Annotated in this window: 54 protein-coding genes, 1 tRNA gene and 1 pseudogene (2 of these 56 running past the window's edge); 17 read left to right on the forward strand and 39 right to left on the reverse strand. The window is 73.2% G+C overall.

Going from position 1 to position 55,122, the window contains the following annotated elements:
* From ACGF07_RS19675 to ACGF07_RS19695, 5 genes are all read right to left on the reverse strand, one after another.
* Positions 1-1,067: the 5' portion of an adenosine deaminase gene (locus ACGF07_RS19675; protein ID WP_392900440.1), read on the reverse strand. Its footprint begins 10 nt before the window's first position; only the first 1,067 of its 1,077 coding nucleotides appear in the window; the start codon lies at positions 1,065-1,067; its stop codon lies off the left edge, out of view.
* A gap of 79 nt (positions 1,068-1,146) precedes the next feature.
* Positions 1,147-2,442 carry a DUF445 domain-containing protein gene (locus tag ACGF07_RS19680; RefSeq protein ID WP_350749239.1) on the reverse strand — a complete coding sequence of 432 codons (1,296 nt, stop codon included), beginning with the start codon at positions 2,440-2,442 and terminating at the stop codon, positions 1,147-1,149.
* Positions 2,443-2,852: 410 nt separating this feature from the next.
* A complete protein-coding gene (locus ACGF07_RS19685; RefSeq protein WP_350748384.1) occupies positions 2,853-3,812 on the reverse strand; it encodes an ATP-binding cassette domain-containing protein in 960 nt (319 codons plus the stop codon).
* 9 nt (positions 3,813-3,821) lie between these two features.
* Positions 3,822-4,649 carry an ABC transporter permease gene (locus ACGF07_RS19690; protein ID WP_392900444.1) on the reverse strand — a complete coding sequence of 276 codons (828 nt, stop codon included), beginning with the start codon at positions 4,647-4,649 and terminating at the stop codon, positions 3,822-3,824.
* On the reverse strand, positions 4,642-5,499 hold the full coding sequence (locus ACGF07_RS19695) for an ABC-2 family transporter protein (RefSeq protein WP_350748388.1): 858 nt from the start codon (positions 5,497-5,499) through the stop codon (positions 4,642-4,644). The genes ACGF07_RS19690 and ACGF07_RS19695 overlap by 8 nt, the downstream gene beginning before the upstream one ends.
* 282 nt (positions 5,500-5,781) lie before the next feature.
* Between ACGF07_RS19695 and ACGF07_RS19700 the strand changes: the two genes are divergently transcribed.
* Positions 5,782-8,112 (forward strand): transglycosylase domain-containing protein, encoded by a 2,331-nt coding sequence (locus ACGF07_RS19700; RefSeq protein ID WP_392900447.1) that lies wholly within the window; start codon positions 5,782-5,784, stop codon positions 8,110-8,112.
* Position 8,113: 1 nt separating this feature from the next.
* Here the strand turns inward: ACGF07_RS19700 and ACGF07_RS19705 are convergent, their stop codons facing one another.
* The 3 genes from ACGF07_RS19705 to ACGF07_RS19715 form a co-directional block, all read right to left on the reverse strand.
* A complete protein-coding gene (locus ACGF07_RS19705) occupies positions 8,114-9,295 on the reverse strand; it encodes a winged helix DNA-binding domain-containing protein (protein ID WP_392900450.1) in 1,182 nt (393 codons plus the stop codon).
* Positions 9,296-9,461: 166 nt separating this feature from the next.
* A complete protein-coding gene (locus tag ACGF07_RS19710; RefSeq protein ID WP_350748399.1) occupies positions 9,462-9,764 on the reverse strand; it encodes a co-chaperone GroES in 303 nt (100 codons plus the stop codon).
* 185 nt (positions 9,765-9,949) lie between these two features.
* Positions 9,950-10,291, reverse strand: coding sequence for a DUF3618 domain-containing protein (locus ACGF07_RS19715; RefSeq protein ID WP_392900453.1), 342 nt, complete (start codon positions 10,289-10,291; stop codon positions 9,950-9,952).
* A 164-nt stretch (positions 10,292-10,455) separates the two neighbouring features.
* Here ACGF07_RS19715 and bcp point away from each other — a divergent pair, with 164 nt between their 5' ends.
* The 3 genes from bcp to ACGF07_RS19730 all read left to right on the forward strand — a co-directional run bounded on the left by bcp (position 10,456) and on the right by ACGF07_RS19730 (position 12,080).
* Entirely contained in the window at positions 10,456-10,929 is a 474-nt protein-coding gene (bcp, locus tag ACGF07_RS19720) for a thioredoxin-dependent thiol peroxidase (protein ID WP_392900456.1), read from the forward strand.
* Positions 10,930-11,120: 191 nt separating this feature from the next.
* Entirely contained in the window at positions 11,121-11,981 is an 861-nt protein-coding gene (locus tag ACGF07_RS19725; RefSeq protein ID WP_392900459.1) for an HNH endonuclease signature motif containing protein, read from the forward strand.
* A gap of 12 nt (positions 11,982-11,993) precedes the next feature.
* A tRNA-Leu gene (locus tag ACGF07_RS19730) sits at positions 11,994-12,080 on the forward strand.
* Between the two features lie 74 nt (positions 12,081-12,154).
* On the opposite strand, the gene rdgB is transcribed toward ACGF07_RS19730, so the two are convergent.
* From rdgB to ACGF07_RS19750, 4 genes and pseudogenes are all read right to left on the reverse strand, one after another.
* A complete protein-coding gene (gene rdgB, locus ACGF07_RS19735) occupies positions 12,155-12,760 on the reverse strand; it encodes an RdgB/HAM1 family non-canonical purine NTP pyrophosphatase (protein ID WP_350739424.1) in 606 nt (201 codons plus the stop codon).
* A 31-nt stretch (positions 12,761-12,791) separates the two neighbouring features.
* Positions 12,792-13,181: a hypothetical protein gene (locus ACGF07_RS19740; RefSeq protein WP_350739421.1), complete on the reverse strand. Its 390-nt coding sequence runs from the start codon at positions 13,179-13,181 to the stop codon at positions 12,792-12,794.
* A gap of 165 nt (positions 13,182-13,346) precedes the next feature.
* Positions 13,347-14,072: a ribonuclease PH gene (rph, locus tag ACGF07_RS19745; RefSeq protein ID WP_392900463.1), complete on the reverse strand. Its 726-nt coding sequence runs from the start codon at positions 14,070-14,072 to the stop codon at positions 13,347-13,349.
* A 105-nt stretch (positions 14,073-14,177) separates the two neighbouring features.
* Positions 14,178-14,450: pseudogene (locus ACGF07_RS19750) on the reverse strand (glucose PTS transporter subunit EIIB); the annotation flags it as partial.
* A gap of 360 nt (positions 14,451-14,810) precedes the next feature.
* Between ACGF07_RS19750 and ACGF07_RS19755 the strand changes: the two are divergent.
* Positions 14,811-16,100, forward strand: a complete 1,290-nt coding sequence (locus tag ACGF07_RS19755) for a PTS transporter subunit EIIC (protein ID WP_392900466.1) — start codon at positions 14,811-14,813, stop codon at positions 16,098-16,100.
* 539 nt (positions 16,101-16,639) lie between these two features.
* Positions 16,640-17,917 carry a PTS transporter subunit EIIC gene (locus ACGF07_RS19760; RefSeq protein WP_392900469.1) on the forward strand — a complete coding sequence of 426 codons (1,278 nt, stop codon included), beginning with the start codon at positions 16,640-16,642 and terminating at the stop codon, positions 17,915-17,917.
* 107 nt (positions 17,918-18,024) lie between these two features.
* Here ACGF07_RS19760 and ACGF07_RS19765 read toward each other — a convergent pair whose 3' ends face one another.
* Positions 18,025-18,771, reverse strand: a complete 747-nt coding sequence (locus ACGF07_RS19765; protein WP_350739410.1) for an MBL fold metallo-hydrolase — start codon at positions 18,769-18,771, stop codon at positions 18,025-18,027.
* Positions 18,772-18,981: 210 nt separating this feature from the next.
* Positions 18,982-19,170: a MerR family transcriptional regulator gene (locus ACGF07_RS19770; protein ID WP_350739407.1), complete on the reverse strand. Its 189-nt coding sequence runs from the start codon at positions 19,168-19,170 to the stop codon at positions 18,982-18,984.
* A gap of 215 nt (positions 19,171-19,385) precedes the next feature.
* On the opposite strand from ACGF07_RS19770, the gene ACGF07_RS19775 reads away from it, so the two are divergent.
* Complete coding sequence (locus tag ACGF07_RS19775) at positions 19,386-19,853, forward strand: type II toxin-antitoxin system PemK/MazF family toxin (RefSeq protein WP_392900472.1); 468 nt, start codon at positions 19,386-19,388, stop codon at positions 19,851-19,853.
* A 31-nt stretch (positions 19,854-19,884) separates the two neighbouring features.
* On the opposite strand, the gene ACGF07_RS19780 is transcribed toward ACGF07_RS19775, so the two are convergent.
* From ACGF07_RS19780 to clpS, 7 genes are all read right to left on the reverse strand, one after another.
* Positions 19,885-20,853: a cysteine synthase gene (locus ACGF07_RS19780; protein ID WP_350739402.1), complete on the reverse strand. Its 969-nt coding sequence runs from the start codon at positions 20,851-20,853 to the stop codon at positions 19,885-19,887.
* 73 nt (positions 20,854-20,926) lie between these two features.
* Positions 20,927-21,205: a MoaD/ThiS family protein gene (locus ACGF07_RS19785; protein WP_350739399.1), complete on the reverse strand. Its 279-nt coding sequence runs from the start codon at positions 21,203-21,205 to the stop codon at positions 20,927-20,929.
* A 121-nt stretch (positions 21,206-21,326) separates the two neighbouring features.
* Positions 21,327-21,446: a putative leader peptide gene (locus ACGF07_RS19790; protein ID WP_317621128.1), complete on the reverse strand. Its 120-nt coding sequence runs from the start codon at positions 21,444-21,446 to the stop codon at positions 21,327-21,329.
* Positions 21,447-21,596: 150 nt separating this feature from the next.
* The gene (locus ACGF07_RS19795) at positions 21,597-22,028 is read right to left on the reverse strand and encodes a M67 family metallopeptidase (protein ID WP_350739397.1); all 432 of its coding nucleotides are present in this window, start codon (positions 22,026-22,028) and stop codon (positions 21,597-21,599) included.
* Positions 22,029-22,127: 99 nt separating this feature from the next.
* The gene (locus ACGF07_RS19800; RefSeq protein WP_392900477.1) at positions 22,128-23,570 is read right to left on the reverse strand and encodes an amino acid permease; all 1,443 of its coding nucleotides are present in this window, start codon (positions 23,568-23,570) and stop codon (positions 22,128-22,130) included.
* Between the two features lie 252 nt (positions 23,571-23,822).
* Positions 23,823-24,395, reverse strand: coding sequence for a DUF2017 domain-containing protein (locus ACGF07_RS19805; RefSeq protein ID WP_350739391.1), 573 nt, complete (start codon positions 24,393-24,395; stop codon positions 23,823-23,825).
* A 143-nt stretch (positions 24,396-24,538) separates the two neighbouring features.
* Positions 24,539-24,832 (reverse strand): ATP-dependent Clp protease adapter ClpS, encoded by a 294-nt coding sequence (clpS, locus tag ACGF07_RS19810; RefSeq protein ID WP_350739389.1) that lies wholly within the window; start codon positions 24,830-24,832, stop codon positions 24,539-24,541.
* 141 nt (positions 24,833-24,973) lie between these two features.
* On the opposite strand from clpS, the gene ACGF07_RS19815 reads away from it, so the two are divergent.
* Positions 24,974-26,290 (forward strand): nicotinate phosphoribosyltransferase, encoded by a 1,317-nt coding sequence (locus ACGF07_RS19815; RefSeq protein ID WP_392900480.1) that lies wholly within the window; start codon positions 24,974-24,976, stop codon positions 26,288-26,290.
* Between the two features lie 162 nt (positions 26,291-26,452).
* Positions 26,453-27,043: an isochorismatase family protein gene (locus tag ACGF07_RS19820; protein ID WP_392900483.1), complete on the forward strand. Its 591-nt coding sequence runs from the start codon at positions 26,453-26,455 to the stop codon at positions 27,041-27,043.
* 22 nt (positions 27,044-27,065) lie between these two features.
* Here ACGF07_RS19820 and ACGF07_RS19825 read toward each other — a convergent pair whose 3' ends face one another.
* On the reverse strand, positions 27,066-28,070 hold the full coding sequence (locus ACGF07_RS19825) for a hypothetical protein (protein WP_392900486.1): 1,005 nt from the start codon (positions 28,068-28,070) through the stop codon (positions 27,066-27,068).
* Between the two features lie 256 nt (positions 28,071-28,326).
* Between ACGF07_RS19825 and ACGF07_RS19830 the strand changes: the two genes are divergently transcribed.
* Together ACGF07_RS19830 and ACGF07_RS19835 are read left to right on the forward strand one after the other, a co-directional pair.
* On the forward strand, positions 28,327-29,004 hold the full coding sequence (locus tag ACGF07_RS19830; RefSeq protein WP_392900489.1) for a hypothetical protein: 678 nt from the start codon (positions 28,327-28,329) through the stop codon (positions 29,002-29,004).
* A 625-nt stretch (positions 29,005-29,629) separates the two neighbouring features.
* Positions 29,630-30,070 carry a hypothetical protein gene (locus tag ACGF07_RS19835; RefSeq protein WP_392900492.1) on the forward strand — a complete coding sequence of 147 codons (441 nt, stop codon included), beginning with the start codon at positions 29,630-29,632 and terminating at the stop codon, positions 30,068-30,070.
* A 21-nt stretch (positions 30,071-30,091) separates the two neighbouring features.
* On the opposite strand, the gene ACGF07_RS19840 is transcribed toward ACGF07_RS19835, so the two are convergent.
* Together ACGF07_RS19840 and ACGF07_RS19845 are read right to left on the reverse strand one after the other, a co-directional pair.
* A complete protein-coding gene (locus tag ACGF07_RS19840) occupies positions 30,092-30,658 on the reverse strand; it encodes a DinB family protein (protein WP_392900495.1) in 567 nt (188 codons plus the stop codon).
* Between the two features lie 83 nt (positions 30,659-30,741).
* Positions 30,742-31,125: a winged helix-turn-helix transcriptional regulator gene (locus ACGF07_RS19845; protein WP_392900498.1), complete on the reverse strand. Its 384-nt coding sequence runs from the start codon at positions 31,123-31,125 to the stop codon at positions 30,742-30,744.
* Positions 31,126-31,238: 113 nt separating this feature from the next.
* Here ACGF07_RS19845 and ACGF07_RS19850 point away from each other — a divergent pair, with 113 nt between their 5' ends.
* Positions 31,239-31,901, forward strand: a complete 663-nt coding sequence (locus tag ACGF07_RS19850; protein WP_392900501.1) for an NAD(P)-dependent oxidoreductase — start codon at positions 31,239-31,241, stop codon at positions 31,899-31,901.
* Positions 31,902-31,918: 17 nt separating this feature from the next.
* On the opposite strand, the gene mycP is transcribed toward ACGF07_RS19850, so the two are convergent.
* The 4 genes from mycP to ACGF07_RS19870 all read right to left on the reverse strand — a co-directional run bounded on the left by mycP (position 31,919) and on the right by ACGF07_RS19870 (position 36,048).
* Positions 31,919-33,199 carry a type VII secretion-associated serine protease mycosin gene (mycP, locus tag ACGF07_RS19855; RefSeq protein ID WP_392900504.1) on the reverse strand — a complete coding sequence of 427 codons (1,281 nt, stop codon included), beginning with the start codon at positions 33,197-33,199 and terminating at the stop codon, positions 31,919-31,921.
* Between the two features lie 133 nt (positions 33,200-33,332).
* Entirely contained in the window at positions 33,333-34,772 is a 1,440-nt protein-coding gene (locus tag ACGF07_RS19860; RefSeq protein ID WP_392900507.1) for a hypothetical protein, read from the reverse strand.
* A gap of 36 nt (positions 34,773-34,808) precedes the next feature.
* Positions 34,809-35,249 carry a hypothetical protein gene (locus ACGF07_RS19865; protein ID WP_350739358.1) on the reverse strand — a complete coding sequence of 147 codons (441 nt, stop codon included), beginning with the start codon at positions 35,247-35,249 and terminating at the stop codon, positions 34,809-34,811.
* A gap of 100 nt (positions 35,250-35,349) precedes the next feature.
* Entirely contained in the window at positions 35,350-36,048 is a 699-nt protein-coding gene (locus ACGF07_RS19870; RefSeq protein WP_392900510.1) for an endonuclease V, read from the reverse strand.
* 200 nt (positions 36,049-36,248) lie between these two features.
* Between ACGF07_RS19870 and ACGF07_RS19875 the strand changes: the two genes are divergently transcribed.
* Positions 36,249-36,497 (forward strand): hypothetical protein, encoded by a 249-nt coding sequence (locus tag ACGF07_RS19875; protein WP_392900513.1) that lies wholly within the window; start codon positions 36,249-36,251, stop codon positions 36,495-36,497.
* Positions 36,498-36,528: 31 nt separating this feature from the next.
* Here the strand turns inward: ACGF07_RS19875 and ACGF07_RS19880 are convergent, their stop codons facing one another.
* Both ACGF07_RS19880 and ACGF07_RS19885 read right to left on the reverse strand, forming a co-directional pair.
* Positions 36,529-37,257: an RDD family protein gene (locus tag ACGF07_RS19880; RefSeq protein ID WP_392900516.1), complete on the reverse strand. Its 729-nt coding sequence runs from the start codon at positions 37,255-37,257 to the stop codon at positions 36,529-36,531.
* A gap of 117 nt (positions 37,258-37,374) precedes the next feature.
* Positions 37,375-39,060, reverse strand: a complete 1,686-nt coding sequence (locus ACGF07_RS19885; RefSeq protein ID WP_392900519.1) for an RDD family protein — start codon at positions 39,058-39,060, stop codon at positions 37,375-37,377.
* A gap of 438 nt (positions 39,061-39,498) precedes the next feature.
* Between ACGF07_RS19885 and ACGF07_RS19890 the strand changes: the two genes are divergently transcribed.
* Positions 39,499-39,915: an SsgA family sporulation/cell division regulator gene (locus tag ACGF07_RS19890; RefSeq protein WP_350739344.1), complete on the forward strand. Its 417-nt coding sequence runs from the start codon at positions 39,499-39,501 to the stop codon at positions 39,913-39,915.
* A gap of 95 nt (positions 39,916-40,010) precedes the next feature.
* On the opposite strand, the gene ACGF07_RS19895 is transcribed toward ACGF07_RS19890, so the two are convergent.
* The 4 genes from ACGF07_RS19895 to ACGF07_RS19910 form a co-directional block, all read right to left on the reverse strand.
* Positions 40,011-41,375, reverse strand: a complete 1,365-nt coding sequence (locus ACGF07_RS19895; RefSeq protein ID WP_392900522.1) for a glycosyltransferase 87 family protein — start codon at positions 41,373-41,375, stop codon at positions 40,011-40,013.
* Positions 41,376-41,668: 293 nt separating this feature from the next.
* Positions 41,669-43,261, reverse strand: a complete 1,593-nt coding sequence (locus ACGF07_RS19900) for a cellulose binding domain-containing protein (RefSeq protein ID WP_392900525.1) — start codon at positions 43,259-43,261, stop codon at positions 41,669-41,671.
* Between the two features lie 248 nt (positions 43,262-43,509).
* Positions 43,510-44,919 carry a sensor histidine kinase gene (locus ACGF07_RS19905; RefSeq protein WP_392900642.1) on the reverse strand — a complete coding sequence of 470 codons (1,410 nt, stop codon included), beginning with the start codon at positions 44,917-44,919 and terminating at the stop codon, positions 43,510-43,512.
* Between the two features lie 17 nt (positions 44,920-44,936).
* A complete protein-coding gene (locus ACGF07_RS19910) occupies positions 44,937-45,641 on the reverse strand; it encodes a response regulator transcription factor (protein ID WP_350739335.1) in 705 nt (234 codons plus the stop codon).
* 159 nt (positions 45,642-45,800) lie between these two features.
* Here ACGF07_RS19910 and ACGF07_RS19915 point away from each other — a divergent pair, with 159 nt between their 5' ends.
* Complete coding sequence (locus tag ACGF07_RS19915; protein WP_392900528.1) at positions 45,801-46,337, forward strand: hypothetical protein; 537 nt, start codon at positions 45,801-45,803, stop codon at positions 46,335-46,337.
* A gap of 115 nt (positions 46,338-46,452) precedes the next feature.
* Positions 46,453-47,010 (forward strand): Lrp/AsnC family transcriptional regulator, encoded by a 558-nt coding sequence (locus ACGF07_RS19920; RefSeq protein ID WP_350739329.1) that lies wholly within the window; start codon positions 46,453-46,455, stop codon positions 47,008-47,010.
* A gap of 33 nt (positions 47,011-47,043) precedes the next feature.
* On the opposite strand, the gene ACGF07_RS19925 is transcribed toward ACGF07_RS19920, so the two are convergent.
* The 3 genes from ACGF07_RS19925 to ACGF07_RS19935 all read right to left on the reverse strand — a co-directional run bounded on the left by ACGF07_RS19925 (position 47,044) and on the right by ACGF07_RS19935 (position 50,885).
* Positions 47,044-47,850: a S16 family serine protease gene (locus tag ACGF07_RS19925; protein WP_392900531.1), complete on the reverse strand. Its 807-nt coding sequence runs from the start codon at positions 47,848-47,850 to the stop codon at positions 47,044-47,046.
* 77 nt (positions 47,851-47,927) lie between these two features.
* Positions 47,928-48,578 carry a helix-turn-helix domain-containing protein gene (locus tag ACGF07_RS19930; RefSeq protein WP_350739323.1) on the reverse strand — a complete coding sequence of 217 codons (651 nt, stop codon included), beginning with the start codon at positions 48,576-48,578 and terminating at the stop codon, positions 47,928-47,930.
* Between the two features lie 474 nt (positions 48,579-49,052).
* On the reverse strand, positions 49,053-50,885 hold the full coding sequence (locus ACGF07_RS19935) for a DEAD/DEAH box helicase (RefSeq protein ID WP_392900645.1): 1,833 nt from the start codon (positions 50,883-50,885) through the stop codon (positions 49,053-49,055).
* A gap of 287 nt (positions 50,886-51,172) precedes the next feature.
* On the opposite strand from ACGF07_RS19935, the gene ACGF07_RS19940 reads away from it, so the two are divergent.
* Positions 51,173-51,601, forward strand: a complete 429-nt coding sequence (locus tag ACGF07_RS19940) for an SsgA family sporulation/cell division regulator (RefSeq protein WP_350739320.1) — start codon at positions 51,173-51,175, stop codon at positions 51,599-51,601.
* Positions 51,602-51,674: 73 nt separating this feature from the next.
* On the opposite strand, the gene ACGF07_RS19945 is transcribed toward ACGF07_RS19940, so the two are convergent.
* Both ACGF07_RS19945 and ACGF07_RS19950 read right to left on the reverse strand, forming a co-directional pair.
* Complete coding sequence (locus tag ACGF07_RS19945) at positions 51,675-54,257, reverse strand: bifunctional lysylphosphatidylglycerol flippase/synthetase MprF (protein ID WP_392900535.1); 2,583 nt, start codon at positions 54,255-54,257, stop codon at positions 51,675-51,677.
* On the reverse strand, positions 54,254-55,122 hold the 3' portion of the coding sequence (locus ACGF07_RS19950; protein WP_392900539.1) for an alpha/beta hydrolase. Its footprint extends 448 nt past the window's final position; the window shows 869 of its 1,317 coding nt (coding positions 449-1,317); its start codon lies off the right edge, out of view; the stop codon is at positions 54,254-54,256. The genes ACGF07_RS19945 and ACGF07_RS19950 overlap by 4 nt, the downstream gene beginning before the upstream one ends.

The following is a 55,122-nucleotide window of genomic DNA, read 5'->3' on the forward strand; positions in this document are numbered from 1 at the left end:
CAGGCGGCCAGGTAGGCATCGATCTCGCCGGTCAGCCGCGCCTTGCCGGGCTGCTCCAGGAAGGATGCCTCGACCGCGTTGCGAGCCAGCGCCGCGACCCCGGCCTCGTCCAGGCCCAGCAGCCGCGCCGCCACCGCGTACTCGGTGTTGAGGTCGGTGCCGAACATCGGCGGGTCGTCGCTGTTGACCGTCACCAGCAGCCCGGAGTCCACCATCCGCTTGATCGGGTGCTCCTCGATCCGCTCGACGGCGCGGGTGGCGATGTTGGAGGTCGGGCAGACCTCGAGCGCGATGCGGTGCTCGCCCAGGTAGTCCAGCAGCGCCGGGTCGTGCACGGCCTGGGTGCCGTGCCCGATCCGCTCGGCGCCCAGCTCGCGGATCGCGTCCCAGACCGTCTGCGGCCCGGTGGTCTCACCGGCATGCGGGACGGAGCGCAGGCCGGCCGCGCGCGCCCGGTCGAAGTACGGCTTGAACTGCGGCCGCGGCACGCCGATCTCCGGGCCGCCCAGGCCGAAGCTGACCAGTCCCTCGGGGGCCAGTTCGGTGGCCAGGCGGGCGGTCACCTCCGCCGACTCCAGCCCGGCCTCACCGGGGATGTCGAAGCACCAGCGCAGCACCACGCCGAGTTCCTTCTCGGCGCGCAGCCGGGCGTCCTCGATGGCCTCCATGAAGGCGACCTCGGGGATCCCGCGCGCGACCGAGGAGTACGGGGTGATGGTCAGCTCGGCGTACCGGATGTTCTGGCGGGCCATGTCCTCGGCGACGCCGTAGGTGAGCGCGCGGACGTCCTCGGCGTCGCGGATGAGGTCCACGACGCTCAGGTACACCTCGATGAAGTGCGCGAAGTCGGTGAAGGTGAAGTACTCGGCGAGCGCGGCCGGGTCGGCCGGCACCTTGGACCGGCCGCGGTGGCGGGCGGCCAGCTCGGCGACGACGCGCGGCGAGGCGGAGCCGACGTGGTGGACGTGCAGTTCCGCCTTGGGCATCCCGGCGATGAACGCCTCGATGCTCCGGTCGGCGGTGGCACCAGTGGGGTTTCCGATCCGACTTCCGTCCGGCTGGACCACGGTGGTTCCCTTCTCCTTCTACGCGCGTATCGCGAAGCTGGGGCCCAGGATAGGCCGAAGCCGCAGCGGCGGTCGGGGCTCACCCCCCGAGCGCGACCGCCACCGTGTGGATCAGCAGCCCGGCGAGGGCCCCGACCACCGTGCCGTTGATCCGGATGAACTGCAGGTCGCGCCCGACGTTGGCCTCGATCTTGCGCGAGGCGTCGTCGGCGTCCCAACCGGCCACCGTGTCGGAGATCAGCGAGGTGATCTCCGTCCGGTAGGTCTCCACCAGGTACTGGGCCGCGTCCTGGAGCCAGCCGTCCACCTTGGCCTGCAGCTTGGCGTCGGTGGCCAGGCGCTCGCCGAAGTCGCGCACGCCGTCGCGGATGCGCCGGCGGAGTTCGCTGTCCTCGTCCTCGGCCGCGTCCGTCACCAGGGCGCGCACGGCCCCCCAGGTGGAGTTGATCAGGTCCTGCACCTCGGGTCGGCTCAGCAGTTCGCCCTTGGCCCGCTCGACCCGGGCGATGGTCTCCGGATCCGTCTGCAGTTCGGTGGCGAAGTCGGCGAGGAAGTTGTCGACGGCTCCGCGGGCCGGGTGGTTCGGGTCGTCCCGGATGTCGGTGACGAAGCGCAGCAGTTCCCGGTAGACCCGCTCGCCGACCTGGTGGTCGATGAACTTCGGCGTCCAGCCCGGGGTCTTCTGGGTGACCTTGCGGACCACGTCCTCGTGGTTGGCGGTCAGCCATCCGTGCGCCCGCACGGCCACCAGGTCCACCACGCCGTGGTGCCCGCCGTCCGCGACGACCTTGCCCAGCATCCGGCCCATCGGCTCGGCCACCGAGGTGGCGGCGGCCCGCCGGGTGACCGCCTCGGCGACCACCGCCCGCACGTCGTCGTCGTGCAGCACCGCGAGCAGCCCGCGCAGCGCCGCCGACGCCTCCTTGGTGACGCGTTCGGCGCTGCCCGGCGCGGCCAGCCACTCCCCCAGCCGGCGGCCGATGCCGAGGGCCGCGAGCCGGCCGCGCACCACGTGGGCGGAGAGGAAGTTCTCGCCGACGAAGTCGCCGAGCGAGCGTCCGAAGGCGTCCTTCTTCGTCGGGATGATGGCGGTGTGCGGGATCGGCAGGCCGAACGGGCGGCGGAACAGCGCCGTCACCGCGAACCAGTCGGCCAGCGCGCCGACCATGCCCGCCTCCGCGGCGGCCGCCACGTACCCGGCCCAGGCACCGGCGCCCGCTGCCCTGGCCCAGGTGGAGAGGGCGAAGACCAGCGTCGCGAAGGCCAGCAGGCCGGTCGCGATGGTCTTCATCCGGCGGACGCCGCGTCTCTTCTGCTCGTCGGCCGCGGTGAACCGGACCCCGGGGCCGGTCCCGCTGAAGGCTTCGTCACTCACCCCGCCAGTCTGCCCGTTGCCCTCCCCGGACGGGTGACGCGCCCCGGGGCCGCGCCGACCGGGCGCCCGCCGGCACAGCCCTGGAACCGGCACAGCCACGGAACCGGCGCGGGCACCTGGGGACCGGCGCGGGCACCCGGGACCGGCACCGGGGGCCGGAGCCGGTGCGGCCCCGGGGCCTGATCCCGAGCCGGGCGGCCGCTATAGGGCCCGTCTTCAAACCCCCGCCTGCGGGCCGACGCTCCCCCGGCCTTCGGCCGGGAGGTACCCCCACCCCAGCCTCCGGCCGGGAGGTGCCCGCACCCCAGCCTCCGGCCAGGAGGTGCCCCCACCCTCCGCCTTGCGATGCACGCCCCCCAACGCCGCCCCGCCCGCCCTTCGGGCGGACGACGGGGGTTTGAAGACGGGCCCTAGCCGATCGGCACCCTGGCGTACATCCGCGCGATCACGTCCTCGATGGCCGGTTCGCGCACCGAGAGGTCGACCAGCGGGTACCGCGCCGCGACCGCCGCCACGATCGGTGCCGCGCTCTCCCGCGCCGGGAAGGCGAGCCACTGCCGCGGCCCGTCGACCTTCACCACCCGCGCCCCGGCCACCTCGATCGGCGGCCGGGCCTCGGCGAGGTCGACCACCAGGGTGCGTTCGCTGCCCCCGGTGGTGTGCAGCCCGTCCAGCCCGCCGTCGTGGACGACCCGGCCGTGGTCGATCACCATGACCCGGCCGCAGAGCTGCTCGATGTCGGTCAGGTCGTGGGTGGTGAGCAGCACCGTGGTGCCCCGGTCGCGGTTGACCTCGCGCAGGAACTCGCGCACCTTGCCCTTGCTGACCACGTCCAGGCCGATGGTCGGTTCGTCCAGGTAGAGCACCTGCGGGTCGTGCAGCAACGCCGCCGCGAGGTCGCCGCGCATCCGCTGGCCGAGCGAGAGCTGCCGTACGGGGGTGTCCAGCAGGCCCGCCAGGTCGAGCAGTTCGACGCAGCGGCCGAGGTTCTCGCGGTACCGCTGGTCGGGAATGCGGTAGATCCGGCGGGCGAGTTCGAAGGAGTCGCGCAGCGGGAGGTCCCACCACAGGGTGGTGCGCTGGCCGAAGACGACGCCGATCCGGCGGGCCAGCGCGACGCGTTCGCGGGCCGGGTCGACCCCGGCGACGCGCAGCCGCCCGGCGCTGGGGACGAGGATGCCGGTGAGCATCTTGATGGTGGTCGACTTCCCTGCGCCGTTGGGGCCGATGTAGCCGACGCACTCGCCGGCCTCGACGGTGAAGCTCAACCCGTCCACCGCGCGCACCTCGCGCTTGGTCCGGCTGAACCGGCCGGTGCGGGCCCGGACGGTGAACGTGCGGTGGACGTCCTGCAGTTCGATCAGTGCCATGGTGGTTCCTTAGCTGCCGGTGCCGCGGTAGGCCCGCAGTCCGGCCCGCCAGGCGAGTCCGGCGGCGGCGACGCAGAGCGCGGCGGCGATCGGGGAGGCGTACTGGAAGGCGGTGGGCAGGCCGAGCGGGTCGGGGCGGCCGAGGACGTGCAGGGCGGGCAGCCAGTTGACGAAGGCCAGCGGGACGCCGAAGACCACCCCGGCGACCAGTTCCTTGGCGAACACGGTCGGCGGGTAGTGCAGCAGGGTCGCGCCGCCGTAGGTGAAGGAGTTCTGGATCTCCTTGGACTCGCCCCACCAGAACTGCACGGTGGCGCCGCCGACGTAGATCGCGCCGAAGATGACGCTGCCGCACACCAGCAGGACGGGCACCAGCAGCACGCGGTCCCAGGTCCAGTGCACGTCCAGCGCGGTGAGCGACCAGACGAGCACCGCCGTGGCCTGGAGCGGGCGCCCGAGCCGGCGCAGCGTGAAGCGTTCGGCGCACAGCTGGGAGAGCGCGGGCGCCGGCCGGATCAGCATGGTGTCCAGCGTGCCGCTCGTGATCCGCACGCCGAGGCCGTCGGCCGAGCCGACCAGCAGGTTGGCGGTGCCGAGGGCGAAGGTCGCGGTGGCATAGAGGAAGGCGATCTCCGGGAGGTGCCAGCCGCCGAGTTCGTCGGTGTGCTGGAACATGATCACCAGCACCGCGAAGTCGAGGGAGTGGGTCACCAGGCTGGCCACGAGGTTCAGTGCGAAGGAGGCCCGGTAGGCCATCATCGAGCGCATCCACATCCGGGCGCAGATCCACCAGGAGCGCAGCGCCCAGGAGGTGCGCGCGGCGAGCGGCTCAGCCACCCTGCACCACCACCCTGCGGGTCGCCAGCCACTGGGCGCCCCGCCCGGCGGCGAGCAGTGCGGCCGCCCAGCCGAGCTGGAAGCCGAGTTCCGGGAGCAGCCCGGTGCCGCTCGCGCGCTCCAGGAAGACGTCGGTCGGCACCTTGATGAGTGCCGCCCAGGGCAGCACCCGGCCGAGGTCGCCGAGCCAGCCGGGGAAGAGCGCGAGCGGCAGCAGCATCCCGGAGAAGAACATCGAGACCACCAGCATCACCGCGCGCACACCCTCGGAGTCGTGCAGCCAGAAGCCGGTGATCGAGACCAGGAACCGCAGTCCGAAGCTGACCAGCAGTGCGAGCAGCGCGGAGAGCAGGAAGAACGCCCAGGTCAGCGGCTGCTCGGGCATCCGGGTGCGGAAGACCAGGGCGCCGACCAGCATCGGCACGGTGCCGCGGATCAGCGCCTGGAAGCCGGCCCGGCCGAGGTCGGTGGCCAGCCACCAGCCCTGGAAGTCGACCGGGCGGTAGAGGTCGACGGCGATGTCCCCGGAGCGGAAGCGGTCCTGGACGTCGTCCTGGAAGCCGCCGCCCCACACCGCGAGGGTGACCAGCAGGCCCTGGCTGACCCAGATGTAGGTGACGGCCTGGCCCTGGTCGTAGCCGCCGAGTCCGGGGCGGGCCTGCCAGAGGGCGAGGAAGGAGGAGGCGAGGATGATGCCGAAGACGGTGTTGGTGAAGGTGCCGGCCAGGGTGGCGGCCCGGTAGGTGGAGTAGCGGCGGAAGGCACCGCGGGCTACGGCGGCGTAGAGCCCGACGGTGGAGCCGGCGGCGGTATCGGGGGGCTTCGCCGCCACGGCGGCCACATTCTGCATATTGTCTCCTTGTCGACAAATACGGGCAGACGGCTGTCCGCATCCGCGCCAGCGCACGACCCAGCGGCTCCGACCGGCCACACCCGGGGGTCCCGGGCAGACGGGCGGAGCTGCCGACGTGAGCGCGCTATGCGGTTCGCACCTTTCACCGTACCGACGCCCACCCCCGCCCGCACCCGGATTTCCGACGCACCCCGGGGCGCACGACCCGACCCGCGCAACCCCGCAGCTCAAGCAGCCGGCCACCGCTGAACGGACGTCAAATAGCAGATAATCTCGGGCATGACCTTGAGCACCCGACGCCAGGCCAAACGGGCCGCCCGCCGCGAGGCCCGCCGCGCCCTCCCCCTCTGGCGCCGGCTCCTGCCCACCTGGCGGATCACCCTCGGCACCCTCACCGCGCTGCTCCTGCTCGCCGTGGGCGCCTTCGCCGTGCTCTACGTCATCGTCCCGGTGCCCGATCCCAACGCCCACGCCGTCGCCCAGAACAACATCTACCTCTACTCCGACGGCACCACCGAGATCGCCCGCACCGGCGCCGTCAACCGCACCGACGTCACCATCGACCAGATCCCGCTCCAGACCCAGCAGGCCGTCGTCTCCGCCGAGGACCGCACCTTCTACCAGAACCGCGGCATCGACCTGAAGGGCATGCTCAGGGCCGGCTGGAACACCCTGCTCGGCAAGGGCATGCAGGGCGGCTCCACCATCACCCAGCAGTACGTCAAGAACTACTACCTCACACAGGACCGGACCATCGAGCGCAAGGGCCGCGAACTCTTCATCGCCCTCAAGGTCGACCAGCAGCGCGACAAGAAGGACATCCTCGCCGGCTACCTCAACAGCAGCTACTTCGGCCGCGGCGCCTACGGCATCCAGAGCGCCGCCCACGCCTACTACGGCGAGGACGTCTCCCGACTCACCCTCGGCCAGGGCGCCTACCTCGCCTCCCTGCTCCAGGCCCCCAGCCTCTACGACGTCAAGACCGCCACCCCCGCCAACCGCGAGAAGGCCCTCGCCCGCTGGAACTACGCCCTCGACGGCATGGTCCAACTCGGCTTCCTCAGCGCCGCCGACCGCGCCGCCACCACCTTCCCCGAACCGACCGACCCCCAACCCGCCACCGGCCTCGCCGGCCAGGCCGGCTACCTCGTCGGCGTCGCCGACGACTACCTCATCTCCTCCGGCACCATCGACGCCCCCACCCTCAAAGCCGGCGGCTGGCGGATCACCACCACCTTCGAGAAGCCCAAGCAGGACGCCCTCGTCCAAGCCGTCCAGAACGAACTCACCGACGAGCTCGACCCCAAGGCCCGCCCCACCACCGACACCGACGTCCGCGTCGCCGGCGCCTCCGTCGACCCCGCCACCGGCCGCGTCCTCGCCGTCTACGGCGGCCCCGACTACGCCAAACAGCCCTACAACGACGCCCTCCGCCAGGACAACCAGATCGGCTCCACCTTCAAACCGATCGACCTCGCCGCCGGCCTGATCGCCCAACACACCGTCGACGGACGCCCCATCACCACCGAAACCCGCTACGACGGCACCAGCGAACGCCCCGTCACCGGCGGCCCCACCCCCTACGCGCCACCCAACGAGGACGACGTCAACTACGGCAACATCACCCTCCGCTACGCCATGGTCAAGTCCGTCAACTCCGTGTACGCCCAGGAAGGCGTCGACGCCGGACTCGCCCGCGTCCGCGAGACCGCCGTCAAACTCGGCATCCCCGACAGCGTCCGCGGCATGGACCCCGCCAACACCTCCATGACCCTCGGCACCGCCACCCCCAGCGCCCTCGACCTGGCCGGCGCCTACGCCACCTTCGCCAACCACGGCGAAGCCCACACCCCGTGGTCCGTCTCCAAACTCGAACGCGTCAACCCCGGCGGCGCCGTCGACGTCCCCAAGATGCCCGAACACAAGGCCACCACCGCCATGGACCGCAGCATCGCCGACACCGTCACCGACGTGCTCCGCGACGTCGTCAGCCCCCGCGGCACCGGCGCCGCAGCCCTCGACCTCGGCCGCCCCGCCGCCGGCAAGACCGGCACCACCGACTCCAACCTCTCCGCCTGGTTCGCCGGCTTCACCCCCGAACTCACCACCACCATCGGCCTGTTCCGCGAGAACCCGAAGAACCACGCCAAGGAGCCGCTGTCCGGCACCGCCGGCCTCGCCCGGATCAACGGCGGCACCTTCCCCACCAGGATCTGGACCGCCTACATGACCGCCGCCCTGAACGGCACCCCCACCCGGCAGTTCGACCTGCAAACCGGCCACGGCACCCCCAACACCGGCACCTGGACCGCCACCGCCGCCCCCAGCAGCACCACCCCCAGCCCCGGCACCACCCCCACCAACGGCGACACCCCCAGCAGCGCCGCCGCCCCCACACCCAGCGCCCCCGCCCAGGCCACCGGCACACCCGCCACCACCGACGCCCCCGCACCCCGCCCGACCGCCCCCAGCCCGCAGAACCCCCAACCCACCGCCAGCCAGGAACAGCCCGCCCCCACCGCCCGGCCCACCCAGACCCGGCCGCCCCGACCCACCGCCCAGCCCACCACCGCCGGCCCCACCGACCCCGCCACACCACCGGCCGGATGAGCTACACCCCCGCCACCAGCTCCCGCTCTAACGGCGTCCGGAACCGCGGCGTCACCCGCACCGGCCCCAACCACGCCGCCAGCCGCTCCGCCGCCACCGCGACGGCCCGCTCGGCCTCCACCCCCACGTCCCGGAACAGCCGCCACACCAGCTCACCGTCCGCGCGCTGCGCCCAGCCGCCCACCACCTCGCCGCACCACCACACCGTCGGCCCGGCATTGCCCGCCCGGTCGAACAGCGCCGGCACGTCCCCCGGCCGCAGGTACCAGTCCCGCCCGCGCCAGCCCATCACCGCAGGATCCAGCGCCGGCAGCAGCGCCGCCCAGGGCTCGGGCGCCGCCACCGGCCCGGCGTCCCCCGGCAGCACCAGCCCCGCCGACCCGTCCGCCAGCGCCACCTCCAGCGCCCCGACGTCCGCCAGCGCCCGCCGGACGTCCCCCAGCGTCCAGCCCGTCCACCACTTCACGTCCTCGACCGTCCCCGGCCCGTACGCCGCCAGCCAGCGCCGCACCACCTCGGCCTTCGCCTCCCGCACCGGCACGTCCGGCCACTGCGGCACCAGCGCCCACGGATAGCTGCTGCTCAGCCAGGAACCGCGCGGACGACAGCGGCGGACGTGCCCGTCCGAGGCCAGCAGCCGCAGCAGCCGACTGCCCACGCTCTGCCGGGCCTCGTACGGCTTGCCCGCCGCCATCACCATGCTCTCGCGCAACTGCGGGACGTCCTCCGCCAGTTCGCCGGTCGTCGCCTCACCGCGCCGGGCCAGCGCGGCCAGCACCTCGCGCTCCGTGGCCGCCAGCCGCGCCTCGTCCCAGCCCTCGGCGTGCTCCCGCAGGTGCTTGAGCAGCGTCGACCGCTCCTTCAGCGCGATCGCCCGGGCCGCCCCCGAGCTCACGTACGGGGCGAAGCCCTCCGTCACCGCGAAGATCGTCCGCCGCATCGACAGCAGCTTCACCAGCGTGACGTCCTCGTACAGCGCCCGGTCCACCTCCGCCACCGAGGGCTCGGCCAGCCGCGCGCACGCCGACAGGTACACCGTGGCCGCGTCCGTCGCGTGCAGCCCGACCACCGCGTCGGCCACGTCCTCCACCCGCGCCGCCCGGACCGACGGCACCAACAACTGCCGCCACCCCAGCCGGGCCCGCCGCTCCGCATCACCGATCACCGGCACCGCCTTGGTCATGCCCGGACCCTAACGCCCGGCACCGACGAACCGGCTCAACCACGGAACCGGCCCGGCCGGCGGCGGCAGCGGGCCGGGCAGCGGGCCTGCCGGCCGACGGGCCCGGACGACCTCGGACGTGCAGCCGACCTCGGAAGTGCAGCCGACCTCAGAGCTACAGCCGACCTCAGAGGTACAGCCCGGTCGAGCCCTCCGTGTCGCCGAAGCGCGCCGCGGCCACCGCGTGCAGGTCGCGCTCGCGCAGCAGCACGTACGTCGCGCCCCGCACCTCGACCTCCAGCTTGTCCTCCGGGTCGTACAGCACCCGGTCACCCGGCTCCACCGAGCGCACGCTCTGGCCCACCGCGACGGCCTCCGCCCAGGTGCAGCGCTTGGACAGCTCCGCCGTCGCCGGGATCAGGATGCCGCCGGTCGAGCGGCGCTCGCCCTCACTGCCCTCGGTGCGCACCAGCACCCGGTCGTGCAGCATCCGGATCGGCAGCTTCTCACCCAGCCGGTCGTGGCGCGCGGCCTCGGTGTCGTGGTCGGAGCGGGTCGGTTCGTCGTTCGTACTCACGATCCCGAAGGTACCGCCCCCGCGCGCGGAGCGTGACGCCAGCCCGGCATGCGGAAGGCCGGGCCGCCTCGCGCGCCCGGCCCCTCCACCACCACAGCTCAGTCCTTGCGGCGCTTGCGCGCGGAGGCGACCAGCAGCACCACGCCTACACCGACCAGCGCGGCCGGGACGACCCGCTCCTTGCGCGGCTGCCCCTTCTCGTCCACGAACTGCGCCCGGACCTTCTCCACCAGACCGTTTGCGGCCACGTACGCCCGGGCCGCCCTCTCCTCGACGGTGGCCCGCGCCCTGGCCTTGACCTGGGCGGAGACGGTGCTCGGGTGGATGCGCACGGCCAGCTCGTCCAGGGTCCCCGCCAGCCGGTCGCGGGTGCGCTCGATGTCCGCCTCGATCTGGGCGGTCGTCCGCCCCGGCTTGTCCTTCGTGCTCGCCTCGCCCACTCGGGCCACCCCATTCACTTGCCGATGTAGTCCTGGTCGTCCTGTGCGACTGCCCCAGTTTGTCAGCTGGCAGGCACGACCGCGCGGCCCCACCCACCAACGGAGGTAAGTTTGCCGTGGCACGACCGCCCGTCCCAGCCGCACGCACCAGGAGAGTCCACCCCATGACTGAGCGTCTCCAGCCCGGCGACACCGCGCCCGCCTTCAGCCTGTCCGACGCCGACGGCAACCAGGTCTCGCTCGCCGACCACCTGGGCCGCAAGGTCATCGTCTACTTCTACCCCAAGGCCCTCACCCCGGGGTGCACCAAGCAGGCCTGCGACTTCACCGACAACCTGGAGCTCCTGGCGGGCGCCGGCTACGACGTCATCGGCGTCTCGCCGGACCAGCCGGAGAAGCTCGGCAAGTTCCGCGAGGCCGAGAACCTCAAGGTCACCCTGCTGTCCGACCCTGACCACGCCGTCCTCAAGGCCTACGGCGCCTACGGCGAGAAGCAGAACTACGGCCGCACCTACCAGGGCGTGATCCGCTCCACCGTGATCGTCGACGAACAGGGCAAGGTCGAGCGCGCGCTGTACAACGTCAAGGCCACCGGACACGTCGCCAAGCTGCTGCGCGACCTCAAGGTCGAGGCCTGAGCCCGTACCGACACCCGCGGGCGGAGCAGCGGTGGCGGCACACCCCGACCGGGTGCGCCGCCACCGCCGTTCCCGACCGCCGTGCCGACCGGCCGGCACGCCCCGGAGCCGCTCCGGCGGTGACCGATCCACCCGCCACTCGTTTCCTCCTACGGGGAAGGGGCTGTCACGAGCCCACAGGGGGACCGACCATGGCGGTCAAGTACACCCGCGAACTGCTCGCCGCCCTCGCGGCCGAGTCCAGCAGCGTCAACGAGATGATGCGCAAGCTCGGCGCGCCGATGACACGCGGCGCGCACGGCTACCTGAGCAAGCGGCTCCGGCACTACGGGATCAACACCTCGCACTTCGGCCGGGGCTGCCCGGACGGCCGACGTCAGTACTCGCCTGAGGTGCTCGCCGAGGCTGCCGCCACAGCGACCACGCTCGACGAGGTGCTGATCGCACTCGGCCGCCTGCCGAACCGCGACCGGCGCAAGTACCTGCGCCGCAAGCTCACCGAGTACGGGATCGACACTTCGCACTTCCGCTCGGCCGGGACCGTCTACACCCGGGAACTCCTTCAGGAGGCCGTCGCGGTGTCGCACAGCGTGGCCGGCGTGGTGCGGCACCTTCGCCGGCGCCAGGCCGGGGGCACCGAGGCCCACATCGGACGGCGGATCAAGGAACTCGCGATCGACACCTCGCACTTCACCGGGCAGGCCCACGCCCGCGGCAGGCGGTTCCCCACCAGGATTCCGGCCGAGCGACTCCTGGTCCAGCGGCCGGCGGGAGCCAAGCGGATCCCGGGGGCGCGGATCCGTAGCGCGCTTGCCGAGCTCGGCCGACCCGAGCTGTGCGAGGGCTGCGGCACCGGCCCCGAGTGGCGCGGACGGCCGATGACCCTGGAGGTCGACCACGTCAACGGCGACTGGTCCGACAACCGGCCCGACAACCTCAGGCTGCTGTGCCCGAACTGCCACTCCGTCACCGACACCTACTGCGGACGGAACAAGAACAAGCGCCCGGCGCCGCACGGAATCGCGGTGTTCCCACCGGAGGCGAGGCCCTAGACTAGGGGCCACGCGGCCTTGGCGGAGCTGGCAGACGCGCCGGATTTAGGTTCCGGTGGGGGAAACCCCGTGAGGGTTCGAATCCCTCAGGCCGCACCAGCCTTACACCTAAGAATCGAAGGCCCACCCCGGGTGATCCCGGGGTGGGCCTTCGACGTTCAGCAGACGGCGCGTCAGCCCAGCAGGTCCTTCACCACCGGCGCGAGGGCGCGGAAGGCCTGGCCGCGATGGCTGATGGCGTTCTTCTCCTCGGCCGTCAGCTCGGCGCAGGTGCGCGTCTCGCCGAGGGGCTGGAGGATCGGGTCGTAGCCGAAGCCGTTGGTGCCGGCCGGGGTGGTGCGCAGGGTGCCGAGGAGGCGGCCCTCGACGACGCGTTCGGTGCCGTCGGGCAGGGCGAGGGCGGCGGCGCAGAAGAAGTGGGCGCCGCGGTGCGGCTCGGCGATGTCGGAGAGCTGGGCGAGCAGCAGGTCGAGGTTGGCGCGGTCGTCGCCGTGCTTGCCGGACCAGCGGGCGGAGAAGATGCCGGGTGCGCCGTTGAGCACGTCGACGCAGAGGCCGGAGTCGTCGGCGACGGCGGGCAGGCCGGTGGCGCGTGCCAGGGCGTGGGCCTTGAGCAGGGCGTTCTCGGCGAAGGTGACGCCGGTCTCGGGGACGTCGGGGATCTGCGGGTAGGCGTCCGCGCCGACGAGTTCGACGTCGAGGTCGGCGTCGGCGAGGATGGCGCGCAGTTCGGCGACCTTGTGCTGGTTGCGGGTGGCGAGGATCAGGCGGGTGGACATATCGCCCACCCTACCGAGCGCTGCCCGGTCGTCAGCCGGTGCACACCGTGGTGAGGTTGCCGGCGGCGTCGCCGAGCGGCTTGAGGTCCGGGACCTCGTTCCGGTCGGCGGCCCGCTGCACGTTCTCGACCTGCTTCTGCAGGTCCGTCACGGCCTTGGCGACATCGGTGTTCTTGGAGTTCTTCCCGACCTGGTCGAGGTCGTTCTTGAGTTTCTGCAGGGCCTTCCCGGCGGCTGCGGAGTCGTTGCTGGCGTTGTCGTAGGCGGTGGTGACGTCGGCGATGTCGCCGGTGATCCTCACGGCGGTGTTGCCGCAGTCGATCGCCTTCTGCGCCGCGGAGCAGCTCACCATGCTGAGTGGGAGGATCGCGATCAGTCCGGCCACGGCGAGGGCGGTGGGGCGGGCGATGCTGGACGGCATCCGGTCCTCCTGGGGGGCGCGGGTTCCGTGGTGGGGACGCGCGCCGGGGGGTGCGCGGTTCCCGCAGCGGGGGTGCTGCGGGAACCGTACGGTCTCCGGGCCTGGCCTGTACAGCAGGGCGGGCGGCATGCGTCCGTCCTCGCTACGCGTCGGGCCGGCGCGGGTTCAGCCTTCGAGGGCCTTGCGCTGGATCTCGTCGAGTTCGGCGCAGCCGAGGGTGCCGAGGTCGAGGAGCTGGTTGAGGAGGTCGCGGTCGAAGGGGGCGCCTTCGGCGGTGCCCTGGACCTCGACGAAGCGGCCGTCGGAGGTGCAGACGATGTTCATGTCGGTTCCGGCGCGCACGTCCTCCTCGTACTGGAGGTCGAGCATCGGGACGCCGTCGATGATGCCGACGCTGACGGCGCTGACGCCGCCGGTGACGGGCTGGCCCTTGGCGCGCAGGAGCTTCTTGTCGCGGGCCCAGGAGATGGCGTCGACCAGGGCGACGTAGGCGCCGGTGATGGCGGCGGTGCGGGTGCCGCCGTCGGCCTGGAGGACGTCGCAGTCGAGGACGATGGTGTTCTCGGCGAGGGCGCGGTGGTCGGTGACGGCGCGCAGCGAGCGGCCGATGAGCCGGCTGATCTCGTGGGTGCGGCCGCCGATGCGGCCCTTGACGGCTTCGCGGTCGCCGCGGGTGTTGGTGGCGCGGGGGAGCATGGAGTACTCGGCGGTGACCCAGCCTTCGCCGCTGCCCTTGCGCCAGCGCGGGACGCCTTCGGTGACGCTGGCGGTGCAGAGCACCTTGGTGTCGCCGTAGGAGATGAGGACGGAGCCTTCGGCGTGCTTGCTCCAGCCCCGCTCGATGGTGATGGGGCGGAGTTGTTCGGGGGTGCGGCCGTCGATGCGTGACATAGGCACTGAGCGTAGTCGCTCGGGGTGCGGGTTCCGGATGTGCCTCGGCCCGCCGTCCTCCGGTGCGGGTCGGCGGGCCGGGAGCGGTGAGCCCGGTGGCTCAGCTCACATCATGTCCTCGATGTCGGCGGCGATGGGGTCGGCGTCGGTGCCGATGACGACCTGGATGGCGGTGCCCATCTTGACGACGCCGTGGGCGCCGGCGGCCTTGAGGGCGGCCTCGTCGACGAGGGAGGCGTCCTTGACTTCGGTGCGCAGGCGGGTGATGCAGCCCTCGACCTCTTCGATGTTCTCGATGCCGCCCAGACCGGCGACGATCTTCTCAGCCTTGCTGGCCATCTGCTTCTCTCCCTCTGTTTCCGGCTCGTCGGCGGCTGTGCCGGGTGCCGTCCTGCGCTGTGCTGGTGCCTCGACCGTTGGGGTGGTGAGGTTCGCCCGGTGGCTGACGCGGGTTCAGCTGCGGTCGTGCTGCCGGGCAGCGCGACAAGCATGACCCGAGCCGGTCCGGTATGCCACGTTAGACCACTTTTGGACCATTCCGGCGCGCGGGCTCCTGACCGCCGTCCGAGGATGACGATCAGCGGGGCGAGTGTCCCGGTGTGCGGCCTGCGCGCCATGTGGTCTACACCAATATATGTGTACTCCGATGAACGCAGGAAGGACCCGGGGGGTTCCTGAACCCCGCCCGAGGGTCCCGCACAGGGTCTCCCGACGGCAACTGCTCCCGGAGGGCGGATGATGAGTTCGGCAGGAGCCACGGCCCCGCGGACCACGTGGTGGCACACCTTCTACGGCGGCCTGCAGAAGATGGGCCGCTCGCTCCAGCTGCCGGTCGCGGTGCTGCCGGCGGCCGGCATCCTGAACCGGCTCGGCCAGCCGGACGTCTTCGGCAAGGACGGTCTGGGCTGGAACAACGTCGCCAAGGTCTTCGCGGCGGCCGGGGGCGCCCTGCTCGACTCCGCGCTGGGTCTGCCGCTGCTGTTCTGCATCGGGGTGGCGATCGGCATGGCCAAGAAGGCGGACGGCTCGACGGCGCTGGCGGCGGTGGTCGGCTTCCTCGTCTACTACAGGGTCCTGCACGCCTTCCCGGAGAGCTGCAAGCCGCCGACGGTGCTGGTCAGCGACCAGTGCGTGGACTACTCCTCGGCGAAGGCGGCCAACGCGACGTACCAGAACCCGGGGGTGCTCGGCGGCATCCTGCTCGGCCTGATGTCGGCCTGGCTGTGGGTGCGGTTCCACCGCACCAAGCTGGTCGACTGGCTGGGCTTCTTCAACGGCCGCCGGCTGGTCCCGATGATCACCGCGCTGGTCGGGATGCTGCTCGCGGTGCTCGCGGTGTGGGCGTGGCCGCCGATCGGCCGCGGTCTGAACGACTTCTCGCAGAACCTCGCCGATCTCGGCGCGGGGGGTGCCGGCATCTTCGGCGTCTTCAACCGCGCACTGCTGCTGATCGGTATGCACCAGTTGCTGAACACCTTCGTCTGGTTCCAGTTCGGCGAGTTCACCAAGGCCGACGGCACCGTCGTGCACGGGGACATCCCGCGATTCCTCGCGGGGGACCCGACGGCCGGCCAGTTCCAGACCGGTTTCTTCCCCATCATGATGTTCGCGCTGCCCGCCGCCGCGCTCGCGATCGCCCACGCGGCCAAGCCGCACCGCCGCAAGGAGATCTACGGGCTGATGCTCTCGGTCGCCCTGACCTCCTTCGTCACCGGGGTCACGGAGCCGATCGAGTACTCGTTCGCCTACCTGGCCCCGGCCCTGTACGGCGTGCACGCGCTGCTGACCGGCGCCTCGATGGCGATCACCTGGGGGCTCGGGGTGCACGACGGGTTCAGCTTCTCGGCGGGCCTGATCGACTACGTGATCAACTGGGGGCTGGCCACCAAGCCGTGGCTGATCCTGGTCATCGGGCCCTGCTTCGCCGTGGTGTACTACGCGCTCTTCCGGTTCATCATCGTGAAATTCGATCTGAAGACTCCGGGCCGCGAGGAGGAAACCGAGGTCGAGGACGTCACCAAGGCCTGATTCCGGCCGCCCGGCCCCGTCGCGAATTCCCCCGGACCACCGGTCCGGGGGAATTCGGCATTTCAGGGAAAGGATGAATTCGACGCCCCGGGGCGGCCCGGCGGGTAATTCGGCCGCGATCCGGCCGGGCGGGCCCCGCCCCGGGCGCGGTGGGGGCACCGCCGAGTGGGGGGTGGGAGGCGCCACCTCGGGCACGCCTGCGACAGGGCGGTCACTCTGAGCACTCGCGGTGCACGCCCGGGAGCGGCGGCGTCGCCCGGTCCGACCCCGGACGCCCGTCCCGCCCGGGCGCCGCACGGCCCGGGCGCTTTTTGTTGCGCAAATAGCCAAAATCGCAATCGCGACTGAAATCATGATCGTCGTTCCGCGACTAGGTTTCGATTTCATAGCGCTTCCCGGCACCGGCACTTTCCGGGGTTCCCCGGCTTGTCCGCCCGTGCTACAAAACTGGTCTACACCACACGTGGTGTAGACCAGTTCGCGGTTCGGCCTCTGTGCCTTCCCCCGACCGACCGCCATGCCGTTAGGAACCCACCCACATGAGTCAGTCCGCGCAGGCACCGGCGCCCGCCACGGCTCCGGCCCCGCCAAGCCCCGCCAAGAAGTTCGGCCAGAACCTCCTCCAGGGCCTGCAGAAGATCGGTCGCAGCCTCCAGCTGCCGATCGCCGTGCTCCCCGCCGCCGGTCTGCTGGTGCGCCTCGGCCAGGACGACGTGTTCGGCAAGGACGGCCTCGGCTGGAACAAGGTCGCCTCGGTCTTCGCCGCCGCCGGCAACGGTGTCTTCGGCGCCCTGCCGCTGCTGTTCGCGGTGGGCATCGCGATCGGCTTCGCCAAGAAGGCGGACGGCTCCACCGCGCTCGCCGCGCTGGTCGGCTTCCTGGTGTACCAGAAGGTGCTCACCGCGTTCCCAGTCACCGAGGGCCACATCGCCGACGGGAAGTGGGTCGAGCCGGTCTACCAGAACCCGGGTGTGCTCGGCGGCATCGTGATCGGCCTGCTGGCCGCGGTGCTGTGGCAGAAGTACCACCGCACCAAGCTGGTCGACTGGCTGGGCTTCTTCAACGGCCGCCGGCTGGTGCCGATCCTGATGGCCTTCGTCGGCACCGCTGTGGGCGTGCTGTTCGCCCTGGTCTGGGGCCCCGTCGGCGACGCCATCAAGAGCCTGAACGACACCCTGATCGGTGCGGGCGCGTTCGGCGCGGGCGCCTTCGGCCTCGTCAACCGCGGCCTGCTGCCGGTCGGCATGCACCAGTTCGTGAACTCCTACGCCTGGTTCCAGACCGGTGACTTCACCAAGGCCGACGGCACCATCGTGCACGGCGACATCCCGCGCTTCTTCGCCGGCGATCCGACCGCGGGCCAGTTCATGTCGGGCTTCTTCCCGATCATGATGTTCGCCCTGCCCGCCGCCGCGCTGGCCATCGCCCACGCCGCCAAGCCGCACCGCCGCAAGGCCGTGACCGGCATGATGCTCTCGCTGGCCCTGACCTCGTTCGTCACCGGTGTCACCGAGCCGATCGAGTTCGCCTTCGTCTTCATCGCCCCCGCGCTCTACGTCATCCACGCGGTGCTCACCGCCGCCTCGATGACCATCACCTGGGCCCTCGGGGTGCACGACGGCTTCACCTTCTCGGGCGGTCTGATCGACTACGCGCTGGCCTGGAGCAAGGCCACCGACCCGTGGATGATCATCCCGATCGGCCTGGTCTTCGCGGCGCTGTACTACTTCCTGTTCCGCTTCGCGATCAACAGGTTCGACCTCAAGACCCCGGGTCGCGAGGACGACGACGAGATCGAGGACGTCACCAAGGCCTGACGGCCCCTCCGTCCCCGCGAGGCCCCGCCCGGCCGCTGCTCCCCCAGCGGCCGGGCGGGGCCTCGCGCTCGTCCGGGGGCTCCGGGTGCTGGAGCCGAGCGGTGCGGTCAGATCTCGTAGACGGCGCCGGCCCGGGCCAGGTCCACCGGGCCGGCGTACGCAGCGGCGGCGTCCCGGCGGTTGCGCTCGGCGTCGGTCCACGGCGGGATGTGGGTGAGGACGAGCCGGCCGGCCCGGGCGGCGGCGGCGTGCTCGCCGGCCTCCCGGCCGTTGAGGTGGACGGCCTGGTACGTGTCGCGGCCGTCCAGGTACGCGGCCTCGCAGAGGAAGAGGTCGGTGTCGCGGGCGAGTTCCACCAGTTCGGGGCTCTCGCCGGTGTCGCCGGAGTAGACCAGCGAGCGGCCGCCGTGCTCGAGCCGGAAGGCGAAGGTGTCGACCGGGTGGTTGACCCGGGCGGCGGAGATCCGGAAGGGGCCGAGTTCGAAGCTGCCGGGGGTGACGGTGCGGAACTCGAACACCTCCTTCATCCCGGGGTTCTCCGGCATGTCGTACGCGCGGGCGAGCCGCTCGGCGGTGCCCGCCGGGCCGTACACGGGCAGCAGGTCGGGGCAGCCCCCGGCCCGGTAGTTGCGGGCGACCCAGTAGGCGCACAGGTCGACGCAGTGGTCCGCGTGCAGGTGGCTGAGCAGGACGGCGTCGACCTCGTAGAGGCCGGTGTACTTCTGCAGGGCGCCGAGCGCGCCGTTGCCGAGGTCGATCACGACGCGGTAGCCGTCGGCCTCGACCAGGTAGCTGGAGCAGGGCGAGTCGGCGGACGGGAAGCTCCCCGAGCACCCCACCACGGTCAGTTTCATCCGAGCCCCTCCGCCCCGACACGTCCTGGCTGCTGCTGGAAAACGGCATGGAAAACAGCGTGAAAACGGCAGGCCGGGCCGGTGGGCCGGCCGGGGGCACTGCGTTGGTGTGTCGAGGGTAAGGGCGGACCGGCACTTTGCCCCCGTCCCCGTGCCGGGCTGTGGCTGGAATCACCCAGAACGCCCGGGGCCGGGGGCGGGGGCCGTGGATCAGCGGTGCCGGGGGCGGTTGCGGGCCCAGGTGCGGATGGTGTCGGGGTACCAGCGGGGGTGTCCGCTGCCGTCGGTCGCGTCCGGTTCGGGCAGCAGCCCGTGTCGCCGGTAGTTGCGGACGGTCTCGGGCTGGACGTTGATGTGCCGGGCGATCTCGGCGTACGACCAGAGTTCGGTCCTTCTCACGAGGGCACCTCCGGGGGGACGGGGGCGGACGGTCGTGAGGGCAGCCTTTCCGGACGGCGCGGGGTGTTCGCGACAGAACGGGCGCCGTGGCGGATCCGTGACGAACCGGGAGCAACGTACGGACAAATGCTCAAGTGTCACAGCCGCCACGGTGGTGGCGTTCACCGCCCGCCCGGTACGGTTCGCCGCGTGGGCGAGCGGAGCGAGGTGGGCGCATGAGCGGCATGACGGGAATCTGGCCGGTCCTGGCGGGGGCGGCGTTCGCCGTGCTGGTGGCGGTGGTGACGGTGGTGCTGGTGAGGCGCACCCGCCCGGCCCCCCGCCCGGCCGGGCCGACCGGCCCGCGGCCGAGGCCGAGCACCAGGGCCCGCCCGGAGCCGCAGGAGATCTGGTGGGCGGAGGTGCCGTTCGAGGACGGCCCCGGGGCCAAGGACCGTCCGTGCCTGGTGCTGCGGGTGCACGGCAGGACCGCCACCGTCGCGAAGATCACCAGCAAGCACCACGCCGAGCGCCCGGGGGTGCTGCCGCTGCCGCCCGGTTCGGTGGGCGACCGGCAGGGCCGGACCAGCTGGCTGGAGACCGACGAGCTGCGCGAGGTGGCGATGTCGGCGTTCCGCCGCCGGGCCGGCACGGTGGACCGGCAGGTCTGGGACCGGGCGCAGCGGGCGCTCCAGCGCGGCTGACGGCCGTACGGCCGGTCCGGCCGGGCCGGCGTCAGGCCCAGAGCTGGCCCTGCAGCGCCTCGACCGCCGCTTCGGTGGACTCGGCGGTGTAGATGCCGGTGGACAGGTACTTCCAGCCGCCGTCGGCGACCACGAAGACGATGTCCGCGCGTTCCCCGGCGGTCGCGGCCTTGCGGCCGACGCCGATCGCGGCGTGCAGGATGGCGCCGGTGGAGACGCCCGCGAAGATGCCTTCCTGCTGGAGGAGTTCGCGGGTTCGGCGGACGGCGTCCGCGGAGCCGACGGAGAAGCGGGTGGTGAGCACCTCGGCGTCGTACAGCTCGGGGACGAAGCCCTCGTCGAGGTTGCGCAGGCCGTACACCAGGTCGTCGTAGCGCGGTTCGGCGGCGACGATGCTGATGCCGGGGACCTTCTCGCGCAGGAAGCGGCCGACGCCCATCAGGGTGCCGGTGGTGCCGAGGCCGGCGACGAAGTGGGTGACGGTCGGCAGGTCGGCGAGGATCTCCGGGCCGGTGGTGGCGTAGTGGGCGCCCGCGTTGTCGGGGTTGCCGTACTGGTAGAGCATGACCCAGTCGGGGTGCTGGGCGGCGGTCTCCTTGGCGATCCGCACGGCGGTGTTGGAGCCGCCGGCGGCCGGGGAGGAGATGATCTCGGCGCCCCACATCCGGAGCAGTTCGCGCCGTTCCTCGCTGGTGTTCTCGGGCATCACGCAGACCATCCGGTAGCCCTTGAGCTTGGCGGCCATGGCGAGTGAGATGCCGGTGTTGCCGCTGGTGGGCTCCAGGATGGTGCAGCCCGGGGTGAGCCGGCCCTCGGCCTCGGCGCGCTCGATCATGTGGAGCGCCGGGCGGTCCTTGATCGAGCCGGTGGGGTTGCGGTCCTCCAGCTTGGCCCAGAGGTTCACCAGGCCGTCGGCGTTGCCGGGGACGGCGGCGGACAGCCGGGGAAGGCGGACCAGCGGGGTGTTGCCGACGGCTTCGAGCGGGCTGTCGTAACGCAAGGGGGGCCTCCGGCCACGGCGATGGGGTGAGCAGGGCGGCTCCCCCGCCGGCGGGGCGGGGGAGCCGGGCCGGTCAGCGGGCGCCGCCGGCCACGGCGGGCAGGATGGTGACGCTGTCCCCGTCGGCGACGGCGGTGGAGATGCCCTCCAGGAAGCGGACGTCCTCGTCGTTGAGGTAGACGTTGACGAAGCGGCGCAGCTCGCCGCCCTCGAGCAGGCGGGCGGCGATGCCGGGGTGGCGGGAGTCGAGGTCGGTGAAGAGTTCCCCGAGGTTGCTGCCGTTGCCCTCGACGGCCTTGGCGCCGTCGGTGTAGGTGCGGAGGATGGTCGGGATGCGGACCTCGATGGCCATGGGTGCGCTCCTGGGCGAGTCGTGTGAGTGGGTGGGCCGCAGCGGGCGCGGCAGGGCGGACGGTGTCCGGGGCCTCGGCGTCGCCGGTTCGGCGGTGGGCCCGGGGTGGGGCGGGCGGCTCTCAGCGCGAGCGCGCGGGCGTGCCGGGACAGATCGCGCCGGCGTGCCGGCACAGGTCGATGTGCAGGCGCGCCACGAGGCGGGTGCCCGGGGCCTGGTTGCTCACATCGACGGAACGCATGGGCTCATCGTATAGATTCCCGGGCCCGCTCGGACATGCCCGTCTCGGGATCCGGATGTTCCGGTATCCGATGGTGAGACGTTCCGGGGGCGGCGTGGGCCCGCCGACCGCTCGGAGGGGGTCGGCGGGCCTCGTCCGGGCGGGTGCCGGTCAGGCCGGGTAGGCCTCGACGACCTGGACGTCTTCCTCCGTGATCTCGCCGTCCACGATGCGGAACGACCGGAACTGGTAGGGGTCGTCCTCCCCGTTGCCGTCGGCGGTGGAGACCAGGACGTAGTGGGCGAACGGCTCGGAGGCGTAGCTCACGTCGGTGCGGGAGGGGTAGGCCTCGGTGGCGGTGTGCGAGTGGTAGACGACGACGGGCTCCTCGTCCCGGTCGTCCATCTCGCGGTAGAGCTTGAGCAGGTCGCCCGAGTCGAACTCGTAGAAGGTGGGCGAGCGGGCGGCGTTGAGCATCGGGATGAACCGCTCGGGGCGGCCGCTGCCGGCCGGTCCGGCGATCACGCCGCAGGCCTCGTCCGGGTGGTCGGCGCGGGCGTGGGCCACGATCCGGTCGCGGAGTTCTCGGGTGATGGTCAGCATCCGGTCAGGATGCCATGCCCCGGCGGCTGTCCGCCGGGGCGTCCGAGGCCCGGTCACGGGGCGTCCGCCACCCGGTCGAGGGGGGGCGGACGGTCCCGGTCAGGCGTTGTCGGCGGCGTGCACGTGGTCGTGCGGGAGGGTGTGGACGGCCTGCGGGTTGCGGCGCTTGAGCAGCTGGTAGCCGATCACCAGCACCAGGGCCCAGCCGGGGAAGACGTACAGCGAGATCCGGTTGTCCTCGTCCAGGCCGATCAGCACCACGACGAGGGCGAGGAAGGCGAGCGCGGCCCAGCTGATCCAGGCGCCGCCGGGGGCCTTGAAGGTGGGCGCGGGCAGGTGGCCGCCCTGCCATGCCTTGCGGTAGCGGATCTGGGAGATCAGGATCATCGCCCAGGTCCACAGGCCGCAGACCGTGGCGACGGAGGTGATGTACTCGAACGCCCGGGCCGGCACGAGGTAGTTGAGCACCACGCCGGCGCCCATCAGCACGCAGGAGACGGTGATCGCGAAGGCGGGGGTGCGCCGGCTGTTGAGCTTGGTGAGCTGCCCGGGGGCCTGGCCGCGCAGGGCGAGGTCGCGCAGCATGCGGCCGGTGGAGTACATGCCGGAGTTGCAGGAGGAGAGCGCGGCGGTGAGCACCACGAAGTTGATGATGCCGGCCGCCGCCGGTATGCCGATCTTGCCGAAGGCGGCGACGAACGGGCTGACACCGGGCTGGAACTCCTGCCACGGCACGAGCGAGAGGATGACCACGAGGGCGCCGATGTAGAACAGCGCGATGCGCCAGGGCAGGGTGTTGATGGCGCGCGGCAGGGTCTTCTCGGGGTTCTCGCTCTCGCCGGCGGTGACGCCGACGAGTTCGACGCCCAGGTAGGCGAACATGACGATCTGCAGGGTCATCACGGTGGCGCCGATGCCCTTGGGGAAGAAGCCGCCGTTCTGCCACAGGTGGGTGATCGACGCGGTGTCGCCGGCCTTGCTGAAGCCGAGGGTCAGCACGCCGATGCCGATCAGGATCATGCCGATGATGGCGGTGACCTTGACCATGGAGAACCAGAACTCGATCTCGCCGAACAGCTTCACCGAGATCAGGTTGGCCGCGTAGAGGATGACCAGGAAGGTCAGTGCGCTGGCCCACTGGGGGATGTCCGGCGCCCAGAACTTGACGTACACGGCGGCGGCGGTGGTCTCCGCCATGCCCGTGACGACCCAGAACAGCCAGTACGTCCAGCCGGTGACGTAGCCGGCGAAGGGGCCGAGGAACTCCCGGGCGTACTCGGCGAAGCTGCCGGAGACCGGACGGTAGGTGAGCAGTTCGCCCAGGGCCCGCATGATCACGAAGATCACCAGGCCGGCGACGGCGTAGGAGAGGATCAGGCTCGGCCCGGACTTGGAGATCGCGGTGCCGGCGCCGAGGAAGAGGCCGGTTCCGATCGCGCCGCCGATCGCGATCATCTGGATCTGGCGGCTGCCGAGACCCCGCTCGTAGCCCTCCTCGTCCGGTTTCGCGTCGACCACCTGGTCGTATATCTGCTCGGCCATGGTCACCGTCCTGGGTGGGTCGTGGGTGGGGAGAAGTCGTACCACGCAGGCTCCGGATAGCGGTGTTCATCTGAGCGATATTTGAGCATGACCTGATAGGGTTTGCCCGATTTGGACAGAAATGTTCCTGATGATCGTCCACATGCTGGACGAAACAGTCGTCGTTTGCCCGAAAACGGGCAGGATCGCACCGAAGGTCGGACGGAAAGACTCCGCTTCCGGTCGGTGACCGTTCTCGGCAGGTGACCGTTCTCAGTCGGTGATCGCTTCCAGCAGCGACTCCTGGAGCGCGCCCAGCCACAGGTAGGCCATCACCAGCGGCTTGCGCTCGTCGCCGTCCGGCAGCTCGTAGAGGCCCCGCTCGTCCTCCTCGGTGACGTCCAGCCGCACGCCGAGGGTCAGCCGCAGGTCGTTCAGCGCGCCCAGCCAGCGCGGGCACTCCGCAGCGGGCAGCTTGACCACCCCGGCGTCGCCGAGGCCGTCCAGCGTCCGCACCACCTGCAGCGCGTCGTCCCGCTTGCGGGCCCGCAGGTCGAGCTCGGTGTAGCGGCGGAACTCGGCGGAGGCGGCCAGCGCCTCCGGGTCGTCCGGCTTCGCCGGATCGCCGTAGGCGTCCGGGAACAGCCGGGCCAGCGCCGGGTCCGCAGGGGCCTCGGACGGGCCCTCGGCGAACAGCGCGGCCAGCGGGTCGCCCCCGTCGCCGCCCGGGCCGGGCCCGATCAGCTCCAGCATCTGCACTTCCAGCGAGCGCAGGATGGAGGCCTCCACCTCGTCCAGCGCGATCGCCGCGCCGCCATCGCCGGTGCTCTCGAACAACCCAGCCATCTGTATCGGTCAGCCCGTCTTCGTCGTCTTCGGCCGCGCCGCCGGGCCGGCGGGCGGTCAGTCGTATCGGGGGTGCCGGCGGGCACCCGGTGCACCCGGAGCGTCCGTTCCGGTGCGCTCGGCCCGGCGCGCCGGGCGGGCGCTCAGTCGTGCTGGAGCGTCGCCCACAGGCCGTAGCCGTGCATCGCCTGGACGTCGCGCTCCATCTCCTCGCGGGAGCCGCTGGAGACCACCGCCCGGCCCTTGGTGTGCACGTCCATCATCAGCTTCCGGGCCTTGTCCTTCGGGTACCCGAAGTAGGCCTGGAAGACGTACTGGACGTAGCTCATGAGGTTGACCGGGTCGTTGTGCACGATGGTCACCCAGGGGGTGTCCGGCTCGGCCACCGGTTGTCCTTCGACCTCCGGGCGCTCGATCTCCGCGGGCGCGACACTCACCGCCGGGCCTCCTCATTTGCACACTCGTCCGTGAACCCTCAAGGCCCATGCTGCCATCCGGGGGACACCCGGGCGATTCCGACCCAGGTCGCGTCGCGAGAAATCGTCACTCTGACGCTAAGTGGTAGTAGCATCATCCTCATGGACGCCACTTCAGTGCGCGCGGCCGGGTCGACCGCGCTCCTCACCGACCGCTACGAGCTCACCATGCTGCAGGCCGCCCTGCGCAGCGGGGCCGCGCACCGCCGCTCCGTCTTCGAGGTGTTCACCCGCCGCCTGCCCGCCGGCCGCCGCTACGGCGTGATGGCCGGTACCGGCCGGGTGCTGGACGCGGTGGAGAACTTCCGCTTCGGCACCACCCAACTGGACTGGCTGGCGGACCAGGGCGTGGTCGAGGACGACACGCTGCGCTACCTCGCCGACTACCGCTTCCGCGGCGACATCCACGGCTACCCCGAGGGCGAGGTCTACTTCCCCGGCTCCCCGCTGCTCACCGTCGAGGGCAGCTTCGCCGAGACGGTCATCCTGGAGACGGTGATCCTCTCGATCCTCAACTTCGACTCCGCCGTCGCGGCCGCCGCCTCCCGGATGACCGCCGCCGCCGGCAGCCGTCCGGTGATCGAACTGGGCGCCCGCCGGGCCCACGAGCAGGCCGCCGTCGCCGCCGCCCGCGCCGCGTACGTGGCCGGCTTCACCGCCACCTCCGACCTGGAGGCCGGCTTCCAGTACGGCATCCCGACCACCGGCACCTCCGCCCACGCCTTCACCCTCGTCCACGACAGCGAACGGGACGCCTTCCAGGCGCAGATCGCCTCGATGGGCAAGGGCACCACGCTGCTGATCGACACCTTCGACCTGCGGGAGGCCGTGCGCACCGCGGTCGAGGTGGCCGGCCCGGAGCTGGGGGCGGTCCGGATCGACTCGGGCGACCTCATCCTGGCGGCGCACCGGGTCCGCCGGCAGCTGGACGAGCTCGGCGCCGAGCAGACCCGGATCATCGTCACCTCGGACCTGGACGAGTACGCGATCGCCGCCCTGGCCGCCGCGCCGGTGGACGGCTACGGCGTCGGCACCAGCCTGGTCACCGGCAGCGGGCACCCCACCTGCGCGATGGTCTACAAGCTGGTCGCCCGGGCCGGCGGGCAGGACGGCCCGCTGGTGCCGGTGGCCAAGCGCGCGGCCGGCGGCAAGACCAGCATCGGCGGGCGCAAGTGGGCCGCCCGCCGCCCCGACGCCGAGGGCGTGGCCGAGGCCGAGGTGGTCGGCACCGGCCCCGTCCCGGAGGCCCTGCGGCCGCACCTCGTGCAGGTGCCGCTGGTGCTGGGCGGCGAGACGGTCGGCCGCGAGCCGCTCGCCGCGGCCCGCGACCGGCACATCAGGGCCCGGGCGGCACTGCCGCTGTCGGCCACCCAGCTCTCCAAGGGCGACCCGGTCATCCCCACCGAGTTGTTCGGCTGATCCGACCGGGCCGGATCCGCGCGGACCGGCGGTCGGTCCCCGGGCCTTCCGCCCCCGCGCGCCACTCCCTAGAGTCAGCCGTAGAGTTCAGCCAGTCCTCACCGAGCCGCCGAGGACCCCGACCACCGGGGCGCACCGCCCCCACATCCGAGGATGCGAGCCATGCACCGGGCACTGATCGTCGTCGACGTGCAGAACGACTTCTGCGAGGGCGGCAGCCTGGCCGTCGCCGGCGGTGCCGAGGTGGCCGCCGCCATCACCGACCTGATCGCCGAGTCCGCCGCCGGGTACCGGCACATCCTCGCCACCCGGGACCACCACATCGACCCGGGCGACCACTTCTCCGCCGCCCCGGACTACGTCTCCAGCTGGCCCGTGCACTGCGTGGCCGGCACCGAGGGTGTGGGCTTCCACCCCAACTTCGCGCCCGCCGTGATCTCCGGCGCGGTCGAGGCGGTCTTCGACAAGGGCGCCTACTCGGCGGCGTACAGCGGCTTCGAGGGGCTGGACGAGAACGAGCGCGGCCCGGTGGAGTGGCTGCGCGAACGGCAGGTCGACGAGGTCGACGTGGTCGGGATCGCCACCGACCACTGCGTCCGGGCCACCGCCCTGGACGCCGCACGGGCCGGGTTCACCACCCGGGTGCTGCTCGACCTCACCGCGGGGGTGGCCCCGGAGACCACCGCCGCCGCGCTGGAGGAGCTGCGCGCGGCCGGGGTGGAGCTGGTCGGCACACCGGTGGTCCGCCGGTAAGTGCGGTGACCGCGGGCGGCGTTCAGACCACGAGCAGCTCCACCACGTCCGTCCCGCCGACCCGGTAGGCCTCGCACAGCTCGTCCCCGACCGCCTCCGGGTCGGCGGCCAGCCGGGCCCCGGAGACGTACACCACCCGGATGCCCAGGTACTCCATCCGGTGCTGGCCGCCGCGCACCCAGGCGGCCTCCCCCTCGCTGACGCAGCGCAGGTCCGAGTCCACCTCCACGGCGACGCCGCGCTCCGGCCAGTAGAGGTCCGGGACGGCGATGTAGGTGCCGCCGCGCATCCGCAGCTCCGGGGCGGTCAGCGGGGCCGGCAGCAGCCACTCGTCGACCATCCGGTCGAGCTGCTCCAGGACGAAGTCCCTTTCGGCCGCGAGGAGTTCGTCCAGCGCGGCGCGCACCCTGGGATCGGCGGTCAGCCCGGAGTCGACCAGCTCGGCCGTCAACTCCCGGACGGTGCAGCGATCCTCGGGGCGGGAGACGGCCTCGCGCAGCACCTCGCGCACCGGCGCCCCGGTCGCCGGGTCGGCGGTCCACTCGCGCAGCGCGTCGGCGACCGCCCGGGCCACCGGCGCGCAGGCCAGGCCGTGCACCGAGCGGGCCACCAACTCCCGTTCGGTGCGCCGGATCCGCACCTCGCCGGCGTCCTTGAGCCGGCGCTGGCGCGGCACCAGGACGTCCACCCCGGTCACCGCCGGGAGCCGGGGCACGGCGGCGAAGCCGTACAGGGCCAGCGCGGCCGCGCCGGTGATCACGGCGCCCTCGCGGCGGCCCTCCTCCCGGCCGTTCTGCGCCGCGTACAGCAGCGCGGCCCACATCCGCTGCTCCGGCGTGGGCTCGCCGGACTGCAGCAGGTAGACCCTGGGCAGCAGCCGCTGCCAGGGGCCGCCCCGGCGGCAGTGCTCGGTGACCACCCGGGTCGGCACGCCCCGGGCACGCAGCTGGCTCGCGGTGACGACGTTCTGCTGACGCTTCGCCAACTCCTCGAGCGAGGGCGGCGGCGAGGGGATCCGGTAACTCATGCCGACACCATCCCCAACGACCGCGGCCCGTGAGTCGCAGCCTGACGCACTGTTACCCAACCGTCGCGAAACCGGGACCAGCCCGCACTAAAGTCCCCATACCCTCACCCATTTGGAGTAAATGACGTTCATACGCCTATCAGGTTCGATCAAAAACGATCGTCGACCTGGTCGTCTGACCCAGAGTGACCAAGGGCATACGGCGAGGGACCCTCCGAGCGTCAAACCCGCCCCCGCGATTGCCTAGGCTTGCGTCATGTCACGTGACGAGACCGCCGGCCTCCGCGCGGCCCAGCTCCGCCTCGGCCGACTGCCCGGATACGTCCGCCGCCCGGACCCGGCGCGCCGCAGCGGCGAGAAGGGCCATACGTACAAGAAGGGCTGGGAGGTCCGCTTCACCGCCCGCAGCGAGGCGGAGATAGCCGAGATCCGCGACCTGGTGGTCGCCGCCGGATTCGCACCGGCCAGACCGTTCTTCAAGGGGCACCAGCTGATCCAGCCGGTCTACGGAATGGCGGCCGTGCAGGCCTATCTGGCGGCTAGACAGGCGGCCGAGGAACACGCCGAGCGGATCGCGCTCGGCCGGCGGCGACGGGCGGCGGGGGCGCACGCAGGGGCGGCACACGCCGGCGCGTCGCACGCGGGCGGGGCACACACCGGGACGACGCACGCGGGTGGCGGGCACCCCGCCGACGGGCACGGGGCCGGCGGGCACCCGACCTGCACCGCCGGCGGTCCCGGCGGTTCCGGCGGTTCCGGGGGGCTCGGAGGCCCGGGCGGCCTCGGCACCCACCGGTGCGAGCGCGAGGACACCACCGCGGCGACCGCCCAGTTGGCCCGGCGGCGCGCCGTCGAGGGCTTTCCGGCCCAGGTCGAACGCGGCAGCACCGTCGGCGACCGGTTCTCCCCCTCGGAAGTCCGCACCGGTTCCTGACCGGGCGGCCCCGCGCCACCCCGCCCCGCGCCCCGGTCGCCGCAGGCCACCGGGGCGCGAACGCCGAGCCCCGCGCCCCGGGCCGCTCAAGGCGCTCAGGGCGCTCAGGGCGCTGCGAGCCGCTGCGGTCGGGACCGGCCGCCCCGCGCCGCCGGCCGCCCCCGCACGCCGACCATCCCCGCACAACGACCATCCCCGCACGCCGACCGTCCAGCCCGACCCGCCCGGATGAAACACCCGCCGTGAGTGCGGTTGCGCGGATGGTTGTGCGGGCGCCGCTTCGCGCCGTGGGCGTGGACGCAGGCCCCGCGAGGCCCTACGGTGGCACCTCAACTGCCCGCAGCAATCGACCTGCCACACCCTCTGACCAGCGGCGACACGCTCGCACCTACGTCCCCCCGCTCCACTGCGCAGCACTCCCCGGTCCGGTCCCCGGCCGGCCCCCGCCCGACCCCGACCGGCAGCACCGCCGCCCGAGCCGCACCCGCTCTCGCCGGAACCGGTCGCGCGGCGGCGGGTTCCGGGCATTCCATCAGATTGGTCACCCAGCGCACCGAGGGCCTACCGTAGAGTGAGCACAGATGATCGACCGTCACAAACCCATCTCCCCTTCCGAGAAGACGAGATGACCAACCGTCACACGAGCGCCGCCGAGCACCCTCCCGAGCCCGGCGAACCGGAGGACCTACCACTGGAATTCGCGGCCTTCTGCGAACTCCACCGCCCCCGGTACCTCAGCTACGCCCGGGTGTGGCTGACCGAGCAGGTCGACGCGGCCACCGCCGTGCAGCAGGCCTTCGCCGAAATCGCCGTCCACTGGCGCGACTTGCTGACCAGCCCCAACCCGACCGCGCTCGCCTGGCAGATCCTGCGCACCACCGTCGCCGAACACAGCCGGCAGGCCGCCGGCACGCCCGACCGCCACCCCGCCGACGACGACCTGGCGATCCTCCACTACGTCGTCGGCCTCGCCGCACCCGAGATCGCCGACGTCATCGGCACCGACACCGCCAGCGTGGCCGGGCGACTGCGGCGCACCATGCTGCACGAGGCCTCCGGCTGGTGAACCGGCCTTCGCCCGGAGGCGTCAGACCCGCTCGCCCGTGACGTCGTACAGGTGGTGCACCGGGTCGTGGATCAGGTACCGGGCGAAGGACTCGACCGTGAACCGCGCCCCGTCACTGCGGTTCCCGGTCCGCCGCCACTGCCCGGCCGCCACCGCCTCGAACCCCGCCGCCAGCGCCTCGGCGGCCTCCGCCAGCTCCCCCGCCAACGCCTGCGGCCGCTGCTCCCCGTAGCGCTCGGCCACCGCCGTCTCGTCCTGGTCCCAGTTGGCGAACAGCGGGTCCTCCTGGTCGAGCATCAGGTTCAACCGGACGAGGAACAACCGGAAGACGTCCCGGACGTGGCAGGCGTACTCAAGGTCCGACCAGACCCCCGGGGACGGACGGCGGCGCAGCTCCTCCTCGTCCCCCGCCAGCACCGCCAGCCAGCGGTCCGCGTTGGCCCGCACCATCGCGGCGACATCGGTGGCCACGACCCCGGGGGTGTCCAACCCGCAGTCCGGACAGGGGCGTTCCAGCACCCACGTCCAGTCCTTGGTGTCCGGGACGACGGCGTCGGCGGGGCTCGGGGCGTTCTCAGCAGTGGTCATGGGGCCAGCATCGCCGCCCGGATCGTCCGTCCACCAGCGGCAGGGGCGCCAGCGGTCGCCGAAATACTGCCAGGACGTCCGGCTCAGCCGCCGTGGCGCTCGTGCTCCAGCCGGGCCGCCAGCAGGCTGCCCAGGTGCTCCCCGCCCCACTCGCACAGCGAGTCCATCGGCACGAGCAGCGTACGGCCCAGCGGCGTCAGCGCGTACTCCACCCGCGGCGGGTTCTCGGCGTACGCGGTCCGGGCCACCGCCCCGTCCTGCTCCATCGAACGCAGCGACTCCCCCAGCACCTTGGCGGTGATGCCGACCAACGGGACGCGCAGCTCGGAAAAGCGGCGGGGGCCGCCCTCCAGACAGCGGATGATCTTCCACGCCCACTTGCGGCTGCCCAGCACCGGCACCGTCGGCACCGGGCAGTCGGCCGGAAAGAAGTCCGCCGGAAGCGGCTCGGGAACGGGTCGCGTCATACCCCCGACCGTACCCGCCGCGGTCGGTACCGTTGAAGTAACCGGCACCCTCCGCACTACCGTCCCGGCAACGGCGGCACGCCACGCCCGCCCCACCGGACAGGAGAGCGCCCATGACCAGCACCACGACCGGACAGCACCGCGCGGACGTCATCGTCTACGGCGCGGGCGGACAGGTCGGCCGAGCCGTCGTCACCGAGGCCCGCCGCCGCGGCCTCATCGTCACCGCCGCCGTCCGCGACCCCGGACGCCACGCCGACCTCGCTGGGGACGGCGTCACCCTGGTGCGCTGCGACGTCACCGACCCTGCCGCCGTCGCCGCGAGCGCCCCCGGACACGCGGCCGCCGTCAGCTCCGTGTACACCCCCGACACCCCGTCCGCCGACTTCTACACCGCCGCCACCACGGCGCTCGTCACCGGCCTCGGCCGGGCCGGCGTACGGCGACTCGTCAGCGTCGGCGTCGCCACCACCCTGGAGACCGCCCCCGGCGTCGCCGTCCACGACGACCCCGCGTTCCCCGAGGAGTACCGCACCTTCTCCCTCGGCCACGCCGCCGCCCTCGACCTGCTGCACCGCTCCCCCGCCGAGCTCGACTGGGTCGTGGTCACCCCGTCGATGGACCTCGACCGCACGGCCCCCGGCACCGGCCGCTACCGGGTCGGCGGCCCCCAGGTCCTCGGCACCCGCATCGCCCAGGCCGACCTCGCCCTCGCCGTCGTCGACGAACTCACCGACCCGGCCCACCACCGGCAGCAGATCGCCGTCGCCGAATAGCGCGGCCGGCCCGCCGCTCACCGACCGGGGCCGCCGTGCGGGGGTCGGCGTTCCTGCGGGGGCTGGTGGGAGCACTGCTGGGAGTCCTGGTACGGCGGCGGCTGCTGCGGCCATGCTGCGGCGGCGGCCGTCGCCGTCCGCCTCCGCCGCCGTCGCCGAGCCGCCAGCACCGCGGCCACCGACGCACCGATCACCACGGCACCGGCGGCCGCGGCACCGAGGACCAGGCCCGTGCCGTCGCCGCCGCCCCCACCGTCCGCTGCGGGAACCACGGGCGCCACGGAGGGCTGGTCCGTCGCGTCCGCATCGTCGTCGACCGGCGGGGCGCCCTTGGACTCCGGCCGCTTCACCAACGGGTTCTCGGTGGGCCCGTTGTCCACGGCCGGATCAGCCTCCAGCGCCTTCGCGGGAGCGACGGTCCCGTAGCCGTAGTGGTTGCTGGGGACGACCGAGCCGTTGGCCGGAGGGGTGGCGGTCTTGATCATCCGGTTGATCACCTGGCCGGCGGACAGGCTGGGGTACTTGGACCGGATGAGCGCGGCGGTGGCGGAGACGTAGGCGGTGGCGTCGGAGGTGCCGCTTCCGGAGCCGTAGCTCGTCGAGGACTTGGCAGTGGCACGGTAGATCTCCGCACCGGGCGCGACGAGCGTGGTCTCTGGACCTGGTGTGGAGCGGTCCCACACACTCCCCTTGGAGTCCACGGCTCCTACTGCCACTACGCCGGGGAAAGCTGCCGGGTATCCAATGCCGTCCGGCTCCTCGCCGGAGTTGCCGGAACCGGCGACGAGCACGACGTCCTTCGAAACCGCGTAGCTGACGGCCTTTCGCAGGGTCGAGTCGAGGCGGAAGCTCCCCGTCAAAGACACGTTCACGACCCGCGCACCGTGGTCGACCGCGAAGCGGATCGCATCCGCGAATCCGGTTTGCTGAGGAGTCGAATCGTCGCCTTTGGTGGCCACCTTCACCGGCAGGATTTTTGCCTTCGGGGCCAAGCCCATGACCCCAGCCTGTGCCCCGTGGCCATGCCCCGCGATCAGGCTGGCCATACCGGTGCCGTGGCCGTCGGAGTCCACACGGCCGTCGGTGTTGCTCCCGGAGAAGTCGGCACCGGGAAGCACCTGCCCGGTCAGATCCTGATGGTCTTGATTGACGCCGGTGTCGATCACGCCGACGACCACACCATCTCCCTGGCTCACCGGCCATACCTTGGCTTCGGCCTCGAACGTTCTCAGGGCCCACTGATGGTCCCTGATCTGGTCGGCCGAGGCCATCGGCATGCCGAGACCCCAGATCAGCATTCCGACGCCAAGGGCCGCCGTACCACGCGCGAACGGACGGCTCGTCAAACCCGGTCACCCCACTCAAGGAGGCATCCCGCAGATCACCGATCTGCGGGATGCGATCAGATCACCCGTCCGCTATGGACCGGCCTCATTCCACCACGCTCGGATTCGCCGGCTCGTCCGACGCCCAGGTTTCCTCATCCTCGACGAGGTAGTCCGGGCGCTTTCCGTCCTTTCCCCGGCCCTTCTCGCGGCGCCGCGCTTCACCAGCCGGGATCACGGGGGCCACAGCATCCGTGCCATGTGTCCCTGGTTCGGCAACCATCCGGTTCCGAGCACCCAGCCCGGATCCGCCCTCCGTGAAGGCCTGCTTGCCGCGTGCTCCGGCACCGGGCGGCGCCGTTTCCGACACAGCGCCACCGGGCCGTGCAACAGAGCCACTCGCCTTTTTGGCACTCGGCATCCCGCGACTCCCGGCACCGATGCCCGGATAGACCTCGCCGCCGCCACCGGCGCCGGCGGCTCGGGCCCCGCGGGGACCTGTGCCCTCAACCGGCTCCGCACTGCCCGGGAAGTCCTTGTCACCGAAGCCGACCGTGTTCTGTCCGAATCCGGTCCCCACCGGGCCGCTCTGGACTGTCGGCCCCGAGGGACTGACGGTCGTCTGTCCGCCGGCGCCGATCGGTCCGCTAGCGGGACCCGTGGTCGACGTGGTGGTCAGGCCGGACGTCTGGGTTCCGGAGGTGACGGAGTTCGACACGCCGCCGCTCCGATCGGGCAACGGAGTGCCCGAGATGCCCGTGTCTGTGCCGCGGCTCACGGTGGTCGACGGCTTCGAGGGCGTCTGCGCGGTACCGCCCTTGATCCCCGAGTCGGTCGGCACAGGCGTGCTGCTCGTCGAGGAACGGGCACCCGCCGACTGCGTGGAGGCCTTCGGACGCTGCGGAGAAGATCCGCTCGTCCCCCGGCCCGTGGCCCCGATCGACGTACCCGACACCATCGCAAACGCCGCTGCTGCCGCTCCGCTCGTATCCTGCGATCCAACGTCCTGGACGTCATCGATCGTCCCCGGCTTCGCCGTCGGCGGCTTGGCGTTCAACGGCGGCGGAGCCTTCAACGCCGGCGTAGCGATGCGGTAGTGCATCGCCAGGGTCTGCATGACCGCCGCCGCTTCGGCCTTCTTCCGGTCCGCGATGGGGACGTGCTCGTCGTCGGTGCTGAAGACGTCGCCGACGGTGTCCTTGAGCTTGTCCCAGTTGCCCGGTTCCTCCGGCATGTCGCGCTTGGCCTTGGCCATGGCCTCGGACATGTTGTGGAGGGTGTTGGCCGCGTCGTTGGCGTAGGCGGCGGCCTCGTTGATGCTGGCGGCGAGGTTGAGCATGCGGGTGTGGAAGGCGTTGCTGGTGGGGCCCTCCCAGGAGGTGGCGGCCTCGGTGCTGGCCTTGGTGAGGGTCTTGCGGATCTCCTTGAGGGTGGTCGCCGCCTTGCGCCAGGGGTCGCCGGCGGCCATCACCGCGCCGGGGTCGAGGGCCTGCGCCATCGTGCGGAGCTGGGCGTGGCTGTACTTGGTGAAGTCGGTGTAGACCACGGGTGGTTCCCCTCCGTTCGGGTCGCGGGCTGCGGGCTAGCGGGTGGCGTTGCCGCGGGTGGACGGGACCTGGTTCGCGGCGTAGGCGGCCCGGCTGGTGGCGGACGGGTCGGCGACCGACCAGCCGTCGTCCGCGAGCTTGAGCTTCTTGGCCACGTGCTGGTCGTGTTCCTCGTAGTTGGTCGCGGTGAGTTCGGCGCTCTTCTGGGCCTCGTCGACGGCGCTCTGGAGCTGGTTGAGCACGTCGCGCAGGGCGTCCCGCATGGTGCTGTAGCGGCTGTGGATCTCGGTGGCCTCGGCGAAGGTGCCGAAGGCGTCCTTGCCGATGCCGCTGACCCCGTGGGCGGTGGTGCCGTTCGCGTCCTTCTCGAACGCCTTGAGCAGCAGCCGCACTTGGCCGGCGAAGGTGCGGAGCTGTTCGATCTCGACCCGGTAGCCCTGTCCGTTGCCGCCGGTCGAACCGGTTCCTGATCCCACCTCGGCGCCTCCCCCGTGCGTCCGTTCCCCTGTGGTCGCGGGGCCGGGCCCCGGTGTCCCATGTCTAACACACCAAGCCCGAATCCCGCCCGGGGCACGGTCAGTTCGAGGGCGTCCGGGTGCGCAGGGCGTCGGCCAGGGCGCGGCGGCAGAGGGAGTCGGCGTGCCGGGTGGTCTCGGGCAGCCGGTAGCGGCGGGCGAGGTCGAGGGTGGTGCGGACGGCGGTGTCGAGGCCGATGCGGTGGCCGACCGAGACGTAGACGGGTTTGACGCCGGCGCGGGTGCGCACCGCGCGGCCGACCTCCTCGCCGGTGGCGGGGTCGGTGAGCGGGGTCCAGGACCCGCGGTCGGCGTCCGGTTCGCGGTGGTGGAAGGTGAAGGGCGTCTTGGCGACGCCGAGGGTGCGCAGTCCGGTGAGGACGCCGAGGTGGCTGGCAAGGCCGAGGCGGCGCGGGTGGGCCAGGCCGTAGCCGTCGCAGACGACGGTGTCGGGGGTGCGGGTGAGCGCGGCCAGGGCGTCGAGGACGGCGGGGAGTTCGCGGAAGGCGAGCAGTCCGGGGACGTAGGGGAAGGCGATCCGGCCGACGGCGGTGGCCTCCTCGACGACGTCCAGGGTGTCGCGGTCGAGCAGGACGGCTGCGGCGACGACGAGGTCGTGGTCGTCGTCGTACGCGACGTCGACCCCGGCGATCAGCCGCTCCCCGGGTCCGTCGTCGACGGCCTGGACGAGCGGCCGGAGCCGCTCCTGTTCGGCGAGCGCCTGGGCCTCGGTGGTCGGCCAGTCGGCAGGGATGGGCACGGTCGGTTCCCCCGGTCTGCTTGGTGCGGGCGGCTCCCACCGTACCGAGGGGCCCGGACGACCCCGGGGTGAGCCCGTGCGCCCCCCGTGCCCCCCGATCCTGCGGGTTAGCCTGGCCTCAGCGAACTCCGTTGACGGACGGGCCCCTTGGCGCCGGCACCGTCGCCGCCCGTTTCCCCCGACGTGCGAAGGGCCCCGCCATGCCGCGTCCGTCCGCTGCCCGGTTCTGCCTCGGCTCGTTCACCGTCGCCGCCGTCACGGTGGCCCTGCTGGCCGTGTCGGGTGCCTCGGGCGTCCTGGGGGTCGCGGTGCCGGTGGTCGTCGCGCTGGTGCTCGGCACCGTGGTGACGGTGTTCCCGCGGTCGGGCTCGGCCCGCTCGGCGGTCGTGGCCGAGAGGTCCGGGGCCGCCCCCGCCGGGGCCGGACGTCCGTACGCCCGGCAGCGCTGATCCGCCGCCGGGCGTCGTACCGCCGCCGCGCTCAGAGTTCGGTGGTGACCACCACGGTCTTCGCGGCCTTGTCGTGGATGCACTGCCGGTAGGGCTTGTCGAAGACGCCGAACATCCCGTCGATGAGCCACCACAGGCCGGCGCAGCAGAGCACGGCCGGGAGGATGTAGACGGCGGCGCGGGTCCAGGCGGCGGACTGGGTGGGCGAGTTCCCGTCGATCAGCATGGCGACGCGGACCTTCATCGCCTTCTTGCCGAGGGTCTGGCCGTCCCGGCTGAGCATCAGGCCCTCGTAGATGAGGTAGATGGCGCAGCCGAGCCAGAAGGCGCCGGTGGAGCCCTCGCGGGTGCCGAGGTCGACGAAGGGGCCGACGACGAGCACGCCGACGGCCTGCATGAGGACGTAGTCGATGAGCCGGGCGGTGATCCGCCTGGGCCAGGTGCCGATCGGGGGCATGCCGGGAACGGGCCCGGCGCCGGGGGTGCCGTACGCGCCGGGGCCGTAGCCGGGCGGGACCTGGCCGTGGGGCGGCTGGTCGTACGGCGGTCGGCCGTACGGGTCCTGGCCGTAGCCGGAGCCGCCGTAGGTGCCCTGGTAGGCGCCGGGGCCTTCGGGCGGGGTGCCGGCCGGGGTGTCGGAGGGGGTCGGGCCCGGCGGTTCGCCTTCCGGCGCGCCGCCGCCGGGGTTCGGTGGCTGCTTGTCGAAGGAGGGCTTACCGCCCCCCTCCGGCTGGGGGCCTGAGGGGTCGTGGGTGCTCATTCCCCGAGTAGAACACCGCACATTCTCGAGGCTCAGGACATTTTGTCCGTTTTGTTGCCACGGGGCCGAAACGGCCCCGGCCCCGACCTCGGAGCCGGGCCTGGTACGCCCGCCTGCTCAGCCGCGGACCACCCTGGTCCCGGCTGCCCGGTCCTGCCACCCGCGGCGCGCCGGACGGTCGAACACCGGCCACACCAGGCCGAGCAGCAGCACCAGCCCGACCTGTCTGACGGCCCATCGCAGCAGCGAACGGCCGAGGCTCAGCCTGGACGCACCGGGCCGGGTGGCGTCCACGACCCGGATCCGGGCGAGCCGCTTGCCGAAGGTCTGGCCGGTCCGGGCGATCGGCAGCACCTCGTAGAGCAGGCCGGCGAACAGGAGGATGCCGAGCAGCACGGCCAGCTTGCCCAGCACCACGTCGTCCACCAGCCAGACCTGGACCTCACGGCGGGCGAGGAAGCTGGCCATCTTGGCCTGGTCGAGCTTCTGCTGGAGGTGGTCGGCCACCGAGCGGCCGAGCGGGATACCGGCGGCGACGGCGACCACCAGCAGGACGCCGGTGTCCACCGCGCGCGCAGCCAGCCGCCGCCCGAGCCCGGCCGGCACCGCGGCGGCGGCCGGGGCGGCGGAGCCGGGCCGGCGCCGGACGGCGGTCGTGCGGGCCGGCCGCACGGCGGGCAGCGGGGCACCGGAGACGTGTGCCGGCACGGGCGCGGAAGCCGGCCGGGGGACCGGCACCGGCGCCTCCCGCCCGGGAACGGGCGCGGTCTCCGGTTCGGCCTCGGCGACCCCGGCGACCCGTGCCCGGGCCGCCGGTTCGACCTCGATCTCGACCTCGGCCCCGGCCTCCGGATCCGGAGCCGGCTCCTGCCCCGGCTGCGCCCTGACGATCGGCTCCGCCCCGACGATCGGCTCCGCCCTGACGATCGGCTCCGCCCCGACGATCGGCTCCGCCACGGCCGTCGGCGACGCCACCGCAGCGGCGACCGCGGTCGGCCCGGGCGCCTCCCGAACGGTCACCGACATGGTGGGCGCGGTCGCGGCGGCGATCTCCACGGAAACCGGAGCATGCTCAACCTCCGCGCGCCCCTCCTCCGCCTCGGGCGCCCCCGGAAGCACCCCCCAGGAGACCCAGCGCGGCGATCCGCCGGTCTCCATCAGGCCCCGCTGCTCCCGCGGGTCGGCCTGCCAGCCGGACCCTCCCTGAGCCTCCTCCGCGCCGGCCTCGACCGTGCGGAACACCGGCCCGCCGATCACCTCGGCCACGCGCGGCCCGACCACGAAGGAGGCCCCGCCGGTGGTCTGGTCGAAATAGACCGGCCCGGTGTCACCGGAGGTTCCGGACGGGCGCGCGGACGAGGGCGCCGGCACGGGCGACGGGGCGAACGGGGACGGCGGCCGCTCCGAGACCGGAGGCAGGGACGACGACGGCACCGGCGACGACGACGGCGACGGCGACGGCGTCATCGGCGAGTGCGAGCGGGCCTGCGGCACGGGCACCACCGGGGGCGGCGCCACCCGCGGCCCGGCCGGGCCGGGACCAGGGCCGAGCCCGGAGCCGGAGCCAGGGCCGGGCCCGGAGCCAGGGCCGGCCCCGGAGCCGAGCCCGGGCCCCGGCCGCCGGGTGGCGAACCGGGGCGGTACCAGCACCTCGCCCTCGGCGGGCGCCGGGCGGCTGGTGCCCGGCACCCAGGCCGCGCCGCCCCAGTACCGGACGAAGCCCGGGATGGAGGGGTCGGGGTAGTAGCCCGGCTCGGGTGCGACGGCCGGGTCGCCGTCGGCAGCGAAGGGGCGGTCCGCCATGGGGGTCTCCTCTCCTGCCAGGTCTCGACGGGGCCGAAGGGGGTCGGCACGGTCGGAACGGATCGGAACGGGTCTCAACACGCAAGGTCTCAACGAGGTCGCCGGCCACTGCGGTGCGCCCGCGCGCGCCCCGGGCGCTCGGCGCGCGAGTGGGGGCGCCGACGATGGGCGGACTGTCGCCGAGCAGTCACAAAGGGTAGTACCTCACCGGAGTGCCGAGGAGAAGTTGGCCAATCGCCGGACAGCGGCGGGCCGCCCGGGGTAAGGGAACCGGCGCGCGACACAGCTGCACGCGCCGCATCCCGCCCCGTTCACCACCCCTGCCGGAAGTTCCCGAAGAAAAACAGGAAACGTCTGTAAGAGCCGGTGTGGACCGCCCTCTCAAAGGTCACAGCGCCCGGAACCGGGCACGAAGCGAAGCCAGAGAGGAAGACGATCATGGACCGCCCCGTCAGCGTCGTGGAGCACGAGCTGGAGCTCAGTCTGGTGCTCTCCCCCGAGCACAGCGTCCCCGTCCCGGCCCGGCTGACCTACGGCAGCCACGACCCGTACGCCGTCTACATCACCTTCCACCTGGACACCGGTTCCCCGGTGACCTGGGTGTTCGCCCGCGAGCTGCTGGTCGAGGGCACCTTCCGCCCGTGCGGCCAGGGCGACGTGCGGATCTGGCCGACCCGCTCCGGTCGGCGCAGCGTGCTCTGCATGGCGCTGAGCTCGCCCGCCGGGGACGCGCTGCTGGAGGCTCCGCTGCCGGCCGTCGCGGCCTGGCTGGAGCGGGCGCACCGGCTGGTCCCGCCGGGCAGCGAGCTGGCCGCCCTGGACATGGACGGCTCGCTCGCCGAGCTGCTCGCGTAGGCGTGCGCCGCAGCGTGCACTGGCACGTCCACGAGGCGCACCGGCGCCGGCGGGAGGAGCAGGACCGGGAGCAGGGGGACGGCGCCCCCGCCGGCTCAGCGGGCCGCGGGGGCCTGCTGACGACCGCGGGTGGCGTCCGGTCCGCCGCCGCCGTTGCGCTGGCCGGGCAGCCGGACGAGGGGAGCCCCGGCGGAGCGCCGCCGGGCCCTTATCCGGATGGCGGCGGCGAGCAGGAAGCAGAGTCCGACCCACGGATAGATCGAGGTGGGCAGCTGGCGCAGCGGTGACATGTGGAGGACGGCGGGGCCGAGCGGCTTCGCGGCCCACATCGCGAAGGAGGCGAAGGCCAGGGCCGTGGCCCAGAACACCGCCCGCCAGCGCAGCCTGCGCACGCCCGCCGGGCGGGCGTGCTCGACGGAGGCCTCGGCGGCGAGCAGGACCAGCACGGGCACGCACCACACCCAGTGGTGGGTCCAGCTGATCGGCGAGATCAGGACGGCGGTGACGGCGGCGCAGCAGACGCCCCAGGCTTCGGAGCGGGGCAGCCAGCGTCCGCTGCGGGCGGCCCAGGCGGCGACGGCGAGGCCGGCCAGCGCGACCAGGCCGGCGCCGGCGGTGGCCGCGAGGCCGGGGTCGGCGGTGTGCAGCAGGCGGGCGAAGGCGCCGCGCAGCGACTGGTTGTCGACGATCTCGGTCTTGCCGACCCGGGAGGAGTCGTAGAGGTACTCGGTCCAGAAGCCCCAGGTGGCGTCGGGCAGGAGGAGGGCGCCGAGCAGGAAGGTGCCGAGGAAGGTGAGGCCGGCCGTGAAGGCGGCCCGGACGCGTCCGGTGATGAGCAGGTAGACGGCGAACAGGCCGGGGGTGAGCTTGATCCCGGCGGCGATGCCGATCGCCATGCCCTTGCTGCGGTGTGCGTCCGAACGGGTGAGGTCCCAGAGGATCAGACAGGCGAGCGCGAGGTTGATCTGGCCGTAGCGGAGAGTGGTGAACACGGGTTCGAGCCACACGCCGAGGCCGGTCACCAGGACCACCCCGATCGGCCGCAGCTCGCGGCGCGGCCAGCCGACCAGCTTGAAGGAGAGGTGGGCGAGCAGGGCGAGCAGGGCGAGGTTGCCGAGAGTGATCGCCATCCGGAGGACGGGGATCGGGAACCACGTGGTCGGGACGAACAGCATCGCCGCGAAGGGTGGGTACGTCGCCGGCAGGTTCCACTCGGTGACGCGCAGCGCGTACAGGTCGGTGCCGTTGGCGACGGCGGCACCCTCCGCCCGGTAAACGATCATGTCCACCATCGAGGTGTGGACGAAGTGGCGGACCACTGCGTACACGACCAGCGACAGCAGGGCCACGGCCGACGCGGCCAGCATCGGACGGCGGGGCGCCTCGCGCAGTGCGCGCACCGGAGCGGTGACCGCGAGCCGCACCCGGTCGGACAGCGTGGCGGGCGCGGGATCGGGCACGGTCCGCACCGGACTTCGCTCGTCTTGCACCGCTGTCACTGTCCACTCCGTCCACCGCTCGGCCAACCAGCGACGATACCGGATGGCGCCCGACGCGGCCTGGGCACGGCCGACTACTCAGCGTCACGAGCGGGGGCGGCGCGGGGATGCCGGTGCCCCGGCCGCCCGTGCACGGCTGCGGACTGAGCACGGACGACCGGGGCTGAACAGGGGCCGGGCAGCCGAGGCCGAGCGGCCAGGGGCCCCGGCGGACCGGCGGACCGGCGGACCGGCAGCCAGCGGACCGGCGGACCTCAGCCGGTGTAGCTACCGAGGGTGCGGCTGAACTCCAGCGGCTGCTGGACGATGCTGCTGCAGGTGGCGTCGGCGTAGCCCTTGGCCCCGCCCTCGCAGGCCTTGTCCCGGGTCCCGGACCACATGGCCAGCCAGGCGAGGTGCTTGGTCCTCGCGAAGTCGGCGAGCTGCTTGGCGTCGGCCACGGTGAAGACCTCGCTGGCGACGTCGTTGACACCGATCATCGGGGTGACCGCGACCTTGCGCCAGGCGGCCGCGTCGTCCAGCCCCAGCACGCTCTTGACCTGGGCCTGGGTCGCGGTGGCCGCGGCGATCGCATAGGCGCCCATCCGGCCCTGCGGGTCGGGGGCCACACCGTCGCCGAAGTCCATCGCCATGATGTTGACGGCACCGATCGCGACGCCGTTGGCCTTGGCGTCGGCGACGAGGCCGACGCCGTCCTGGGTGAGGCCGGAGGGCAGCGCCGGCAGCGTGAAGGAGACGTCGAGGGCCTTGCCCTTGGCGGCGGCGTTCCGCTGCAGCTGGGCGACGGCCTGGGCGCGCCGGGTGTTGGCGGCGGTGTTCGCGATCGCGCCGCCCTCGACGTCGAAGTCGAGCCTGGTCACCCCGTAGGAGTCGACGACCTTCTGGTAAGCGGCGGTCAGGTCGGCGGTCGACCCGCAGGCGAGGGCCAGCTCGCTGCCGTTGGCGCCGCCGAAGGAGATTCGGACGTCGCCGCCCGCCGCCCGCAGCGCGCCGATCTGCGCGGCCACCGCGTCGGCGGACAGGTCGCTCACACCGCCCCACTTGGGCTCGCAGCCGCCGCCGGAGACCACGAAGGCGAGGGTGAAGTCCTTCACTCCGGTGGCCTTGGCGGTGGCGACCAGGTCGTAGGGCGGGTAGAGGGAGGTGTCCACGTACGGGGCGAAGCCGGCCCCGGCGCCGGCCGGGGGGCGGGGCACACCGGTCGCCGTGGGGGTGGCGGTCGGGGTGGGCACCGGCGCCGGGGTGGTCGGCTTCGCGGTGGCGGTCCGGGTGGGCTCGGCGGTGGCGGTCGCGGTGGGCTTGGCGGTGGCGCTCGCCGACGGCGAAGCCGAGGCCGTGGGGGCCGGCGTGCCGGTGGCCGTGGGGCGCCCCGAGGGCGTGGGCGCGCCGCCGTCGCCCGCCCGGCAGGAGGTGTTGTTGATCAGGCAGTTGTCCGGCTCCGCCTGCGCCGCGCCCGAGCCCTGGGCGACGAAGCCGACCACCACGCTCTTGCCGGGCTCCAGCCGCTTGCTCCAGGACTCCGGCTTGACGGTGACGTGACGGCCGACGGCGGTGAAGGTGGCGTTCCAGAGCGAGTCGATCCTCGCCCCGGCCGGCAGGTCGAAGCTGAGCGTCCAGTCGTCGATCGGTCGGCTGTCCGGGTTGGTGACGAGGTACTGCCCGGTGTAGCCGGAGTCCCAGCTGCTGGTCCGGCTGTAGACGGCGCCGAGCGAGGCGGCGCTGGCCGAGGAGGCGAGCGCCACGACCCCGCCCGCGACCACGGCGGCGGCGACCGTGCCGGCCGCGATGACGGCGCCCTTGCGGCTGCGCCTGTGGTGGCCGGAACGGCGGTTGGGCTGGCTGGTCATGACGCGCTACCTCCGGGTGCGTTCGCCGGTCGGGCGACCGGCGCGACCCGACGCTAGCGGCGCCGCGGGGCCTCCGGCGGCCGGCTGAGCCAGGGGTAGAACTCCCTTAGGCCGCCGTTAAGGAACAGCGCAGGGTCGGGTGCCGCGGCCCGGTCGGCGCAGGTGGCCGAGGGCGGGCCCGACGCCCCCTCACGTCCGGAACAGCAGGCCACGGCACGCCGCCGGCCGGGGGCGGGCCCGACGCCCCCTCACCTGTGGAAGAGCAGGCCCCGCGGCCGCCGGCGTCCGGCCCGCGCGGCGGACGCCTCCGCCGGCCGGGTGCGCAGCCGCAGCCTGGTCTCCGCTCCCCCGAGGACGGCGGACTGACCGAGCGCCAGGTCCCCGCCGGTGGACTCGGCGAGCTTGCGGACGATGTCGAGGCCGAGGCCGGTGGAGCCCTCGCCGCCGTGGCCCTCGCCGCGCTTGAGGGCGGCAGCCGGGTCGCTGTAGCCGGGCCCGGCGTCGCCGACCAGCACGATCACCGAGGAGTCGGTGGCCAGGACGTCCACCGAGAAGGCGGTGCCGACGGCGGTGTGCCGGAACACGTTGCCGAGGAGGGCGTCGAGCGCGGCGGCCAGGTCCGCGCGCTGGACGGGCACCGGGGCGGCCTGTTCCGCGCCGGCCAGCTGCCACTGGCGGCCCTCGTCCTCGGCCAGGGCGGACCAGAAGGCCACCCGTTCGCGGATCACCTCGGCGGCGTCGCAGCCGACCGCGACGGCCGGTGCGTCCTCGGGGGCGCGGCGGGCGGAGCGGATGATCTGGTCGACCTCGCGCTCCAGCTGGGCCACCGCGTGGCGCGTGGCGTCGGCCGCGTCGCCGTGGCCCAGGGAGGCGGCGTTGAGTCGCAGGACGGTCAGCGGGGTGCGCAGCCGGTGGGACAGGTCGGCGGCCAACTCCCTCTCGGAAGCCAGTAGTTGGACGACCCGGTCGGCCATGGCGTTGAACGCGTGGGCGGCCTCGCGCAGTTCCTCCGGACTGCCGTCGGCCTGCCTGCCCGTCACCGGTACCCGGACCGCGAGGTTCCCGGTGCCGAGCGAGCGGGCGGCGGCCGCGAGCCGCCGGGCGGAGGCGACGATCCGGCCGCCCATCCGGTCGGCGACCAGCACCGCGATGGCGACCAGGCCGAGCGCGACGGCGGACAGCACCAGCCAGGCGGTGGAGACGCCCCTGGTGAGGTCGCTCTCGGCCACGAACACCTCGATCACGGCGGTGCGCCCGGTGTCCACCGCGACCGGCTGGAGCAGGGTGTACCCGCCGGGCACCGCGACGGTGAAGGAGCGGCCCTGGCCGCCGGCGGTGGCGACGTCGCCGAGCGGGGCGCGCCCCTCGCCGATGGTGGGGCCGTCCGGTCCGCCGCCGGTCGGCACGCCGGTGGGGACGGGGAGGTGGACGGCCATCCGCCCCTGCGCGCCCGCGTCGGTACTGGCCAGCGCCCGGTTGACGGCGTCCTGGTCGGTGGTGATGGCGAGCGCCGGGCCGAGGGCGGCGGCCTGCCGTTCGGCGGCGGTGAACGCGCGGTCCCGGGCGGTCTGCTGGACCATCAGCCCGAGCGGGATGAGGAAGGCCAGCGCGACCATGGTGGTCCCGGCCACGGCGGCCTTGATCATGGCCCACCGCAGCGAGTGCGCGAAGCGCTTCACGTCCGGGGCTCCCCGGGCCCGTCGACGGCCTCCAGCCGGACCCCGACACCCCGGACGGTGTGCAGGTAGCGGGGGTTGGAGGCGGTCTCGCCGAGTTTGCGGCGCAGCCAGGAGAGGTGGACGTCGATGGTCTGGTCGCCGCCGTAGGTCTGCCGCCAGACCTCGGCGAGGATCTCCTTGCGCGGCACCACCACCCCGGGCCGGGCGGCCAGGAAGGCCAGCAGGTCGAACTCGCGCCTGGTCAGGTCGAGCGGCCGCCCGTCCAGGACGGCCTCGCGCCGCTGGACGTCGATGGCGAGCCCGCCGACCCGCAGCACCTGGGCGACGGGTGCGGCCCCGCTGCCGAGCCGGCGCAGCACGGCGGTCATCCGGGCGCTCAGGTGCTCTCCGGAGAAAGGTTTCACCAGGTAGTCGTCGGCTCCGTCGTTGAGCAGCCGGACGATCTCGGCCTCGTCGTCCCGGGCGGTGGAGATGATCACCGGGACGTTGGTCAGCCCCCGGATCATCTTGAGCGCCTCGCTGCCGTCCAGGTCGGGCAGCCCGAGGTCCAGGATCACCAGGTCGCAGCCGACCTGGGCGACTTCCCGCAGCGCCTCCAGGGCCGTGCCCACACTGCGGACCGCGTGACCGGTGTCGGTCAGGTGGCGGATGAGGGCGGAGCGTACGAAGGGGTCGTCCTCGACCACGAGCACTGTTGCCATGGCCCTGCACGGTACGCCATCGGCGGGCAGTGGTCTGTACCTCGGGGGCCGGTGGGGGCCGGCCCCGGGCATCGGGCAACTGCCCTGCCGAGTACGGGGAGTGTCGTCCCGGGGGGTGTCGTCCCGGGCGGTGCCGGGGTACGGCAGGATGTGCGGACGATGCGGAACGGACTGGTACAGCTCGGCGCCTGGGCGGCGGCCACCGGCGCGGCGGTGGCGCTGTCCTGGTTCGGCGTGCACGCGGTGCTGACCGGCGCCGCCTTCGAGCAGCCGGCGGCGCTGCCGCTGCCCTCCCCGAGGGCCGACGGCACTCCGTACACCGCGACCGCCCCGACCGAACAGCCGCCCACGGCTGCCCAGGACGGGCCCACCGCCCCGTCGGCCGCCCCGACCGCCACCGCCACCCGCCCGCCGGCCGTCGCCCCGACCACCCCGCCACCCGCCCGCCGGCCGTCGCCGACCGCCACCGCGACCTCCACGGTGAGGAGCTACCCGATCCCGGGCGGCCGGGTCGCGCTGGACGTCCGCGCCGACGAGGCCTCGCTGGTCTCCGCCACCCCGGACCCGGGCTGGCAGATGCAGGTGTGGAACGGTCCGCAGTGGATGCGGGTGGACTTCACCAAGGACAACCAGGCCAACTCGGTGTTCGTGTACTGGAACGGGCACCCGCCGGTCGTGGAGACGGCGATCCGCTGAGGCCGCGGCACCGCCGCCACCGGCTCCCGGAGGGCCTCCGACCTGGTCAAGCGGTGCCCCGGGGCGGGAGAATCGCCGCACCGGACCACGCGATGCCCACCGGAGAGGAGCCGCGATGCCCCCCGTCCACTCCCCGAGTGCCCCCGGCGCACCCGGTGCCCCGGCCGCCGCGGGCGGGTCCGCCCCGCCGCCGGGCGGCGGGAACGACGCGATCGACGCCCTGGACGGCCGGCTGATCCGGCTGCTGGCGGAGGAGCCGCGGATCGGCGTGCTGGAGTGCTCGCGCCGGCTGCAGGTCGCCCGGGGCACCGTGCAGGCCCGGCTGGACCGGTTGCAGGCCAGGGGCGTCATCGGCGGGTTCGGCCCGGAGGTGGATCCGGCGGCGATCGGCTACCCGGTGACGGCCTTCGCCACCCTGGAGATCTCCCAGGGCCAGGGCGCCGACGTGCGGGCCCACCTGGCGGGCGTGCCGGAGGTGCTGGAGCTGCACACCATCACCGGCATCGGGGACATGCTGGTGCGGATCGTGGCCCGCTCCAACGCCGATCTGCAGCGGGTGATCGACCGGGTGGTGGGGTTCGACGGGATCGTCCGCTCGTCCACCGCGATCGTGCTGGAGAACCCGGTGCCCTACCGGATCCTGCCGCTGGTGGACCAGGCGGCCGCCGAGTAGGGCGGCCGCCCTCGGTGAGCCCGCCCGCCGCCGTCAGCAGCTGGGGACGGCGCCGCCGGCCTTGAGCGCCTCCAGCGCGGAGACCGACTCCGCGAGCGTGCCGACGGGCACCAGCCGCAGCGTCTTGGGCGTGTTCACCTTGGCGTCCGAGCACTCGTCCTTGGGCAGCAGGAAGACCGTCGCGCCGTCCCGGGCGGCGGCCAGGGTCTTCAGCGGCACGCCGCCGACCGGGCCGACGGTGCCGTCCTTGTCGATGGTGCCGGTGCCGGCGATCGTGAGCCCTCCGGTGAGGTCGCCGCCCTTGCCGTCCCCGGCCAGCTTGTCGACGATGCCCAGCGCCAGCATCTGGCCGGCGCTCGGCCCGCCCACGGCGCCCAGGTCGACCTTGACCTTCACCTGGTCCGGCGAGAGGTGGAGGTAGCTCAGCGCGGCGGCGGTCGCGCTGTCCTGCGACTCGGACATCTGCCGGGCCGTCTCCTCGTCGGCCTTGGCCGGATCGCTCTGCGGGTAGACCGTGTCGGTCGGGCGGACCGCCTCCTCGGTGTCGAACCAGGCCTGCAGCGCGCGCCGGAAGGTGGTCCGCTGCTCGACGTTGGTGGCCGTGATGGTGACCATCCGCAGCTCGCCCTCGGTGGTGCGCAGCGGCGCCCCGCTGATGGTCAGCACCGGGCGCCCCTCGTACGTGCCGAGCGTGTCCGCGGTCAGCCCCGGCCAGGTGAGGGTGTACGGCAGCGGGACGAAGGCGGCCACGGCGAACAGCGCGGCGACCAACACCCCGCAGATCGCGAGCACGCGGGTCCGCGGGGAGGAGAGGGCCTTGGGCAGCTTGGTGTCGGACACAAGGGGAATCCAAACACACCCGGCGCCGCCGCGTGCTGAGGCCGCCCTGCTGCCGTCGCGGCGAGCGGGCGCGGGTGCTACCTCAGGGCGTCGGCGACCTCGGTGGCGGCCTCCACCACCCGGGGGCCGACCCGTTCCGGCACCAGCCCGTTGAGCATCACCACGCCGACGCTGCCCTCGATGCCGCTCAGCCCGAGCAGCGCGGCGGCGGCCCCGCTGGCGCCGGACTGCTCCTCCGCACGGGTGATGACGAAGCCCTGCTCGGGACGGCGCTGGCTGGGGAAGCCGCGGGCCTCCAGGATCGCCCGGCCGGCCGCGCTCTCGGTGAGCGGGTGGCGCAGGCCGGTCCGGTAGGCGACGTGGAAGTCCGTCCAGCTCGGCTCGACGACGGCGACGGCCAGCGCCTCGTTGCCGTCCACCAGGGTGAGGTGGGCGGTGGCGCCGAGATCCTCGGCGAGGCTGCGCAGCGCCGGCAGTGCGGCCTCGCGCAGCAGCGGGTGCACCCGGTGGGCGAGCCGCAGCACGCCGAGGCCCACCCGGGCGCGGCCGCCGATGTCGCGGCGGACCAGGCCGTGCTGCTCGAGGGTGGCGAGCAGCCGGTAGACGACGGTGCGGTTGACGGCCAGCCGGGCGGCCAGCTCGGTGACGGTCAGCCCGCGCTCGGAGTCGGCGAGGAGCTTGAGGACGCGGACACCGCGGTCCAGCGTCTGGGAGGTCTCGGCAGTCACGACGGACAATCCTTTCCGCGGCGCTCGCGGGGCAGGCGGCGCCGGTCCAAGGTCGGTGTCGCGCGCAGGTGGGGGTGGCCGCGCTCGGACCGGCGGCGCCGTCCTCGACGGCAGCGCGGTCCTGCGGAGCCCGTCCCGCGGGGGTTGCCCGGCGGAAGAGCGTGGGGGAAAGGTAGTGAAGGAAGTGTCGTGGCGGAAGTGGTTGTCCAAAATTCGGGCGTGATCGTCACCGACACCGCCCGGAATTCCGGACGAACACCCCCAATTCGCCCGTCGCACCGGAGCACGAGTTCGACTCCGGTCCGATCTCCGGACACACCGGGGCGAAGGGCCGGGCGGACGAGCCAGGCGGACGGGCCGGAGCGGACGGGCGGCGACCGGACGGACCCGGGCGAATGGCGGACGGGCCGGCCGGACGGGCCCGGGCGGACGGGGGCGGGCCCCCCGGGAGCGGGCCCGCCGCCTGCCGGACCGTTACTTCGCCCACTCCCGGATGCGGGCGATCCGCGCCTTCAGCTGGTTGGCGGTGGCCTGCGCGGTCAGCGGCCCGCCGCACTGGCGGCGCAGCTCGTTGTGGATCGTCCCGTGCGGCTGACTGGTGCGGTGGTGCCAGGCGGCCACCAGCGCGTTCAGCTCCTTGCGCAGCTCGCGCAGCTCCTGGTGGGTGACCACCGGCCGCTGCTCGGCCGGCAGCTCCAGCAGGTCGGCCTCCTCGGCGGGCTTGGTCTTGCTGCGCTGGATCTGGCGGTGCTGGCGCTTCTGCAGCAGCATCTGCACCTGGTCCGGCTCCAGCAGGCCCGGGATGCCGAGGTAGTCGTCCTCCTCCTCGCTGCCCGGATGCGCCTGCATGCCGAACTCCATGGCGTTGTACAGCACCCGGTCGAAGACCGCGTCGGAGCCCAGCGCCTCGTAGGAGAACTCCTCGCCGCCGGCGCCGTCGGGCCCGTCGTTGGCCCGCTCGGCCTCGGCGAGCAGCCGGTCCTCCTCGTCGAAGAGGCCGTCGCCCTCCTTCTTGGGCCGGTCCAGCACGTGGTCGCGCTGGAGCTCCATCTCGTTGGCGAAGCCCAGCAGCATCGGGATGGTCGGCAGGAACACCGAGGCCGTCTCGCCGCGCTTGCGGGCGCGCACGAAGCGGCCGACGGCCTGGGCGAAGAACAGCGGGGTGGAGATCGAGGTCGCGTACACGCCGACGCACAGCCGGGGCACGTCGACGCCCTCGGACACCATGCGGACGGCGACCATCCAGCGCGAGGTCCCGGCCGCGTAGTCGGAGATCCGCTGCGAGGCCTCGGCCTCGTCGGACAGCACCAGGGTGACCTTCTCGCCGCTGATCTCGCGCAGGATCTTGGCGTACGCGCGGGCCACCGTCTGGTCGGTGGCGATCACCAGCCCGCCCGCGTCCGGGATCGCCTTGCGGACCTCGGTCAGCCGGCGGTCGGCGGCCTGCAGCACGGCCGGGATCCACTCCCCCTGCGGGGAGAGCGCGGTGCGCCAGGCCTGGGCGATCAGGTCCTTGGTCATCGGCTCGCCGAGCCGCGCCTCCAACTCGTCGCCGGACTTGGTGCGCCAGCGCATGTTGCCGCTGTAGCTGAGGAAGATCACCGGGCGGACGACGTGGTCGGCGAGCGCGTTGCCGTAGCCGTAGGTGTAGTCGGCGACGGACTTGCGGATGCCGTCGGCGCCGGCCTCGTAGGAGACGAACGGGATCGGGTTGGTGTCCGAACGGAACGGCGTACCGGTCAGCGCCAGCCGGCGGGTGGCCGGCTCGAAGGCCTCGAAGCAGGCCTCGCCCCAGGACTTGGAGTCACCGGCGTGGTGGATCTCGTCCATGATCACGAGGGTCTTGCGGGACTCCGTCCGGTTGCGGTGCAGCATCGGGTTGACCCCGACGCCCGCGTAGGTGATCGCGATCCCGTGGTACTCCCGGGACAGCGGCCCGGAGGAGTACGCCGGGTCCAGCTTGATGCCTATCCGCGCGGCGGCCTCGGCCCACTGCTTCTTCAGGTGCTCGGTCGGCGCGACCACCGTCACCTGCTGCACCAGGTGGTTGTGCAGCAGGTACGACGCCAGGGTGAGCGCGAAGGTGGTCTTGCCCGCGCCGGGGGTGGCGACCGCGAGGAAGTCGCGCGGCTGGGTCTCGATGTACTTGTCCAGCGCAGCCTGCTGCCAGGCCCGCAGCTTGCCGGCGGTGCCCCAGGGGGCGCGGCCGGGGAAGGCCGGGGAGAGGTGGTGGGAGGCGGCGGGCGCGGCGTGCCCGGCGGCCCGGACGGGCGTCTGGGTCTCCGGTACGTCGGAGAACAGCGGCATCGAGGAGGCGGCGGCAGTACTCACGGTCTCCGAGGGGGATCATCGCAGGTCAGAGGCGGTTTTCTGGCCCCGTTCCGCGGTCGGGCGGCGATCGGACAACCCGCCCAGCCTACCGGCCCGGGCGCCGTCCGGGCGCTGCGACCCGGCCCCGGCGGAGGGCGGGTCGGCCGGAAATCGACGTGATGCGGGTCACTCGCACGGCCCATGGAAAGCGCGTAATCGGAAGCCGTCCCACCGCTCTCACAGGTGTGAGGCCGCCCCGCCCCCACCGCTCGAAGGGACCCGCCGTGCACCACCGCGTCGAAGACACCGCCCACGCCCACCTGATCCTCTCCGCGCACCGCTCCGCCCGGCTGCGGGTGGTGCTGTCCTACCGGCCGGAGGACCCGTTCGCGGTCCGGATGGCCTTTCCCGCCGAGTTCTCGCTGGACGACCCCGAGGACGGCGGGCACGGCGCGGACATCGTCTGGGTCTTCGCCCGTCAGCTGCTGTCCGCGGGACTGGACTCGCCCGCCGGCGTCGGCGACGTCCACGTCCGCCCCGCGCCCGGCCGGCACACCATGGTCGAACTGCGGGCCCCGGAGGGCACCGCGCTGCTCCGGTTCGCCAGCACCGACCTGCGGCGCTTCCTGGGGCGCAGCCGGCTGCTCGTCGCCGAGGGCGAGGAGCACCTGCACCTGGACGCCGACCGCGCGCTCGCCCAGCTGCTCGACTGAGCGCCCCGGCCTCCATGAAAGGGGCGCACCGCGCGGCGCCGGGGCCGGCAGCCGGCTCGGCCCGTCGGTTCGTTCAGCCCGTCAGCCGGCGCATCAGCCGCACGCCCTGGGCGGGCGTCAGGTGCGGCAGGTAGGCCTTGCCGATCGCCCGGGTGATGCCGGGCAACGCGGCCGGGTCCGGGTAGGCCATGTACATCGGCCGGTACTCCGGCTGGAACTTCGCCTTGAACGCGAGCAGCGAGCGGAAGCCGTACACCGGCTCCAGCACCTTGCCCATCCCGTCCAGCATCCGCTGCAGCCCGGTGGGCTCCTCGTCCTGCCCGCTGCGGGCCAGCGGGGCGCCCGACAGCGACAGGAAGCGCGCGCCCTCGCCCTGGAAGCCGAGCGCGGCCGAGGCGATCAGGAACTCGTTGACGCCGCGGAAGCCCTCCGAGCGGCGCCGCATGAAGTCCAGCGTCCAGCCCACCGGCACGCCGTCCTCGTACACCGGCATCCAGCTGGTCAGCCCGTGGACCGTCCCCTGCGCGTCCACCGCGATCAGCACCCGTACGTCCGGGTCGTCCAGCTCCTCCAGCCCGCCGAGCGTGAACCCCATCTCGGGCAGGCCCTTCTCGGAGACCCACTCCTCGGAGATCGCCCGGATCTGGTCGCGCAGCCCGAGCGGCGCCTGCGGGTACGCCCACCACTCCGCGGTGATGCCCTGCTTGCCGGCCTTGTTGAGGGCGGTGCGGATGTCCTGCCACTTGCGGCCGGTGAACGCCAGCTCGGGCAGCGGCACCACGGTGTCCTCGGCGACCTGCACCGAACGCCAGCCGAGCCGGGCGGCGGCGGCCCTGGTCTCCGCGGAGACGCTGTAGAAGCAGGGCGTCCAGCCCCGGGCGTCGCAATGGCGGGCGAAGCCGACCACGGCGCCGGCCCGTGCGTCCGGGGCCCCGAACGGGTCCCCGGTGGTCAGGGCCACGGTGCCCACCAGCCGGTAGGCGACGGCGGCGCGGCCGTCCTCGTCGAACCAGTAGTGGTTGCCGTCCCAGGTGGTGATGAAGGACAGCGTGCCGCCGCCGTGCGCGGTGAGCAGCGCCCTGGCGCGGGCGGTCGCCGCCGCGTCGGTGTGCAGCACCGGCCGGCGGAAGACCGTCAGCAGCGCGCCCAGCGTGACCACCCAGAACGCCAGCCCGCAGTACGTCTCCAGGAACAGCGCCACCGGGCCGACCGCGATCGGGTAGTCCGGCGTCAGGTCGTTGTAGGCGGGCGGCAGGAACTGGGCCGGCAGCCCGTGCAGCAGTCGGCGGACGGTCGCCCCCGGCTCGAACTGCCCGGCCACCAGCCGTCCGAGTCCCACGTACGCGGCCGAGCAGAGCAGCGCGGCCCCGCCGACCACCCCGGCCAGCCGGCGCACCGCCCGGCCGGACAGCCGCACCCGGAACCGCTGCCGGGTGGCCAGCAGCAGGCCGGTGGTCAGCAGCGGCAGCAGCATCGCCTCGACGAAGTACTGCACCACGTCCCCGCTGACCGGCCCGGCGTCCAGGTACAGCCAGGCCAGCAGGGCCACCCAGAGCAGTTCGGTGGCGACGGTGATCCGCCAGGCGAGGATCAGCCCCCGGCGCAGGCCCGCGGCGAGCACCAGCAGCAGCGCCGGGAACAGCGCGGCCATCAGCCGCCCCGGGGTGTCGAAGATCCGCTCGACGGCGTGCGCCCGGGCGCATTCGTGCGCCGACACCGCGCAGAAGTCGGCGACCTCGTCCGGGCTGAGCCGGTGCGAGAAGTACAGCTCGGAGAAGGTGTTGAACGGCCCGCTGGCGTTGTCGTAGAGCGAGGCGATCAGCGGCCCGCAGGCGGCGGCGACCAGGCAGAGCGCCACCAGCACCCGGGTCTCGGTGTGCGAGGAGCCGTGGCTGCGCAGGTAGGGCCGGCCGCGGCTGAGCAGCGCGCCGACGCCCAGCCCGACCAGCGCGGCAGAGCACCGCTGGACGCTCTGCAGGTGGCCGACGTACAGCGTCATGACCAGCGGGACGAGCAGCACGAGCAGGTGCAGCCGGCGGCGCCACAGCACGGTGAGCCGGTAGCCGAGCACCCCGGCCAGGGCGAACAGTCCGACGCCGGGGCCGACCGACACCTGGTCGGCCACCGAGGCGGTCCACTGCTCCCCCGCCGCGGAGCCGAGCGCGACCAGCCCGGCGCCCAGCAGGGTGCCGACGACCTGGCCGCCCACCAGCACCCCGAGGGTGCGCAGCCGTCCGAGCCGCCGTTCGGCCGCGGGGCCGACCAGGAGCAGCAGCAGGCTGGTGAAGACGTACGCGCCGATCCCCGAGCACCACAGCAGGGAGGTCACCGGTGTCCACCAGCGGCCCTCGGCGAGGGTGGGCAGGCCGACGCCTGCGTGGCCGAGCAGCCGCCGGGACGGCCCGGCGGACAGGCTCCCGGTGGCCGCGCCGAGCGCCCAGAGCGCGGCCAGCAGCGCCAGGCTCAGCGGCGCCGCGCGCAGCCGGTCGCCGAGTGCCCGGGCCGCCCGCCGCACCCGCTGCGGCCGCGGCCCGGCCGTCCGGGTGACCGGGGCGAGGTCGGCGTCCCGCCCGCGCTCGGCGGCCGGCGGCGGGGCCTGGACCACGGGGTCCGCGGGCGCCGCGGAAGCCGCCGGGGCCGCCAGGGTGCGGTTCACCGGATCAGTCCGCTCTGCCGGGCGAGCCAGGGCAGGTTCTGCTCGAAGGCCTGCCGGAACACCACCCAGCTGTGCCAGCCGGGAATGGTCTGGAAGCCGACCTTCATCCCGGCCGCCTGCGCCGCCGCGTACATCTTCTCCTGTCCCGGCCGGTACCACGGGTCGTCGGCGCCGACCACGAACATGCCGGCGGTGTCGGGGAACTGCCTGCGGGTCATCAGGTGCATCGGGTCGACGGCGGCGAAGGCGTTCTCGTCCCCGTCGAAGGCCTTGGCCACCGTCTCGCCGTGGCTGCCCAGGGTCGGCTCGTCCTGGCCGGAGATGTCCAGGAAGGCGCCGTACACGTCCGGGGCGTTGAGGGCCAGCTGGAGCGAGCAGGTCCCGCCGAGCGAGAGCCCGCCGATGGCGAGCGAGGTGCGGCCGGTGGCGGTCTGCAGGTTGCGGTGGATCCAGTCCGGGACGTCGACGGCCAGGTAGGTCTGCGACTTGGCGATCCGCGAGTCCATGCAGAGCGGGTTGGAGAACTGGCCGCCGGTCTCGTCGGCGACCACGACGATCGGGGCCAGGCCCTGGTGCTCGGCGGCGAAGGCGTCCAGGGTGTCCCGGATGGCTCCGGAGTTGACCCAGTCCTCCGGGGCGCCGGGCTGGCCGGGCAGCAGCACCACGACGGGCAGCAGCGGCCGGGGGTCGGCCTGGTAGGCGGGCGGCAGGTAGACGTACCCCGGCCGGGCGGAGAAGCCGGAGGCGGGCCCGGGGATGGTCACGGTGGAGAGGGTGCCCTTGGCGGGCAGGCCGGGCGGCGCGTGCCAGGTCTCGGAGAGGGGGCGGTCCGGCGCGCTCCCCACGACGGCGGCGGCCCGGCCCC

The organism is Kitasatospora sp. NPDC048194, assembly GCF_043202455.1.
GTDB lineage: Bacteria > Actinomycetota > Actinomycetes > Streptomycetales > Streptomycetaceae > Kitasatospora.

Excerpts from the sequence above, each read along its gene's own strand:
- ACGF07_RS19685 (WP_350748384.1), bottom strand. The coding sequence starts at position 3,812 with ATGGCACTGATCGAACTGCAGGACGTCCACCGCACGTTCACCGTCCGG.
- ACGF07_RS19695 (WP_350748388.1), bottom strand. The coding sequence starts at position 5,499 with ATGCAGAATGTGGCCGCCGTGGCGGCGAAGCCCCCCGATACCGCCGCC.
- ACGF07_RS19700 (WP_392900447.1), top strand. The coding sequence starts at position 5,782 with ATGACCTTGAGCACCCGACGCCAGGCCAAACGGGCCGCCCGCCGCGAG.
- ACGF07_RS19705 (WP_392900450.1), bottom strand. The coding sequence starts at position 9,295 with ATGACCAAGGCGGTGCCGGTGATCGGTGATGCGGAGCGGCGGGCCCGG.
- ACGF07_RS19710 (WP_350748399.1), bottom strand. The coding sequence starts at position 9,764 with ATGCTGCACGACCGGGTGCTGGTGCGCACCGAGGGCAGTGAGGGCGAG.
- bcp (WP_392900456.1), top strand. The coding sequence starts at position 10,456 with ATGACTGAGCGTCTCCAGCCCGGCGACACCGCGCCCGCCTTCAGCCTG.
- ACGF07_RS19725 (WP_392900459.1), top strand. The coding sequence starts at position 11,121 with ATGGCGGTCAAGTACACCCGCGAACTGCTCGCCGCCCTCGCGGCCGAG.
- rdgB (WP_350739424.1), bottom strand. The coding sequence starts at position 12,760 with ATGTCCACCCGCCTGATCCTCGCCACCCGCAACCAGCACAAGGTCGCC.
- ACGF07_RS19740 (WP_350739421.1), bottom strand. The coding sequence starts at position 13,181 with ATGCCGTCCAGCATCGCCCGCCCCACCGCCCTCGCCGTGGCCGGACTG.
- rph (WP_392900463.1), bottom strand. The coding sequence starts at position 14,072 with ATGTCACGCATCGACGGCCGCACCCCCGAACAACTCCGCCCCATCACC.
- ACGF07_RS19755 (WP_392900466.1), top strand. The coding sequence starts at position 14,811 with ATGAGTTCGGCAGGAGCCACGGCCCCGCGGACCACGTGGTGGCACACC.
- ACGF07_RS19760 (WP_392900469.1), top strand. The coding sequence starts at position 16,640 with ATGAGTCAGTCCGCGCAGGCACCGGCGCCCGCCACGGCTCCGGCCCCG.
- ACGF07_RS19765 (WP_350739410.1), bottom strand. The coding sequence starts at position 18,771 with ATGAAACTGACCGTGGTGGGGTGCTCGGGGAGCTTCCCGTCCGCCGAC.
- ACGF07_RS19775 (WP_392900472.1), top strand. The coding sequence starts at position 19,386 with ATGAGCGGCATGACGGGAATCTGGCCGGTCCTGGCGGGGGCGGCGTTC.
- ACGF07_RS19785 (WP_350739399.1), bottom strand. The coding sequence starts at position 21,205 with ATGGCCATCGAGGTCCGCATCCCGACCATCCTCCGCACCTACACCGAC.
- ACGF07_RS19790 (WP_317621128.1), bottom strand. The coding sequence starts at position 21,446 with ATGCGTTCCGTCGATGTGAGCAACCAGGCCCCGGGCACCCGCCTCGTG.
- ACGF07_RS19795 (WP_350739397.1), bottom strand. The coding sequence starts at position 22,028 with ATGCTGACCATCACCCGAGAACTCCGCGACCGGATCGTGGCCCACGCC.
- ACGF07_RS19800 (WP_392900477.1), bottom strand. The coding sequence starts at position 23,570 with ATGGCCGAGCAGATATACGACCAGGTGGTCGACGCGAAACCGGACGAG.
- ACGF07_RS19805 (WP_350739391.1), bottom strand. The coding sequence starts at position 24,395 with ATGGCTGGGTTGTTCGAGAGCACCGGCGATGGCGGCGCGGCGATCGCG.
- ACGF07_RS19815 (WP_392900480.1), top strand. The coding sequence starts at position 24,974 with ATGGACGCCACTTCAGTGCGCGCGGCCGGGTCGACCGCGCTCCTCACC.
- ACGF07_RS19820 (WP_392900483.1), top strand. The coding sequence starts at position 26,453 with ATGCACCGGGCACTGATCGTCGTCGACGTGCAGAACGACTTCTGCGAG.
- ACGF07_RS19825 (WP_392900486.1), bottom strand. The coding sequence starts at position 28,070 with ATGAGTTACCGGATCCCCTCGCCGCCGCCCTCGCTCGAGGAGTTGGCG.
- ACGF07_RS19830 (WP_392900489.1), top strand. The coding sequence starts at position 28,327 with ATGTCACGTGACGAGACCGCCGGCCTCCGCGCGGCCCAGCTCCGCCTC.
- ACGF07_RS19835 (WP_392900492.1), top strand. The coding sequence starts at position 29,630 with ATGACCAACCGTCACACGAGCGCCGCCGAGCACCCTCCCGAGCCCGGC.
- ACGF07_RS19840 (WP_392900495.1), bottom strand. The coding sequence starts at position 30,658 with ATGACCACTGCTGAGAACGCCCCGAGCCCCGCCGACGCCGTCGTCCCG.
- ACGF07_RS19845 (WP_392900498.1), bottom strand. The coding sequence starts at position 31,125 with ATGACGCGACCCGTTCCCGAGCCGCTTCCGGCGGACTTCTTTCCGGCC.
- ACGF07_RS19850 (WP_392900501.1), top strand. The coding sequence starts at position 31,239 with ATGACCAGCACCACGACCGGACAGCACCGCGCGGACGTCATCGTCTAC.
- mycP (WP_392900504.1), bottom strand. The coding sequence starts at position 33,199 with ATGCTGATCTGGGGTCTCGGCATGCCGATGGCCTCGGCCGACCAGATC.
- ACGF07_RS19875 (WP_392900513.1), top strand. The coding sequence starts at position 36,249 with ATGCCGCGTCCGTCCGCTGCCCGGTTCTGCCTCGGCTCGTTCACCGTC.
- ACGF07_RS19880 (WP_392900516.1), bottom strand. The coding sequence starts at position 37,257 with ATGAGCACCCACGACCCCTCAGGCCCCCAGCCGGAGGGGGGCGGTAAG.
- ACGF07_RS19885 (WP_392900519.1), bottom strand. The coding sequence starts at position 39,060 with ATGGCGGACCGCCCCTTCGCTGCCGACGGCGACCCGGCCGTCGCACCC.
- ACGF07_RS19890 (WP_350739344.1), top strand. The coding sequence starts at position 39,499 with ATGGACCGCCCCGTCAGCGTCGTGGAGCACGAGCTGGAGCTCAGTCTG.
- ACGF07_RS19900 (WP_392900525.1), bottom strand. The coding sequence starts at position 43,261 with ATGACCAGCCAGCCCAACCGCCGTTCCGGCCACCACAGGCGCAGCCGC.
- ACGF07_RS19910 (WP_350739335.1), bottom strand. The coding sequence starts at position 45,641 with ATGGCAACAGTGCTCGTGGTCGAGGACGACCCCTTCGTACGCTCCGCC.
- ACGF07_RS19915 (WP_392900528.1), top strand. The coding sequence starts at position 45,801 with ATGCGGAACGGACTGGTACAGCTCGGCGCCTGGGCGGCGGCCACCGGC.
- ACGF07_RS19920 (WP_350739329.1), top strand. The coding sequence starts at position 46,453 with ATGCCCCCCGTCCACTCCCCGAGTGCCCCCGGCGCACCCGGTGCCCCG.
- ACGF07_RS19935 (WP_392900645.1), bottom strand. The coding sequence starts at position 50,885 with ATGCCGCTGTTCTCCGACGTACCGGAGACCCAGACGCCCGTCCGGGCC.